The following is a 42,671-nucleotide window of genomic DNA, read 5'->3' as shown; positions in this document are numbered from 1 at the left end:
TGCCAGCTGGCCCCGCTCACCAACGTCGAGCCGCTGCCCGTGCCCGGCGTCGACCGGCTGGTGTTCGTCACCCACTGGCCGGCCGAGCGGGTGCGGGCCGACCTGAAGGGCGCGCTGGCCGCCGTCGACGTCGAGCTGCGGTGGTCGAGCTGGAACACGGGGGTGGCGACGCGGGGCGGCGCCTCGTTCCGGGTCGTCGTCCACCCGGCGCCCGAGGCGGTGACGGTCGGCAGCCGCCCGGCGTTCCCTACCGCGTCGACGGGGTCGACGGTCGTGGAGCTCGCCGCGCCCTGAGGTCGGCGACGGCCCGCACGACGTCCTGGCGGTCGACCACCTCCTGGTCGCCGCCCCGCAGCGGCCGCAGGGTGACCGTGCCGGTGGCCGCCTCGTCCTGGCCGACGATGACGGCGACGGCCGCGCCCGACCGGTCGGCCAGCTTCATCTGCGCCTTCATCGACCGCTGGTCCCAGGCCCGGTCGGTGGCCAGGCCGGCCCGGCGGAGCTCGGCGGTGATCGCCCGCGCGTGGGTGCCGCCGGTGACGTCGACCACGAACGCGTCGAGCCGGGGCGGCGGCGCCGGGAACACGCCCTCGGCGTCGCAGGCGAGCAGGACCCGCTCGATGCCCGACCCGAAGCCCGTCCCCGGCGTGGGCGGCCCGCCCAGCGCCTCGCTCAGCCCGGCGTAGCGGCCGCCGCCCATCACCGTGTTCTGGGCGGCCTCGAGCGCGGTCGACTGCAGCTCGAAGGTGGTGTGGGTGTAGTAGTCGAGGCCCCGCACCAGCCGGGGCTCGACCCGGAACGGGATGCCGAGCTCGCGGAGGCCGGTCTGCACCCGCTCGAAGTGGGCGGCGGCGTCGTCGCTCAGGTGGTCGAGGATGCTCGGGGCGTGGGCGACCACCGACCGGGAGGCGTGGCGCTTGGAGTCGAGGACCCGCAGCGGATGGGCGTCGACCTTCTCCCGGTCCTCCTCGGCCAGGTCGCCCCGGTGCTCGTCGAGGAAGCGGCGCAGCACGTCGAGGTAGGCGGCCCGGCCGGCCCGGTCGCCCATCGAGTTCACGAGCAGGTCGATGCCGGTCAGGCCGAGCGAGCGCAGGAACTCGTGCCCGACGGCGATGACCTCGACGTCCACGTCCGGGTCGTCGGGCCCCAGCACCTCGACGCCGAGCTGGTGGTGCTGGCGCAGGCGGCCGGCCTGCGGGCGCTCGTAGCGGAAGCAGGGGGCGACGTACCAGGCCTTGAACGGGGTGGGCGGGCGGTGCTGGACGAAGGCCCGCACGACCGACGCCGTCCCCTCGGGGCGGAGGGCGATGCGGCGGCCGCCCTTGTCGAGGAAGTCGTACATCTCCTTGCGGACGACGTCGGTGCCCTCCCCGACCCGCTGGAACACGGCGAGGTCCTCGAAGGCCGGGCTGACGAGCAGCCCGTAGCCGGCCCGCTCCACGTGCCCGGCGAACCGGGCGAGCAGCGCCTCCCACCGGGCCGCCTCGTCGCCGAAGACGTCCCGCGTCCCGATGGGCGCCGTGAACTGGGGCACGACGCCGCAGGTTAGTGGCCGGCCTCCTCGCGGACGGCGAGCAGGATCTCGACCTCCACGAGGTCCTTGCGGCGGCCGGCCGCCCGCTTCATCCGGATGAGGTCGTCCAGGGCGACGACGTCGACGACGAGGCCGTCGCCCAGGTCCAGCCGCTCGGCGCCGGCCGCGAGGTCCTCGTAGCCGGCCGTGCCGCTCGGCAGCCCGAGCACGTCGAGGGACCCGGCCGACGTCGTGAACGTGAAGTTGCAGCCGGCGGCCAGCGTCCTCGCGTCGAGCAGGAAGGGGACGTCGTCGTCGACCCCCCGGAGGCGGGCGTCGAGGGAGCGGAGGGCGCTCGCCAGGCGCTCCAGGTTCTCGGCGTCCCTCGCGCAGCAGACATCGGTGTCGTTGGTGACCGTCGGCGACCCGTGGACCCGGCCGGCAAGCCCGCCGACGAGCACGAAGCGGACGTCGTGGTCGACGAGCGCGCGGAGCGCGCCGAGCGGGTCGAAGGCCGGGGTCACCGGAGGCGGGCGGCAGCGACGGCCCGGTCGAACCGGCCGATGGCCCGGCCCTCCTCCACGGCCAGGGCGACCCGCTCGGGGACGGGCATGGCCAGCAGGCGGCGGATGGCCGAACGGTCGATCCGGGGATCGGGGGCCGCCGCGGCGGGCGTCACCGCCAGCTGGTGGCCGCAGGCCTCGACCAGGCGGGCGAACGTCGCCAGGTCGGGGGTGACCCGGCCGGACTCGTAGCGCGCCACCGCGGCCTTGGACGTGCCGGCCCGCTCGGCCAGCTGGCGCTGGGTCAGGCCGGCCCGGCGGCGGGCCTCCCGGAGCGTCGCACCCAGGTCCACCGCGCCAGTATGCCGCAGCCGGCATCGGGGCGCACCGGCGGTGCCGGGCTGGGAGACTGCGGCCATGACGACGACCCGTGTCGAGCGCGTCCCGCGGGAGGGCGGCGCCTTCGACCTCCACCTCTGGCTCCCCGGCGCCGGCCGGGGGCCGGGGATCGTGCTCGTGCAGGAGATCTTCGGCGTCAGCTCGTTCATCGAGGCCGTCGCCGAGCGGCTGGCCGAGCGCGGCTACGTCGTCGGCGCGCCCGACCTCTACTGGCGCACCCGCCCCGGCTACCGGGCCGACCACGACGAGCGGGGGCTGAACGAGTCGCTCGCCGCCGTGCAGGAGCTGGACATCGGCAAGGCCGTGGAGGACTGCGTCGCCGGCCTCGACCACCTCGCCGGGCTCGACGAGGTCGACGGCCGGCCGGCCATCCTCGGCTACTGCCTCGGCGGCACCCTCGCCTTCGGGGCGGCGGCCGCCGGCGACCCGGCCTGCTGCGTCAGCTACTACGGCTCGGGCGTGCCCGACCAGCTCGACCTGCTCGGCTCGGTCACCTGCCCCACGCTCTTCCACTTCGGCGACGCCGACCCCTACATCCCCTTCGAGGGCGTCGAGCGGCTGCGGGAGGCCATCGCCGGCGAGGAGCGGTTCGAGCTGAACGTCGAGCACGCCGGGCACGCGTTCGAGAACCACGACGCGCCCATGTTCCACGTCGAGGCGGCGGCCCGGTCGGCGTGGGACCGCACGGTCGCCTTCCTCGCCGCCCACCTGCCGGCGGCGGCCGGCGAGCCGGCCCGCTAGGCCGGCGAGGTGGCCGAGTTCCGCCCCATCCGCCGGGCTCGGGCGGGCGGCCCCGACCTCTCCGGGTTCGAGGGCGTCCACCTCACCCTCCGGGCCGGCCTCGAGGAGCTGACCGCCGCGGTCGGCGCCTGGCGGCCGGGCGACGCGGCGACGGCCGCCGTCCTCCACCGGCTCTGGCACCACTTCGCCAAGGGCCTGCACCACCACCACGTCGGCGAGGACGACCTCGTCTGGCCCGCCCTCCGCGCCGCCGCGCCCGGCTTCGCCGAGCAGGAGGAGCGGATGCGGTCCGAGCACGCCGACGTGGACGGCCACCTCGGCGAGGCCGACACCGCCTTCGCCGCCTTCGCCGAGCGGCCCGACGAGGCGTCGGCCGAGCGGCTCAGGGTCACCCTCGGCCGGCTCGGGGCGTCGCTCGAGGAGCACCTGCGCCACGAGGAGGACGACGTGCTCCCGCTGATCAACGAGCACCTCGCCGCCGACGCCTGGCGCCGCATCGACACCCAGCTGCTCCGCCGGCTCCCGTTCCGGGACCTGGCCGTCGCCGTCGGCTCGATCGACGACGCCATCCGCCGCAACCCCGAGGCCCTGGCCGCCATGCCGGCCCCGCCCCTGCCGGTGCGGGCCCTGCTGGCCGTCGCCTGGCGGCGCCGGTTCGCCCGGCTGGTCGCCCCGATCAGGAAGGCCGGGTAGCGCCGGTCACGAAGGCCGGGGCGGCGCCGGCGCCGGCCGCAGCCGGGACGCCCGATCCGGCGCTCAGCCGCCGCGGCCGGGGAGGACCCGGTGGGCGTCGTACACGCCGTCGATGCCCTTGATCGTCCCGATCAGCGAGTCGAGGTGGGACGCGTCGCCGAGCTCGAAGTCGAAGCGCATGGTGGCGATGCGGTCCGAGCCGGTGTTCGTGGTGCAGGACAGGATGTTGACGTGGTGGTCGGCCAGCGCGGCCGACACGTCCCGCAGGAGCCGAGACCGGTCGAGCGCCTTCACCTCGACGGAGGCGACGAACACGCCGGGGCCGGACTCGTCCCACTCCACGTCGATCAGGCGGTCGCCCTGGCCGGCCGACAGCGAGACGGCGTTGGCGCAGTCGGCCCGGTGGACCGACACGCCCCTCCCCCGCGTGACGAAGCCCATGATGGCGTCGCCCGGGACCGGCGTGCAGCAGCGCGACAGCCGCACCATCACGTCGTCCAGGCCCTCGACGTGCACGCCGGCCGTCGCCCGCCTGGACGGCGAGCGCCGCACCGGCTGGGTGGCGGTGGTCGGCAGCTGCTCCTCGGCGTCGCCGTCCCGCAGCGCCCGGCCCACCCGCTGGGCCACCGCCTTGGCCGACACGTGGTTCTCGCCGACGGCGGCGTGGAGGGCGTCGAGGTCGGCGTAGTTCATGGCCTTGGCCACGTCGAGCAGGACGGCCGAGCCCTGGAGCTTCTGCACCGGCAGGCCCTCGCGGCGCAGCGCCTTGATCAGCTCGTCCTTGCCCGCCGCGGTGGCGTCCTCCCGCCGCTCCCGGGAGAACCACTGCTTGATCTTGTTGGCCGCCCTCGGGGTGGCCACGACCTTCAGCCAGTCCCGTGACGGGCCCGCGCTCTCGGCCTTCGAGGTGACGACCTCGACGGTGTCGCCCGACGCCAGCTTCGAGTCGAGGGGCACGAGGCGGCCGTTCACCTTGGCCCCGATGCAGGTGTGGCCGACCTCGGTGTGGATCGAGTAGGCGAAGTCGATCGGCGTGGCCCCGACCGGCAGGGTGACGACCTTGCCCTTCGGGGTGAACACGAAGACCTCGTCCTGCTCGAGGTCGAACTTCAGGTTCGCCATGAAGGCGGCCGGGTCGCCGATCTCCTGCTGCCAGTCGATGATCCGGTTCAGCCAGGCGATGTCGAGCGAGTGCTCCTTGTAGCTCCAGTGGGCGGCCACGCCGTACTCGGCCCGCACGTGCATCTCGGTGGTGCGGATCTGGACCTCGATGTGCTTGCCCTGGGGCCCCACCACCGTCGTGTGCAGCGACTGGTAGAGGTTGAACTTGGGCATGGCGATGTAGTCCTTGAACCGCCCCTGCACCGGCTTCCAGGTGGCGTGGATGGACCCCAGCGCGGCGTAGCAGTCCTTGACCGACTCGACGATGACCCGGATGCCGACGAGGTCGAAGATCTCGTCGAACTCCTTGCCCCGCACCACCATCTTCTCGTAGATGCTCCACAGGTGCTTCGGCCGGCCGGTGACCGTCGCCCGGATGCCGAGCTCCTCCAGCCGCTCCCGCACCTGGTCCAGCACCTGGTCGAGGTAGAGGGCCCGCTCCGGCGCCCGGGACGACACCATGTGGTCGATCTCGGCGTAGCGCTTCGGGTGCAGCGCGGCGAAGGCCAGGTCCTCCAGCTGCTGCTTGATGTCCTGCATCCCGAGGCGGTGGGCCAGCGGGGCGTAGATGTCGAGGGTCTCGCTCGCCGTGCGCTCCTGTTTGTGCTCGGGCATGGCGGCGAGGGTCCGCATGTTGTGGAGCCGGTCGGCCAGCTTGATGATGAGGACCCGCAGGTCCTTCGCCATCGCCACCAGCATCTTGCGCATGGTGGCGGCCTGCTGGGCCTCGCGGGAGTCGAACTTGACCCGGTCGAGCTTGGTGACGCCGTCGACGATGGCCGCCACCTCGGGGCCGAACTCGTCGGCGAGGTCCTCCAGGGTGACGCCGGTGTCCTCGACGGCGTCGTGGAGGAGGGCGGCGGCGACGGTGACGTCGTCCAGCCCGAGGCCGGCGACGATGGTGGCGACGGCGACCGGGTGGTGGATGTACGGGTCGCCCGAGCGCCGCACCTGGTGGACGTGGGCCTCCGCCGCGCAGGTGTAGGCCCGCTCGATCAGGGTCGTCTGGTCCTTCGGGTGCCGGGCCCGGTAGGCGGCGAGGACCGGTGCCAGCTCCACGGCGGGCGGCGGCACGTGCCGGCGCCAGGGCAGGACGCGGTCGACGGTCGGCATCGGGGCCAGTCTACGACCGCCCCCCGGGGGTCAGTAGGTGACCAGGGAGACCAGCTCGTACCCGTCGAGGCGGGCCCGGCCGTCGAGGAAGCCCAGCTCGATCACGAAGCCCATGCCGGCCACCCGGCCGCCGAGCTTCTCGACCAGGCGGGCCGTCGCCGCCGCCGTGCCCCCGGTGGCCAGCACGTCGTCGACGACGAGCACGGACTCGCCCGGCCGGACGGCGTCGCGGTGGATCTCGAGCAGGTCGGTGCCGTACTCGAGCTCGTACTCCTGCTTCTCGATCTCCCAGGGCAGCTTCCCGGCCTTGCGCACGGGCACGAAGCCCGCCTGCAGCTGGTAGGCGACCGGCGCGGCGATGATGAAGCCCCTCGCCTCCACGCCGAGCACGCGGTCGACCGGCCGGCCGGCGAAGTGGCCGGCGATGGCGTCGACGGTCGACCGGAAGGCGCCGGCGTCGTTCAGCAGCGGGGTGATGTCCTTGAAGACGATCCCCGGCTTCGGGAAGTCGGGGATGTCGCGGATGCGGGCCCGCAGCGCCTCGGCGTCCACGGCCGGGGCCACTACCGCCGGCGCTTCTTGCGGGGCCGCGGCGGCGGGGCCGTGCCCGGCCGGCGGGCCGCCGCCGCCTTCTTCGCCGCGCCCTGGGCCGGGCGGGCCGGCGTGCCCGTCCTGGCCGACGTGGCCGACGTGGCCCCCGAGCCGGCCGGAGCGGTGACCGTCAGCTCCTCGCCGGCCGGGGTGACCGGCACCCTGGCCGCCCGGGGCCGCCGGCCGCCGCCGCCGTCCTCGTCGGCTCCGCCCACGTCCTCCCTGGCCGCCGCCACCCGGGCCCCGGCGCCGGCCGACCGCTGGGCCGCCGCCCGGCGCTTCAGGTCGCGGTAGCGGGGCTCGCGCTCCTTCAGCACGGCGAGCACGGGCGTGGCGATGGCGATCGAGGAGTAGGCGCCGACGAAGAGGCCGACGAGCAGGGCGATGGCGAACTCCTGGAGGGTCACCGCCCCGAGCAGGCCGGCGCCGATCAGCAGCAGGGCGAGGACCGGGAGGATGGCGGCCACGCTGGTGTTGAGCGACCGCATCAGGGTCTGGTTCATCGACAGGTTCACCACGTCGCCGTAGGTGAACCGGCTGCTGACCCTGCGGGTGTTCTCCTTCACCTTGTCGAACACGACGATCGTGTCGTAGAGCGAGAAGCCGAGGATCGTGAGGAAGGCGATGACCGTCGCCGGCGTGACCTCGAACCCGGCCAGGGAGTAGATCCCGACGCTGATCAGGATGTCGTGGACGACGGCGGCGATGGCGCCGACGGCCATGCGCCACTCGAACCGGAACGAGATGTAGAGCGCGATGGCGATGAAGAAGAACACGAGGGCCCGCACGGCCTTGTCGGTGATCTCCTCGCCCCAGGACGGGCCGACCGACGTGAAGCCGATGTCCTCGGAGTCGACCTCGGCCGCCTCGGCGAGGGCGGACGTGATGGCGTCCTCCTGCTCGCCCTGGGGCCCGGCCTGGACGCGGACGCGCTCGCCCTCGCCGCCCGACAGGGTCTGGATGCGGGCGTCCTCGAGGCCGAACGGGGTGACGACGTCGCGCACGTCGTCGACCGTCAGCCCGTTCTCGGCCGGCACCTCCCACACCACGCCGCCCTCGAAGTCGATCCCGAGGTTGAGCCCGCGGGTGAACAGGGACAGCACGCTGATCAGCAGGACCGTGCCGGAGATGGCGAACCCGACCCAGCGCCGGCCGTTGAAGTCGAACGTCGTCTCGCCGTGGTAGAGGCGGTACCAGAGGCCCCGCCGGGCGGCGCCGTCGCCGGTGCCGTCCGGGCCGGTGGTCGTGGTCGTCGACGTCATGCCAGCGCCTCCGCGGGTCTCCGGGTGCCGACGCCGAGCGTCGCCCGAGCGCCGAAGCGCGGGCTCCTGGCCATGAGGGCCACCGCCGGGCGGGTGAAGAAGTAGGCGACGAACATGTCGAGCGCGGTCGACAGGGCGAGGAAGAAGGCGAAGCCGCGCACCGGCCCGACCGTCAGCCAGTACAGGAGCAGGGCGCCGATCAGCGACACGAGGTCGGCGTTGATGATCGTGCGGTAGGCGTTGGTGAAGCCCCGGTCCACCGACGACCGCAGGGTCTTGCCGCTCTCGAGGTCGTCCTTCAGCCGCTCGAAGTAGACGACGTAGGAGTCCACGGTGACGCCGATCGACACGATGATCCCGGTCGCCCCGGCCAGGGTGAGGGCCAGGCCCTGGCTCTCGCCGAGGTAGGCGACGATCGACCACAGGAGGGCGGCCGACACGCACAGCCCGAGCAGGACCACCGCCGCGAGCATCCGGTAGTAGGCGAGCATGAACAGCACCACGAGGCCGACGCCGACCAGGCCGGCGATCACGCCGGCGTGCAGCGAGTCCTTGCCGAGCGTGGCCGACACGGTCTGCACGGACTGGCGCTCGAGCTCGACGGGCAGGGCGCCGTAGCGGAGGACGAGCGCGAGGTCCTTGGCCTCGCCCTCGGAGAAGGCGCCGCTGATGCGGATCTGGTCGGGCTGGAAGGACGGCTCCTGGATGGTCGGCGCCGACTGCACCACGCCGTCGAGGACGATGGCGAGCTGCTGGGTCGGGCAGGTCTGCTCCCGGTTGAAGCACTGCCCGGCCACGGCGTTGAACGAGGCGATGCCGTCGCCGCTGAACTCGGGGAACACGCCCCACTCGCCGCTCGTCTCGTCGAAGCGGGCGTCGGCGGTGTTGAGCGCCTCGCCGGTGAGCTGGGACGGGCCGAGCACGTAGCGGGTCGGGTCGCCCTCCCGGCCCGGGAAGATGACCTCGGCCTCGGGGTCGTCCGCCTCCCTGGGGGTGACGCCCTCGGCGTTGGTGGTCGGCGTGGTGGCCGGCGCCGTGGTGGCCGTGGTCGACGTGGCGGCGCCCTCGGCCGCCGTCGTCGTCGTGGTCTCGGCGGCGGTGGTGGCCGTGGTCGCGCTCGACGAGGTGGACGGCTGGGCCTGGGCCTGCTCGCCCTCGGCCAGGCCGGCGGCCGGCGGGCGGCTCAGGTCGCTGAAGGCGTCGCCGTCGGCCGGCTCGGTCGTGGTCGTGGACCCGTCCGCCGCCGTGGTCGTGGTGGACCCGTCCGCCTCGGTCGTGGTCGTCGACCCGTCGGCCGCCGTCGTGGTGGTCGTCTCGGGAGGCGCGGTGGTCGTGGTGGTCGCCCCGACCGGGCCGAGGGTGGCGAGCACGGGCCGGAAGCGCAGCTCGGCCGTCTGGCCGACCAGCTCCAGGGCCCGCTGCTGGTCCCGGACGCCGGGCAGCTGGACGACGATGGCGTTGCCCTGGCGGGCGATCTCGGGCTCGGCCACGCCCAGCGCGTCGACCCGGTTGCGGATGATCTCGATGGACTGGTCCAGCCGGTCGGAGGGGACCTCCTCCTTCGGCTGGAGGACGACCGAGACGCCGCCCTGGAGGTCGAGGCCGAGCTCGGGGCTGTTGCCCGCCAGCAGGGTGGCGGTCAGCGCCCCGCCGGCCAGCAGGACGACGAAGAGCAGGGAGATGAGGAGTGGTCGGCGCATCGCTCGGGCTCGGGCTCAGCCGTCGTCCCGCCGGGCCCGGCTCTGGCCGTCTGGCCCGTCGGGCGGCGGGATGGCGGGGGCGGTGGTGTCGCCGTCGAGGTCGAGGTCGAACTCGTCGACCTCCGCCTCGGCGGCCTCGTCGGTGGTGGCCAGCTGGGCCGGCAGGCGGCGGGCGACCGCGCTCTTCGCCACCCGCAGCTCGATCCCCTCGGCGACCTCCAGGAACACGGACTCGCTGTCCACCTCGGTCACCCGGCCGTAGACGCCGCCGGCGGTGACCAGCTCGTCGCCCGGCGCCAGGTTGTTCTGCATCTCCTGCTGGGCGCGCATGCGGCGCTGCTGCGGGAGGATGAGCAGGGCCCACAGGAGGCCGAACAGGACGAGGGGCACGAGCAGCGACATCGGACGGTCCAAGGGGACGGGATCAGGGCCGGAGCAAGGCTAGTCCCCGGGGGCCCCGGTCCCCGTCGCGCCCACCGGGCCCGGCCAGGCGGCGGCGACCTCGGCCCGCAGGCCGCTCAGGGTGCCGGCCCGGATCGCCGCCCTGGCCCGGTCGACCAGCGCCAGCAGCCAGGACACGTTGTGGATGGTCAGCAGCCGGTGGACGGTCGGCTCGTTCACCTGGAGCAGGTGGCGCAGGTAGGCGCGGCTCCACCGGGCGCACACCGGGCACGGGCAGGCCGGGTCCACCGGGCCGGGGTCGGTGGCGTGGGCGGCGTTGCGCAGGTTCAGCCGGCCGGCCGTGGTCAGCAGGGTGCCGTGCCGGGCCAGCCGGGTGGGCAGGACGCAGTCGAACAGGTCGACCCCGAGGGCCACGGCCTCGACCAGCCCGACCGGGTCGCCCACCCCCATCAGGTAGCGGGGCCGGTCCGCAGGTAGGGCGGCGACGGTGGCCGCCAGGGCCGGGAGCATCTCCTCGCGCGGCTCGCCGACCGAGAGCCCGCCGATCCCGTAGCCGTCGAAGCCGAGGGCGACGGTCCGCTCCGCGCTCTCCCGGCGCAGGTCCGCGTCCACCCCGCCCTGCACGATCCCGAACAGGGCCTGGCCCTCGCGCCGGTGGGCCCGCCTGGCCCGCGCCGCCCACGCCGCCGTCCGCTCCACGGCGCGGCGCACGACGGCGGGCGGGGACGGCAGCGGCGGGCACACGTCGAGGACCATCTGCACGTCCGCACCGAGCCGCTCCTGGACGTCGACCGCGCCCTCGGGCGTCAGGCGGTGGGTGGACCCGTCGTAGGTCGAGCGGAACGTCACCCCGTCGTCGTCCACGGCCGGGTCGAGGGAGAACACCTGGAACCCGCCGGAGTCGGTGAGCAGGTGGCCGTCCCAGGCGCAGAACCGGTGCAGGCCGCCGAGCCCGGCGACCACGTCGGCGCCCGGCCGCAGCATCAGGTGGTAGGTGTTGGCGAGGACCACGGGCGGGCCGAGCGCGTCGAGGTCGGCCGAGGAGAGGGTGCGCACCGCCCCCCTCGTCCCGACGGGCATGAAGCACGGCAGCGGCACCTCGCCCCGCGGGGTGCGCAGGCGCCCGGCCCTGGCCGCCCCATCGGTCGCCTCGACGTCCAGGCGGACCACGCTCATGCCGTGCGGGCGGGCAGGAACATGGCGTCGCCGAAGGAGAGGAAGCGGTACCCGTCGGCGAGGGCGGTGGCGTAGAGGTCGCGCCAGCGGTCGCCGACGAACGCGTCCACGAGGAGCAGCAGCGACGACCGGGGCAGGTGGAAGTTCGTCAGCAGGGCGCCGACGACCCGGAACGGGAAGCCCCGCCGGACGAACAGGTCGGTCCGCCCCTCGAGGTCGCCGGTGGCGGCCGCCGCCTCGAGCGCCCGCACGGTCGTCGTCCCGACGGCGACGACCCGGCGGGCCGCCCGGCAGGCGTCCATGGTCGCGGCCGGCACCCGGTAGCGCTCGGCGTGCATGCGGTGCTCGGCGGGATCGTCCACGGTGACCGGCCGGAACGTGCCGATGCCGACGGACAGGTCGACGGTCGCCACCAGCGCGCCCCGCTCCCGGCACCGGTCGAGCACCTCGGGGGTGAGGTGCAGCCCGGCCGTCGGCGCGGCCACCGACCCGGGATGGGCGGCGTAGACGGTCTGGTAGCGCTCCGGGTCGGGCAGCCCGCCCGTGAGGTAGGGCGGCAGCGGCACGGCGCCGTGGCGGGCCAGCGCGTCGGCCTCGGCCAACCCCGGCGGGAGGCACAGGTCGACCCGGCGGCGGCCGTCGCCCAGGTCCTCCCCCACGACCGCGGCGAACCCGTCGTCGGCGGCGTCGGGCCGGAGGACGGTGCCGGGCGGGAGGCGGCGGCCCGGGCGCACCAGCGCCTCCCACCCGCCGGCCGGGTGGGGCTCGAGCAGCAGCACCTCGGCCTCCCCGCCGGTCGCCTTGCGCAGGGCCAGCCGGGCCGGGATCACCCTCGTGTCGTTGACGACGAGCACGTCGCCGGGACCGACGAGGTCGGGCAGGTCGGCGACCGTGCGGTGGGCCGGCGGCCGGCCGGGGCCGCCGTCGACGAGCAGCCGGGCCGCGCTCCTCGGCTCGGCCGGGACCTGGGCGATCGCCGACGGCGGCAGGCCGTAGTCGAAGCGGTCCATGGGCGAGCAGGAACCGGAACCGGCGGTGGCGAATCCAGCGCCATGACCCGACTGCGTGCTCTCGTTGCGGGGGGAGCGGCGTTGCTCGCGACGACCGTCCTCGCCCCGACCCCGGCTCAGGCCGGCGACCCCAACTGGACCCTCGGCGGCGCCCCCTGCACCATCGGGGTCGGCACCGCCGCCCCGCCCGTCGGCACCGGCACCTGCCCCGGCGTGCGGCCCGGCGCCATCGTCAACAGCGACGTGGGCCAGTGCACGTTCAACTTCCTGTTCCGGGGGTCGGACGGCAACCGCTACATGGGCACGGCCGGCCACTGCATCCTCGGCGAGAGCCCGGTCGGCGGCGACGTCGGCGAGCGCTCGTGGGCGGCCGGCAGCGGGCCGGTGGCCACCGACGCCGACGGCAACCGGGTCGGCGAGTTCGCCTACGCCATCCTCCAGGACCCGAAGGACTTCGCCCTCATCCGCCTCGACCCCGGCGTGCAGGCCAGCCCGCAGATGTGCCACTTCGGCGGGCCGACCGGGCGCAACGACGCCCTCGTCCAGGAGCCGGTCGTCCTGCACCACTTCGGCCAGGGCCTCCTGCTCGGCGAGACGATCCCGGCGAGGACCCACGTCGCCCTGTCCATGCCGAACCCGAACCACGTCTACGCCAACGGCCTCGCCATCTTCGGCGACTCCGGCAGCGGCGTGATCGACGACGCCGGCCGGGCCATCGGCGTGCTCGTCACCATCGGCGTGCACACCGCCGAGATCGGGACGACCACCGACGCCGGCACCATCGGCATCACCCGCCTCGGCCCCCAGCAGCAGCGGGCCGGGCAGGTCCTCGGCATCCGCCTGAAGCTGGTCACCGCGCCGCTGCTCTAGCCCTCCCTCCTCCGGCAGCGTGCGCCTCCCCGGCGCCCCTCGGCCCTCGGGTCGGGGGGCGCCGGCGCGTCCGGGCCCGGTCACGACCGGTAGGCGGCCAGGGCCTCGACGGCCACCCTCGTCAAGGTGCGGACGGCCACCCCGATGGCCCGCTCGTCCACGTCGAACGCGCTCGTGTGGAGGTCGGGGGCCTCGACCGTCCCCGGCGGCCGCACGCCGAGGCGGGCGAAGGAGCCGGGCACGTGGTCCAGGTACCAGGAGAAGTCCTCGGCGCCGACGCTCTGCACGGCCTCGGCCACGGCGTCGGGGCCGAGCGCGGCCGACACCGCGTTGGCGACGAGGCGGGTGGCGGACGGGTCGTTGTCGACCGGCGGCGAGCCGCGGGTGTAGTCGAGGTCGTAGGTGGCGCCGAGGGGCAGGACGACGGCGTCGAGCAGGCGGCGGACGATGGCGGGCACCGCCTCCCACGCCTCCCTCGTCATGCACCGGATGGTGCCGGCCACCTCGGCCGCGTTCGGGATGACGTTCGGCGCGCCGCCGGCGTGGATGGCGCCCCACACGACGCTGACCCCGCTGCGCACGTCGATGAGCCGGCCCATGCCGGCCGTGACGTCGGTGACGATGCGGGCGGCGACGTGGACGAGGTCGGCCGTGAGGTGGGGCCTGGCCGTGTGCCCGCCGGGGCCGTGGAGGCGGACGACGACGAGGTCGCAGGCCGACGTGATGCAGCCCGCCTTGACCCCGACCCGGCCGGCGTCGAGGCCGGGGTCGCAGTGGAGGGCGAAGATGGCCGACGCGCCCTCGAGCACGCCGGCCGCCACCGCCGCCGTCGCCCCGCCGGGCAGCGCCTCCTCCGCCGGCTGGAACACGAGCCGCACCCGCCCGCCGCCGGTCTCGGCCAGGGCCCGGTCGAGGACCAGGCCGGCGCCGAGCAGCGAGGTGGTGTGCACGTCGTGGCCGCAGGCGTGGCACACGCCGGGCACCGTCGACCGGTAGGGCACGTCCTTGGTGTCCTCGAGGCACAGCGCGTCGAGGTCGGCCCGGAGCACGACGGTCGGGCCGTCGGCGCCGGCCGGGCCGACGTCGCACACGAGGCCGGTGCCGCCGGCGAGCACGCGGGGCGACAGGCCGGCGGCGGCGAGGCGCTCGGCCACGAGGGCGGTCGTCGCCTGCTCGTGCCAGGACGGCTCGGGGTGGGCGTGGATGCGGCGGCGGATGGCCACCAGCTCGTCGCCGTGGTCGGCGAGGAAGCGGTCCACCACCCGGGCGAGCACGTCGTCCCCCGGCCCGGCCGCCAGGTCCTGCACCGCCATCAGGATTGCGCGGCGCTGGCCCGGTGGGCGCCGAGGTCGGTCGCGAGCGAGTCGACCACGTCCACCAGGGTCCCGCCCTGCTCCACCACCCGCCGCTGCCGGTCGGCGGACGAGCCCCGCTCGAGGATGCGCCGCACGCCGAGCAGCTCGTCCTCGCCGCCGAGGCGCCGGGCCACCGGCGTCAGCTCCTCCAGGGTGTCGGCGACGGCCTGGCGGACCGGCACGAGGCCGCCCGACCCGTCGACGATCAGCTCGGCGTCGAGCCCGTAGCGGGCCGCCCGCCACTTGTTCTGCCGCACCACCCACTGGGGCGGCACCGGCAGGGTGTAGCCCCGGTCGTGGAGCGAGTCGAGCCAGTCGACGAGGCTCTGGGCCAGGGACGCGATCGCCGCCACCTCCTCCAGCGAGGCGATCCCGTCGCACATCCGCAGCTCGACGGTGCCGAAGTCCGGGTGGGGGCGGATGTCCCACCACACCTCCTTCACCGTGCGGATGGCGCCGGCCAGCTGGAGGGTCGCCATGAACTCCTCGAACTCCGCCCACCCGGCGAGCTGCTCGGGCAGCCCGGCCGTGGGCAGGGCCTCGAACACCTTCGTGCGCACCGACGCCATGCCGGTGTCGTGGCCCTCGAGGTAGGGGCTGGAGCTGGACAGGGCGAGCAGGTGGGGCAGGTAGGTGCCGAGCGTGTTGGCGATGGCGATCGACTTCTCCGGCGACCGCACGCCGACGTGGAAGTGGACGCCGAAGATCACCAGCCGCAGCGCCGTCCACCGGCAGTCCTCGACCAGCTGGTGGTAGCGGGGGCTCGGGCTGATCTGCTGCTCGTGCCAGGGCGAGAACGGGTGGGTGCCGGCGCACACGAGGTCGAGGTTCCGGGCTGCGGCCGCCGTCGCCACCTCGTCCAGGGTGCGGGCCAGGTCGTCGCGGGCCTCGGCCGGCGTGGCGCACACGCCGGTGATGATCTCGACGCAGGACTCGAACAGCTCGTGCTTGGCCTTCGGGTGCTCACCGCCGGGATGGCCCCGGCCGAGCTCGCCCAGCAGGTCCGACGCCGCGCTCACCAGCCGCCGCGTCTCCGCGTCGACCAGCCCCAGCTCCATCTCCACGCCCAGGCTGGACCTCGGCGAGCTGTTGAACTCGATGTGCACCCCGGCGACCTCCGGCTCGCCAACCTACCGGCTGCCGGCCGCCGCTCCGGCCCCGGAGCGGACTCCGGGCGCCCGGCCCTACTTACACTTCACCGGCTTGCACTTCGTGCGGCACTTGGCCGCGGTCGTCACCGGCCAGGTGCCTGCGGGCGGCTCGCCGAAGTTCTCGACGTACAGCTCGAGCGTCCGCGCGAACGCATCGCGGAGGTCCCGAGCGTCATCGTCACCGCGCATCCCGAAGTACGGGTAGTGGTGGACGAAGCGACCGAACAGCTGCTCACAGTCGCTCGCGTATGCCTCGGTGTCGAGAATGTGCGCGTGCCAGAACTGGTCGACAGCGCGACAAGGCGTGATCTCCTCAGCCGGGTACGCCAGCCGGAGCGCGAGGAACCTCCTGTATTCCTGCTCGAGGACATCGAGCCGTTCGCTCGGGACGCCGAGCCCTTCGTCGGGGTCTTCGAGCTTCCTTCGCAGCATGCTGAAGTCCAGCGTCTGCACGAGGCTCATCGCGGCGATCGCGGGGCGGGTCGTCGCTTCGAGCACGCTCACAGCCGACATGTTGTCTCCGTTTCGTCGTTACCGGGCCCTTGCCCAGAATGACACCACTGTAGTTACAACCACGTAACTAAGTCAATTGGGTACTGAAGCGGGGGCTACGCTCGCTTAGACCCGCCGACCGGATCGGGAAGCCATGCCAGGGACGACCGGGGGACAGGGCGAGGGGTGGCTGCGGGGGTTCCGGCCGCCCTGGCCGCCGCCCGGCGTCCCTCAGCTGCCCGGGATGCCGAAGCTCGGCGAGCTGTTCGGGTTCTCGCCGGCCAGCGTGCTCACCGACCTGGTGGCCGCCGTGTCGTCGTCGCTCGTCGGCCGGCGGGTGAGGTTCCGGGCCGGCGGCCGGGAGGTGGCCCTGTCGCTGCTGGCCTGCGCCGTCGACCCGCCGACCCTCGGGCCGCTCGTCGGCCAGTACGGGACGGTGACCGTCGCGGCCGACGACGTCGCCGCCGACCCCTGGACGTTCCGCCACCTCACCGTCCTGGCCCGCAACGCCCACGTGCAGCCGGGCGAGGTGCCCGTCCTCGTCGCCGCGCCGGTCGAGGTCCGGGTGCTCGTCGGCCGGGACGAGGTGGACCGGGCCGTCGCCCGGGTGACCGGCCGCCTCCGGGTCGTCGTCGGCGACGACGCCGTCGCCCGGGCCCACCTCGCCGACCACGCCGACCTCGGGCACGTCGAGGTCGAGCCCGTCCTCGACGGCGGCTCCGTGCGGCTCGCCACCCGCTCGGTGGTCGTGCGGGGGTCGCGCCGCTTCGTCGCCGGCGCCCGGCTGGTGCCCCGGCCGGCCATCCCCCTCCCGGTCGTCCCCGGGCTGCACGTCACCGAGGTGGCGCTGGCGCCCGGCGGGGTCCGGGTGGCCGGCGTGGTCGAGGAGTGGCGGGCGCCGATCCGCCCGGCCCAGCTCGACCGGCTGGTCCGCCAGGTGCGCTCCTTCACCGGCGCCGCGCTCGACCTGTCGCCGTTCCGGCCCCCGGCCTGAGCCGGTCGGCCGTGCGGGTCCTCGTCGTCGGCCGCGGGATCGTCGGGGCCGCCGCCGCCTTCCACCTGGCCGGGGCGGGCGCCGAGGTCGCCGTCGTCGACGCCGGGCGGCCGGGCCAGGCGACGGCCGCCGGGGCCGGGATCGTCTGCCCCTGGCTGTCGGGCGTGGAAGACCCGCGCTGGTACGAGCTCGCCCGCGCCGCCGCGCTCGCCTACCCGCCGCTCGTCGAGGCGCTCGGCGCCGACGTCGGTTGGGCCGACGTCGGCGGCCTGCTCGTGTCGGCCGACCCGGCCGTGGTCGAACGGGCGGCGGCGCTGGCCGAGCGGCGGGCCGCAGCCGAGCCGGCCGTCGGGGCCGTCACCCGTCTGGCGCCGGGCGAGCCGGTCCGCTGGTTCCCGCCCCTCGACAAGCGGCTGGCCGGCGTGCACGTGGAGCACGGCTGGCGGGTCGACGGCCGCCGGGTGCGCGACGCCCTGCTGGCCGGGGCCGAGCGGCTGGGCGCCACCGTGGTGGCGGGCGGGGCGGCGCTGTCGGTGGACGCCGGGCGGGCGGCGGTCGCCGTCGACGGCCGGCCCGTCCCGGCCGACGCCGTCGTGGTGGCGGCGGGCGCGTGGGTGAGGGCGACGGGCGCGCCGCTCGGCGTCGCCGTCGCCGTCGAGCCCCAGCGGGGCCAGCTGGTCCACCTCGACCTGCCCGGGACGGACACGTCGGCCTGGCCGTCGGTGGTGGCCGACGACGGCCACTACCTGGTCGCCTTCGGCCCGTCCCGGGTGGTCGCCGGGGCGACGAGGGAGACCGGCTCGGGCTTCGACCCCCGGCCGACGGCCGCCGGCCTGCACGAGGTGCTGGGCCGGGCCCTGGCCGTCGCCCCCGGCCTGGCCGGCGGGACGGTCGCCGACGTGCGGGTCGGGCTGCGCCCGGCGTCGGCCGACGGCCTTCCCGTCCTCGGCCCCGTCCCCGGCGTCGACGGCGTGGTGCTCGCCACCGGCCTCGGCGCCGGCGGCCTCACCGTCGGCCCCTACGTCGGCCGCCTGGCCGCCGACCTCGCCCTCGGCCGCACCCCGCCCGTCGACCTCTCCCCCTACGCTCCCGCCCGCGCCTGAGCAGGCGCCGGGCCCGCCGCCGTCGCACCCCGCCGCCGGGCGGCGCGCTCGAGCGGAACGGACGGGGTTGGCCGCCTTCCGCATCGCGCCGGCGGCGGGGCGGCTCAGCCGAACAGGCCGGGGTCGGCGGGGGTGGGCGGCGGCGGGGGTGGGGCGAGGCCGAGGTGGCCCCACGCCGCCGGGGTGGCGACCCGGCCCCTCGGGGTGCGGGCGAGCAGGCCCTGCTGGATGAGGAACGGCTCGTGCACGTCCTCCAGGGTCTCGGGCGGCTCGCCGACGCTGATGGCCAGGGTGGACAGGCCCACCGGGCCGCCGCCGTAGCGCTCGCACAGCGCCGACAGGATGGCCCGGTCGACCTTGTCGAGGCCCCGCTCGTCGACGTTGAACAGGGCCAGCCCGGCCGCCGCCGACGCCCGGTCGACCACGCCGTCGCCCCGCACCTCGGCCACGTCCCGCACCCGGCGCAGCAGGCGGTTGGCGATCCGGGGAGTGCCCCTCGCCCGCCGGGCGATCTCGGCCGCGCCGCCGTCGTCCACCCGCACCCCGAGGATGCCGGCGGCCCGCAGCACGATGGCCCGGAGGTCGTCCGGGTCGTAGTAGTCCAGCCGGGACACGAGCCCGAAGCGGTCCCGCAGCGGCCCGGTGAGCAGCCCCGTGCGGGTGGTGGCGCCGACGAGGGTGAACCGGGGCAGGTCGAGGCGCAGCGACCGGGCCGCCGGCCCCCGGCCGAGCACGATGTCCAGCTGGAAGTCCTCCATGGCCGGGTAGAGGACCTCCTCCACCGCCCGGGCCAGCCGGTGGAGCTCGTCGATGAACAGCACGTCGCCCTCGTCCAGCTGGGTGAGGATGGCGGCGACGTCGCCGGCCCGCTCCAGCGCCGGCCCCGACGTGACGTGGAGCCGCACCCCCATCTCGGCGGCCACGATCCCGGCCAGCGACGTCTTCCCGAGCCCCGGCGGCCCGGCGAAGAGCAGGTGGTCGGCGGCCTGCCCCCGGCGGCGGGCGGCCTCGAGGATGATCGACAGGTGCTCCTTCAGCTCCGCCTGGCCGACGAACTCGGCGAGCGACCGGGGGCGCAGCCCGGCCTCGGCCGACAGCTCGGCCTCGACCGGCTCCGGGGTGAGCAGCTCCTCCCGCATCAGCCCCCTCCCGCCCCTGGCGCGGCGCCACCCATCACGCCGTCCTCGCCCCGGCCAGCACCTGGAGGGCCTGCCGGAGAAGCAGGGCGGGGTCGCCGTCGTCGGGCAGCTCGCGCAGCGCGGCCCGCACCTCGTCGGGCCCGTAGCCCAGCCCGGCCAGCGCGGCCCGCACGTCCGCCTTGGCCGACGGCGGCCCGGTGTCCACCAGCACCGACCCGCCGATGGCCGCCACCTCGGCCGCCCCGTCCAGATCGAGGTCGAGGCGGGACTTCAGCTCCACCAGCAGGCGCGCCGCCGTCTTCCGGCCCACGCCGGGCACGAGGCACAGCGCGGCCAGGTCGTCCTCCGCGAGCGCCCGGCGCAGCTCCACCGGCCCGTGCACCGACAGGATGGCGAGCGCCAGCGCCGGCCCCACGCCGTGAGCGCCGAGCAGCGCCTCGAAGCAGGCCCGCTCGTCCTTCGCCGCGAACCCGTAGAGGACCGACGCGTCCTCCCGCAGGTGCTGGTGGACCCACACGAAGACCTCGGCGCCGGGCTCGCCCAGCCGGGCCAGGGTGGCCGGGGCGACGGTCACCCGGTAGCCCACCCCGCCCACCTCGACGAGGACCTCGCCCCTCGGGTCGCGGTCGACGAGGCGCCCCCGCAGCGAGCCGATCACGACCGGGCCGCCAGCCGGGTGAGCAGCGGCGCCATCGCCAGGTGGCAGAGGGCGAGGGCGGTGGCGTCGGCCGCGTCCGGCTTGAGCGGCCGGTCGAGCCCGAGCAGGGTCTGGACCATCCGCTCGACCTGCTCCTTCGGTGCCGCCCCCCAGCCGGCCACCGCCTCCTTCACCTGGTTGGGCGAGTACTGGTGCACGGCGCACCCGGCGGCCGCCGCCTCGGCCATGGCGATCCCGCTCGCCTGGCCGACCGACATCGCCGTGCGCACGTTGCGCTGGAAGAACACCCGCTCGACGGCGACGACGTCCGGCCGGAGCTCGGTGAGCAGGCCCCGCACCTCCCGCTGGAGGGCGGCCAGCCGGACGGGCAGGTCGAGGTCCGGGCTGGTCGTCAGCACGCCGATGGCCACCGCCCGGGGCCGGCCGCCGGCGGGCTGGTCGACGGCGCCGTAGCCGCACCGCGAGAGCCCAGGGTCGATGCCGAGGACGAACACGGGTTCGACGCTACCCCGCCGGGCCGACCGGCTGGTGGACCCTCCGGCCGCCGTTCCTTGCACCGGCCGAGCAAACAGCGGCTTTACCTTTCCCGAAATACCCGCTCCACCCGGACGGGCCTCTACCGGCAATGGTGGGCGACGGCACGGCGCCGAAGCCGACCATCTATCCTGCGCGTGCCCCGACCAAGACCCCGTGGTGGCCGCCCGATGAAGCCCTCCCTCCCGGTCGTCGGCCTGCTGACGGCGAAGGCCGTCTCCGACGTCGGGTTCGCGCTCGACTTCGTGTGCATCGGCGTGTTCGTCTGGGTGCGCACCGAGTCGGTGCTCGCCACCGGGCTCGTGGGGCTGTGCCTCTACGGCGGCGGCATCGTCGGCGGGCGCCTCGGCCACCGGTGGGGCGGCCGGTGGGACCGCCGGCGGGCCATGCTCACCGCCGACCTCGTCCGCATGGCCGCCCTCGTCGTGCTGGCCGTCGTGCCGTCGGGCGCGCAGCTCGGCTGGCTGTTCCCGGCCGTGGTCGTCGTGGGCGCCGGCCGGTCGGTGTTCGAGGCGACCCTGGCCGCGGCCACGCCGGCCCTCGCCAAGGGCCGGGTCCAGCTGGTCAACAGCGTGGTCTCGGGCATCAAGGGGGCCGCGCTGGTGGTCGGCATGGGGCTGGCGACGATCGCCGTCCCCGTCGTCGGGTTCCGCGGCGTGTTCGCGCTCGACGCCGCCACCTACGGCGTCTCGGCGCTGGCCGTGCTGACCCTGCCCCTCCGCCTCCGGGAGGACGAGGGCGACGACCTCGACGACACGCGGTTGGCGGCCGGCCGGCGGGGACCGGCGCCGGGCTGGGCCGCGCTCGCCGGCGCCGGCATCCTCGGGCTGGTCGTCGTCCGGGGCCTCGACGCCTTCGGCAGCTCGTCCCACCACGTCGGCCTGCCCGTGCTCGGCGGCGAGCGCGACCCCGCCAACCCGGCCTCGGTCACCGGCGCGCTGTGGATGGCGTGGGCGGCCGGGACCCTTTTCGGCAGCCTCGTCCTCCGCCCCGCCCTGGCCGCCGTCATCGAGCGGGCCCCCCAGCTGGTGTTCTACCTGGCGACCTCGGTCATGTCGGCCGGGTTCATCGCCATCTTCTGGCTCGACCCGTGGCCGGCCATGCTCGCCGCCGCCGCCGTCGCCGGCCTCGGCGACGCGTTCAGCGAGATCACGTTCAAGCAGGCCGTCCAGCACCTGCCCGACGCCAGGCGGGGCAGCGTGTTCGGCCTGGCCCAGGTGGTCGTCAACGCCGGGTTCGTGGTCGGCCTGCTGGTGACGTCGCTCGTCGCCGCCCCCGACTGGGTGGCCGGGTACGTGCTGATCCTGCACGGGATCCCGGTCGCCGCCGCCATCGGCGCCGCGCTGTGGACGGTCGCCGGCACGCAGGCGCCCCGCGAGCTGGCGCCCGTCGGCGACCGCTGATGGCCGGCGCCTACCTGGACTACGCCGGCATCGGGCTCGTCCGCCCGGCCGCCGTGGCCGCCGTCCACGAGGCCGCCGACGAGGTGCTGGCCACCGGGTCGGCGGCGTACGGCCGGTTCTTCGCGGCGAGGGAGGCGGCCCGCTCGGCCACGGCCCGCCTGCTCGGCTGCGACGACGACGAGGTCGCCCTCGTGCCCAACACGAGCACCGGCCTCCACCTGGTGGCCGACGGGCTCGAGTGGCGACCGGGCGACGAGGTCGTCGTGTTCGACCGCGACTTCCCGGCCAACGTCCAGCCCTGGCGCCGCCTCGCCGACCGGGGCGTCGTCCTCCGCTGGGTGCCGGAGCGGGACGGCGGCTACGACCTCGCCGACGTCGCCGCCGCCGTCGGGCCGTCCACCCGCCTGGTCGCGGTCAGCCACGTGCACTTCCTCACCGGCTTCCGGATCGACCTCGCCGCCGTGTGCCGGGTGGCCGCCACCGCGGGCGCGCTGGTGTGCGTCGACGCCGTCCAGAGCCTCGGCGCCCTGCCCGTCGACGTGCGGGCCGCGCCGGTCGACTTCCTCGCCGCCGGCGGCCACAAGTGGCTGTGCGCGCCGCCCGGCACCGGCGTCTTCTACTGCCGCCGCGACCGCCTCGACCTGCTGCGCCGGGCGCCGGCCGGCTGGTTCGGCTTCGACCGCTCCCAGGACCTGCTGGTCCGGGGCGAGGGCCACTTCACCTACGACCTGCCGCTGCGCCCCGGCGCCCGCCGGGTGGAGGGCGGCATGCCGAACTTCGTCGGCATCGCCGGCCTGGCCGCCGCCCTGGCCGAGCTCGAGGCGGCCGGGCCCGACGCCGTCGCCGCCCGGGTCCTGGCCCTCGCCGCCCGCCTCCGGGAGGGGCTGGCCGGCCGGGGCCTCGAGGTGCTCGGCCGGGACGGCGAGGCGGCCCGCTCGGGGATCGTGTCGTTCTCGGCGCCGGGCGCCGACCGCCTGCATGCCGACCTCATTGCTTCCGGGTTTGCCGTCTCATTCCCCGATGGGAAGATCCGGATCTCGGCCCACTTCTGGACGGGCGACGACGAGATCGACCGTTTCCTCGCGGCGATCCCGGACCGGATTGAGGGTTGACAACGCGGTCGTCGTCCCTGACATTGAGGCTCACCATTCCCCTCGACGAAGGGAGCATTTGCATGCCGCGTTACGAGACGTGGGAGGAGCTGGCGGACGAGGTCGAGGTGACGACCGGCGTCGCCGACTGCTGGACCTGCTTCCTGGACGCCTGAGCAGACGTCCTCGCACCAGGGCCCCGCGGCGCGAGCTCGCGCCGCGGGGCCCGGTCGTCCTTGCGCCGAGGAGGGGGGTCGGACGATGGATCGCTGGGAACGGAGCCACGGCCGGGTGGGCGTGGCCGCCCCGAGCTGGCTGACCTTCGAGGTCCACCGGCCCTACTTCGACGGCGAGGCCGCGCCGATCACCGCCATCCAGGCGAAGGGCCCGGTGGTGGCCGCCCGCCTGTTCGCCGCCCGGCGGCCGGAGGCGCCCCGGTTCGGCATGGTGATGCCGGCCAGCTTCCGCACCCTCCTCGTCGAGGAGTCGCGCCTGCGGGAGTACCGGGCCGAGCGCCCGGCCGACCTGCCGGCCGGCCTGGCCTCGCCGGCCTGGGCGGCCATGGCCGACGCCTTCGCCCGCCGCGACGACCTCGACGACGCCGACCGGGCCGGCCTGGCGCTGTGGCTGGTCGCCGCCTGCCTGCCCCGCGCCGTCCTCGACCTCGCCCCCGCCGACCTCGACCCCGCCGCCTGCCGGGAGGCGCTGCCGGCGCTCGTCCAGTACGCCAGGGCGACGGCGTCGTTCCAGCTGGCCGGGCTCACCGACGCGACGAGGGCGGCCTTCGCCGCGCTGGTCGACCGCCCCGAGCCCACCGTCGCCCACCTCCAGGCGTGCGCGGCGTGGAGCTACACGCTCGCCCGCCACGCCGAGGACTGGTCGGCGGCCGACGGCCACGCCCGCCGGGCCGCGGCCATCCTCGACGAGCTGGCGCCCGGCCTGCCGGCCTTCGACCGCGGCATCTGGCGGGCCCGCCTGCTCGTGCGCGAGGCGATGCTCGCCGACCGGCGCAAGGACCCGGCCGGCGCCTGGGCCGTGCTCGACGAGGCCGGCCTGGTGGCCGCCGCGGGCGCGCCGGCGTCGCCCGAGCAGGAGGAGGTGGCGGCCGAGATGCGGCGGCGCATCGTCGACCGCCGGGTCGAGATCGCCGTCCAGCTCGGCGACCGGGACGCCGAGGAGGCGGCGATCGCCGAGGGCCTCAAGCTCGACCCGTGGTGCGTGAAGATCCGCATGCAGGCGGCCCAGGCCGCCGAGCGCCGGGGCGACCTGCCCGGCGCGCTGGCCGGCTACCTGGTCGCCGCCCGCCTCGGCCCTTACGGCGGGGCCTTCGCCCTGCTGCGGGCGGCATCCTGCGCCGGCCGGCTCGGGTCCGAGGAGCTGGCCAGGGTGCTGTGCGAGCGGGCCTTCCGCGCCGCGCCCCGGTCCGAGCAGACCCGGGCCGCGCTCGTCCGTGCCTGCGAGGCGACCGGCGACGGGCCTCTCGCCGCCCTCGTGGCCGAGCCGGCCGACGGCCACCGGGCCAACTGGCACCACCGCATGTACGCCGCCTACTTCGACCTCGGCGAGTCGGGCTCGCCGTGCCTGTACGCCTCGATCCCCACCCACGCCTACCGGGCGGCGGTCGCCGGCCGGCCGCCGAGGATCGACTTCCAGCGGGTGATGCCGCCGGCCTTCCGCACCAACCTCGTGCGCGAGTCGGGGCTGGCCGAGCTCGCCGCCCGCCACCCGGCCGACGTGCCGCCCCACCTCCGCACGCCGGCCTGGGAGCAGCTGTGCGAGTGGGTCGCCGACTTCGACCGCTCCGACCTGCTGCGCCAGCACCTGACGTGCCTGCTGCTGTTCCGGCTGGGCTTCCGGGACCTCGTCCTCGACCTCGTCCCCCACCGGCCGGTGTCGAGCCTGCGCGAGCCGCTCGAGTTCTACCAGTGGCAGTGGCGGGACCTGACCCGCTACGTCGCCTCGGTCGGCAGCCGCCACCCGGTCCACCCGACCGACTCGTTCGAGATGGTCGACGCCCCCGGCTGCCCGCTCCACCTGCGGCTCACGGTGTCGACGTTCGGGATCGTGTTCGCGGCGAGGGAGACGAAGTCGGTCGACGACGCCCTGCGGTGGCGGGCCCGGGCGGCCGAGCACCTCGCCGACGTGCTGACGAGCGACGAGTTCACCCCGTTCGAGCGGACCATGCTCGAGAGCCGCTTCTACCGGGGGGCCGGGTTCACCCCGCACATGACCGGCGACCGGGATGGCATGGTGGCCGACATGGACCGGGCCGAGGAGCTGGCCAGGGCGGTGCCGGCGTCGACGCCGCTCGAGGAGCTGCTGGCCAGGGAGAACCTGCACGCCTGCCTGGAGAGCCGGTCGAAGGAGGCGTACGCGCTGGGCGACGTGGCCCTGGCCGAGGCGAGGACGAGGGAGTTCCTCGCCCTCGACCCCTACGACCCGAAGAGCCACATCGAGCTGGGCGAGTGCCTGGCCAAGCAGGGCCGCTACGCCGAGGCCGGCGACAGCTACCTGCGGGCCGCCCGCCTCGGCCCGCTCGGCACGGCGATCGCCAGCGCCATGGCCGGCGAGTGCCACGAGCGGGCCGGGAACGCCGTCGTCGCCGAGGACGCGTTCGTGCAGGCCCTGCGGGTCGACCCGTACGCCGTGTCCGCGGCGCGGGGCTGGCGCCGGGTGGCGACCGACGGCATGGGCTCGCTGGCCGCCGAGTACGCCGGCGGGCTGGAGGCGTGGGGGGCGGAGCGGCGCCGGTGACGCCGTCGCCCTCCGGCGCCGCGGGGCGGCGGGGGCGGTGACCGTCGAGGTCGAGCTGGCGCCGGCCGTGCCCGACGGGGTCGACGCCGTCGTCGTCCCCGTGCACGCCGACCGGTTGGACCGGGCCCCGGCCGCCGCCTTCCTCGCCGCCGCCGGGTTCACCGGCCGGCCCGGCGACGCCAGGGCGCTCCCCCCGGTCGACGGCGGGCCGGCGACGATCGTGGTCGGGGCCGGCCCGTCGGGCGCCGGCGACGCCGCCACCGTCCGCCGGGCCGCGGCCGGGGCGGCCAGGGCGGCGCGCGGCCACCGCACGACGGCGTTCACCGTCCCGGCCGACGGCAGCTGGCCGGCCGACGCCGCCCGCCTCGTGGCCGAGGCCTGGCGGCTCGGCCTCTACCGGTTCACCCGCTACAAGTCGGCCGCCCGCCCGGACGGGGCCGAGCGGCTCGTGGTCGTGGCCCCCGGCGCCGCCGAGGACGACCTCCGCAGGGCCGGCGCCGTGGCCGCCGCCGTCGCCCTGGCGCGGGACCTCGGCAACGAGCCCGGCGGCACCCTGACCCCGCCCGCCTTCGCCGACCGGGCCCTCGAGGTGGCCGCGTCGGCCGGCGTCGACGCCGAGGTGTGGACCGGCGAGCGCCTCGCCGCCGAGCGCCTGGGCGGCCTGCTCGGCGTGGCCAGGGGCTCGGCCCAGCCGCCCTGCCTCGTCCGCCTCGAGTGGCGACCGCCCGACCCGGCCGGCACGCTCGCCCTCGTCGGCAAGGGCGTCACGTTCGACTCCGGCGGCCTGACCCTGAAGCCGAACTCGTTCATGGTCGACATGAAGATCGACATGGCCGGCGCCGCCGCCGTGCTCGCCGCCATGTCGGCCCTCCCGGCCGTCGGCTGCCGGGCGAGGGTGGTCGGCTGGCTGCCCCTGACCGACAACATGGCCGGGGGCGACGCCATGCGGCTGGGCGACGTGCTGCGCACCCGCAACGGGCGCACCGTCGAGGTCCGCAACGCCGACGCCGAGGGCCGCCTCATCCTGGCCGACGCCCTCGCCCTGGCCGGCGAGGAGGGGCCCGACGCCGTCGTCGACGTCGCCACCCTCACCGACGCCGTCGCCATGGCCGTCGGCCGGCGCTACGCCGGGCTGGCCGGGAACGACGAGGGGTGGGTGGCGGAGGTCGGGGCGGCGGCGGCCAGGGCCGGCGAGCTCGTGTGGCCGCTCCCCCTCGACGGCGTCGACCCGAGGATGATCGAGTCCAAGGTGGCCGACCTGGTGAACGCCACCGGCAACCGCCACGGGCAGTCGGTGGTGGCGGCGCTGTTCCTGCGGGAGTTCGTCCCGGCCGGCCTGCCGTGGGCCCACCTCGACGTGAACGGGCCGGCGTGGTGCGACGAGGACGACGGCGAGTGGACGGCGGGCGCCACCGGGTTCGGCGTCCGTACCCTCGTCGAGCTGGCCTGCGGGTTCCGCGCCCAGTAGGAGCAGCTAGCCCTGCCCGCCGGCCGGCGCCGCCCGGTCGGCGGCCAGGACGGCCTCGACGAGCGCGTCGGACGGGCGGAAGGTCAGGCTGTGGGGCGACCGGTGGCGGTAGCGGACGATGCCGCCGGCGTCGACCACGAACACCGAGCGCCGGTAGAACCCGAGGGGCCCGAGCACGCCGTAGGCCCGGCCGACCGAGCGGTCCTCGTCGGCGAGGAGCGGGAACGGGAACCCGTGGGCGCCGCTGAAGGACTCGTGGCTCTCCACCGACTGCGGGCTGATGGCGAGCAGCTGGGCGCCGAGGGCGGCGAAGCGGTCCCAGTCGGTCGTGTAGCTCGTGAGCTGGCGGGTGCACACCGGCGTGGCGTCGCCCGGGTAGAAGACGAGGACGACCGTGCGGCCCCGCAGCTCGGACAGGCGGTAGGTGCGGCCGCCGGTGCCGGGGAGGGCGAAGTCCGGGGCGACGTCGCCGACGGCCACGCCCTCGCCGCCGGCCGTCGGTCCCACCACCCCCGCAGGGTAGGCCACGCCGGGCGCCGTTCCGGGTGAACCCGCCGCCGATGGTGCCGATGAGGTGCGGGTGAGCGATTCCGTCGTCGCCCTCGACACGGTCCACCGGGCCTTCGGCCCGGTGCCCGCCCTGGCCGGGCTGAGCCTCGCCGTGCCGGCCCGGCGGATCACGGTCCTCCTCGGTCCCAACGGCGCGGGGAAGACGACGGCCATCCGCATGATCACCGGGGCGCTCGGCCCCGACCGCGGCACGGTGCGGGTGTTCGGGCTCGACCCGGCCGCGGCCGGCGAGGGCGAGGAGGTGCGGCGCCGGTGCGGCGTGGTGTCGGCCAAGCCGGCGCTGTACGACCGGCTCTCCGGCTGGGACAACCTCGCCTACGCGGCCGCGCTGTACGGGCTCGGGTCGGCGATGGACGGGCCCATCCGGGCCGCGTCCGCCCGCTTCGGCATCGACCACGCCCTCGACCAGCAGGTGGGCGGCTACTCCACCGGGATGAAGACCCGGCTGGCGCTGGCCCGCTCGGTGCTGCACCGCCCGGAGCTGCTGCTGTTCGACGAGCCGACCTCCGGCCTCGACCCCGAGTCGTCCCACGCCGTGCTCGAGCTGATCAGGGAGATGACGGCCGAGGGCACCACCGTCGTCATGTGCACCCACCTCCTGCTCGAGGCCGAGGGCCTGGCCGACCACGTCGTCGTCATGGACGCCGGCGCCGACCTCGTGGCCGGCACCCCGGCCGACCTGGCCGAGCGCTACTGGCCGGGCGCCGTCGTCCGCATCGGCGCCGAGGACCCGGCCGCGCTCGACGCGCTGGCCGGCCTGCCCGGCGTGCTCGGCGGCGAGTGGCGGGACGACCGGTCCCTCGCCGTCCGCCTCGACGACCTCGACCGGGTCCCCGACCTCGTCGCCGCCCTCGCCGCGTCCGGCGCCCGGCTGACCCGCGTCGAGCCGGTCACCCCGAGCCTCGAGGACCTGTACTTCGCCGTCCGCCGCCGCCCCGCCGGCGCCGCCCCGGCCACGGAGGTGGCCGCGGCGTGAACGGCGGCCGTCTGCTGACGATCACGAGGACGGACCTGCGCCAGCTCCGCCAGGCCAGGGACTTCTGGATCCCGATGGCCGCGCTCGGCAGCCTGTTCTTCCTCGTCATCCCGCTGGTGCTGCTGCTCTCGATCACCCGCCTCGGCGACGTGGAGGCCGTGTCCCAGGTGAGCGAGGCGCTCGCCGTCCTGCCCCCGAGCGCGCAGGCGGCCATCAAGGGCGACTCGCCCGCCGCCCGGTCGTCCTACGCCCTCGCCGTGTTCCTGTTCGCCCCGGTGGCCGTGGTCGTCCCCCTCACGATCTCGACGGCCGTCGGGGCCGCCACCCTGGTCGGCGAGCGGGAGCGGGGGACCGGCGAGTTCCTCGCCCACTCCCCCGCCGGCGTGCACGAGATCTACCTGGGCAAGGTGCTGGCCAGCCTGGTCCCCGGCTACCTGACGACCGCCGTCGGCTTCGGCGTGTACTCCCTCGTCGTCAACACGGTGGTCGGGCCCGGCGTCGGGGGCTGGTTCTTCCCGACCGGCCCGTGGTGGGTGCTGATGCTGTGGGTGGTGCCGCCGTTCCTCGCCCTCGCCCTGTCGCTCGTGCTGCGGCTGTCGGCGAGGGTGAAGTCGACGGCGGCCGCCCAGCAGGCGTCGGGGCTCGTGACCCTGCCGCTGATCATGGTCGCCTACGGGCAGTCGACGGGCGCGCTGTTCGGCGCGGCGTCGGCCTCGTGGTGGATCGGCGCGGTGGCGTGGGCGCTGGCGGCGTGGTCGCTGCACCGGGGCATCCGGTCGGTGACGAGGGCCCGGTTGTTGGGCGTGGCGGACGAGAGGTGAGCGACATGGCGGCGGACGGGGTTCGGGCAGTGGTGTGCGACGGCGATCGGGCGGCGCGGTCGACGATCACCGCGTTCGTGGAGGACCGGGGTGGGTCGGTGCTGGCCGAGGCGGACCGGAGCTTCGACGCCATCGACCTCATCGACCGGTTCGAGGCCAACCTCGTGGTGGTCGACATGGCCCTCACGTTCGGGTCGGGCATCGACGTGGTGCGCCACGTGCGGGAGCGGGGCGCGCCGTGCCAGATCGTGGTGTTCACCTGGTACGCGTCGACGGTGCGCGACCTCGAGGGGCAGGGCATCCGGGTGGTCGACAAGCCCGACCTCGACGGGCTCGGCCGGGCCATCGACGGCGCCCTGTCGGACCTCGGCTTCGGCCCGTCCGCGGCCGAGCGGCGCCGGCCGACGAGGACGATCGGCACGCCCAGCCTGCGGGCGGCGACGGGCGTGGACGACCCGAGCGAGTTCTACGGCGCGCTGGCGGCCGCCGAGGCGGGCGACGCGCTCGTCGGCATCTACGTCGACGGCACGCCGGCGGCCGTGCTGGCCGAGGACGTCCGCCGGGTCGTGCGCCAGCAGGACCGGATCATCCTCCGCCGCGACGTCCTCGTCGTCCTCCTCGTGGGCGGGCGGGCCGAGGGGGCCCGCGCCGTCCTCGGTCGCCTCGCCGCCACGTGGCCGGGCCCGGCCGCCACCGCCGCGGTGCACGTCCTCGACGGCACGTGCGACGCCATGACCGCCATGGCGGCCGTCACCGGGTAGCCGCCCGGTAGCGTCCCGCCGTGGCCTGGGCCCGCAGCGGCGACGTCGACCTCTGGTACGAGCGGGGCGGCGAGGGGCCGCCGCTGCTCTACATGAGCGGCACCGGCGGCGACCTGCGCCGGCGGCCGAACGTGTTCGACGGCCCCCTGCCCGAGCGGTTCGAGGTCGTCGCCCACGACCACCGGGGCCAGGGCCGCAGCGGCGGGCCCGAGCGGCCGTACACGATGGAGGACTACGCCGAGGACGCCGTCGCCGTGCTCGACGCGGTCGGCTGGCCGCGGGCCCACGTGGTCGGCGCCTCCTTCGGCGGGATGGTCGGCCAGGAGCTCGCCATCCGCCATCCCGAGCGGGTCGACCGGCTGGTGCTCTGCTGCACGTCGAGCGGCGGCGCGGGCGGGGCGTCGTTCCCGCTGCACGAGGTCGAGGGGCTGCCCGACGACGAGCGGCTGCGGATGATGCTCGGCGTCGGCGACACCCGGTTGGGCCGGGCGTGGCAGGAGGCGCACCCCGAGGAGACCGCCCGCCTGGTCGAGCTGGCCGGGGCCCGCGGCCGCTACAACCCCCGCCAGCTCGACGCCCGCCGCCGGCACGACACGTGGGACCGGCTGGACCGGATCGCCGCCCCGACCCTGGTCGCCGCCGGCCGCTACGACGGGATCGCCCCGGTCGCCAACGCCGAGGCGCTCGCCGGGCGCATCCCCGGTGCCCGGCTCCGCGTCTTCGAGGGCGGCCACCTCTTCCTCATGGAGGACCCGGCGGCCCTCCCGGCGATCACCGAGTTCCTGCTCGGCTCCCCAGCCGACCCCCCGTCGTGAGCACGCCGTCGCGGAGGTCGATCACCGGCTCGGCCAGCAGGCCGACGGCCGCGCAGTACCGGCGCCAGGCGTCGGCCACCTGGGGGATCACCGACCGGCCCCGCACGGGGGCGTGGGGCAGGCCGGGCTCGACGACGAGCTGCACCGGGATGCCGAGCTCCCGCAGCCGCTCGGCGTAGACCTCGGCGTCCTCCCGCAGCTCGTCGTACTCGGTGCTCATCACGTAGGCCGGCGGCAGGCCGTGGAACGACCCGTGGACGAGCGGCGAGGCGTACGGGTGCTCGACCAGCTCGCGGGTCGGGCAGTACGAGCGGGTGTAGTGGCGCATCTCCTCGCCGAAGTCGACCTCGGGGTTGCCGTCGAACCAGCGGGCGAAGTCGAGCACCGGCCCGATGAGGCCCTGGCCCTTCGGGCGGGGGCCGCCCCGATCTCGGCAGAGCATGCAGAGGGCGACGGCGAGGTTGGCGCCCGAGCTGTCGCCGCAGAGGACGGGCTCGGCGGTGTCCACGTCGCCGCCGACGAGGCCCGGGTCCTCGGCCAGCGCGCCGAGGATGGCGTAGCAGTCCTCCAGCGCGGCGGGGAACGGGTGCTCGGGGGCGTGGGGGAACTCGGCGGACACGGCCACCAGCCCGGTCCGGTCGGCCAGCTCGGCGACGATCGGCTCGTGGCTGTCGAGGGAGCCGACCACGAACCCGCCGCCGTGGAAGTAGACGACGAAGCCGCGCCCGCGTGGTCGCTCGGGCCGGTAGGACCGGAACAGGAGCCGACGGCCGTCCCTCGTGATCTCGTGGTGCTCGACGCGGATGCCGTCGGGCAGGTCGTACGGGAAGGCGTCGCCGAGGCGTTCGAAGAGCCGCCGCTGCTCGGCGACGTCGAGGTGGATGAAGTCCTCCGGCATCACCTCGTGGTACCGGGCGTAGAACTCGTCGGTCCCCTCTGCGTACTGCATCGCTCCTCCTCGGTTGCTCGCGTTCAGGACCAGGCCTCGACCGACCCGCCCCGCACCCCGGCAGCGACGCCGCGGCGCAGCAGTGGCGGCAGGCAGGCGACGGTGCCGAGGGCGCCGACCCACATGGCGCCGGACAGGCCGATCCAGGAGATGAGGCCGGACGCGGCCAGGCTGGCCAGCGGGACCACGCCCCACAGCAGGAAGCGCTCCACGGAGTTGACCCGGCCGAGCAAGGTCGGCGGGGTGACCGTCTGGCGGATCGTCGTCCAGGTGGGGCCGAACATGCCCTCGCCGATCCCGTGGACGACGCTGGCGGCGACCAGCCCGACGACGAAGCCGGCGCTCCCCGAGATCGGCATCAGCACGAAACCGGTGGCGGACGTCGCCGCGCCGAGCACGATCGTGCGCAGCGGCCCGATGCGGTCGGCGACGCGGGCCGAGAGCAGGTTCCCGGTCGGGTAGCCGAGCGCCGACGCCCCGACGACCAGGCCGATGGCCGCCTCGCTCAGGCCCAGCACCTCGAGGCAGTAGAGGACGATGATCGTCATCACGATCCCCTGGAACAGCACGTAGACCGCGCCGCACATGAGGATCGGCTCGAGGATCGGGTGGCCGAAGACGAAGCCGACGCCCTCCCGGATCTCCCGGCGCAGCCACCCCCGGTCCGGCTCGGCCGCCTCGGGCCGGGGCTCGCGGTGGCGGATGCCGAAAAGGGTGCCGGCCGACACGGCGAACGAGCCCGAGTTGGCGAACACGGCTCCCACCGGCCCGGCCGCCGCGATCAGGGGGCCGGCCATCGCCGGGCCGAGCGACCGGGAGACGGACTCGGACAGCTGGAGGCGGGCGTTGGCCCGGTGCAGGGCTCGGGGCTCGCGCAGGAACGACGGCAGGTACGAGGTGTAGGCGACCTGGAAGAACACGGTGGCGCACCCGCTGACGGCGACGAGCAGCATGAGCAGCCCGAACGGGAGCGCCTCGGCCGCGGCCAGGGCGGCGATGAGCAGGTAGCACCCGGCCTGGACGGCCTCGCTCAGGATCATCACCGGCCGGCGGGGCATCCGGTCGAGGATGGCCCCGGCCGGCAGGCCGAGGAGCAGGAACGGCAGCTTCATGGCGAAGGGCAGGAGCGCGGCCTGCGCGGCCGACACGCCGAGCGTGGCCACGGCCATCAGCGGGAGGGCGACAAGGATGAACTGGTCGCCGAGCAGGCTCACGGACTGGCCCGTCCAGAGGAGCCGGAAGTCCCGCCCCGCCGTCGGCGCGTTGGCCGCGGCCGGGGCCGGCGCCGTGGCCTCGCCCGCTGCGGGCGCGTGCGCCGCGCCCTCGGCCGCCCCGTCGGCCGGCGTGGTGGGCGGCAGCGACGACGCCGCCGGCCCACCGTCCGGGGTCGTGACCGAGCGCGGCGACGCCGCCGGCCGACCGTCGGGCGTCATGGCCGCCAGCGACGACGCCGCCGGCCCGACGTCGGGCGTCATGGCCGGCAGCGAGGACGCCGCCGGCCCACCGTCCGGGGTCGTGACCGCGAGCGACGACGCCGCCGGCGCTCCGTCCGGCGTGGTGCCGTCCGGCGCGTGCGGCCGCAGCGCCGCCGCGCCAGGGCGCTCGTCGGGTGTGGTCGGGGTCGGCGACGATGCGGCCGGCGCCGACGGTCCGGGGCGCTGGTCGGGCGCGCCGGCGGCGGCCTCGCCGGCGCGCGCCGCGCCGGCCCGGTCCGATCCGCCCGCTGGCTGCGCCACCGTGGCGACGGGGAGGTCGTCGCTCAAGGGGTGCTCCAATCCGCCGATGTTGCGATCAGGTTACGGTCCCTCGGAGCGTACCAACCGGGGCACGCTCCGCGATCACGGGGTCAGTACCCGGCCGGCCGCCGGCCCGCACCCACTTGCCGCAACCGGACCACTCGGACGAACGCCGGAAGCCGGACGGGCCACGCGAGCCGCCGGAGCGGCTCGCGTGGCGTCCTGCGTCGGGTCCGGCTACTAGCGGTGCAGGTCGAAGCGGTCCAGGTTCATGACCTTGACCCACGAGGCCACGAAGTCGCTGACGAACTTCTCCTGCGCGTCGTCGCACGCGTAGAACTCTGCGATCGCCCGGAGCTCGGAGTGCGAGCCGAAGACGAGGTCGACGGCCGACGCCGTCCACCTGACCTCGCCCGTGGCCCGGTCCCGGCCCTCGTACACGTTCTCGGCCGAGGCCGACACCTTCCACTCCGTGCCCATGTCGAGGAGGTTCACGAAGAAGTCGTTGGTGAGCGCCTCGCGGCGGTCGGTGAAGACGCCGAGGTCGGACTGCCCGTGGTTGGCGCCGAGCGCCCGCATGCCGCCGACGAGCACGGTCATCTCGGTCGGGGTCAGGGTGAGGTAGGTCGCCCGCTCCAGCAGGAGCGTCTCCGGGGACAGCTTCTCGCCGGGCCGCAGGTAGTTGCGGAACCCGTCGGCGAGCGGCTCGAGCACCTCGAACGACTCGACGTCGGTCTGCTCCTCGGTGGCGTCGGTGCGCCCCGGGGCGAACGGCACGGTGACCTCGAACCCGGCGTTCCTCGCCGCCTGCTCGACGGCCGCGCACCCGCCGAGCACGATGAGGTCGGCGAGCGAGACCCGCTTGCCGCCCGACTGGGCGCCGTTCCAGTCCTGCCGGACGCCCTCGATGACCTCGAGCACCCGGGCCAGCTCGGCCGGCTCGTTGGACTCCCAGTCCTTCTGCGGCGCGAGGCGGATGCGGGCGCCGTTCGCGCCACCCCGCTTGTCGGTGCCGCGGAAGCTGGCGGCCGACGCCCACGCGGTGGCGGCGAGCTGGGAGATCGACAGCCCCGAGGCGAGGAGCCTGGCCTTCAGGTCGGCGACGTCCTCCTCGCCGATCAGCTCGTGGTCGACCTCCGGCACCGGGTCCTGCCAGAGCTGGGCCTCGGGCACCCACGGGCCGAGGTAGCGCGTGACCGGGCCCATGTCGCGGTGGAGCAGCTTGTACCAGGCCTTGGCGAACGCCTCGGCGAGCTCCTCGGGGTGCTCGTGGAAGCGCTTGCAGATCGGCCCGTAGATCGGGTCGAGCTTCAGGGCGAGGTCCGACGTCAGCATCATCGGGGCGTGCCGGCGCGACGGGTCGTGCGCGTCGGGCACCGTGCCCTGGGCCTCGGCGTTCTTCGGCGTCCACTGCTTCGCGCCCGCAGGGCTCGTGGTGAGCTCCCAGTCGTAGCGCAGCAGGTTGTCGAGGTAGCCGTTGTCCCACTTCGTCGGCTCGTTGGTCCAGGCGCCCTCGAGGCCGCTGGTGAGCGTGTCCGGGCCCTTGCCGGTGCCGTAGCTGTTCGGCCAGCCGAGGCCCTGCGCCTCGATCGGGCAGCCCTCGGGCTCGGGGCCGATGTACTCGGGGCTGACGGCGCCGTGGCACTTGCCGAAGGTGTGGCCGCCGATGATCAGCGCGGCCGTCTCCTCGTCGTTCATCGCCATGCGGGCGAACGTCTCGCGGATGTCACGCGCCGAGGCCAGCGGGTCGGGGTTGCCGTTCGGGCCCTCGGGGTTGACGTAGATCAGGCCCATCTGCACGGCGCCGAACGGGCTGGCGAGCTCGCGGTCGCCGCTGTAGCGCTCGTCGCCGAGCCAGGTGTCCTCGGGGCCCCAGAAGATCTCCTCGGCCTCCCAGAGGTCCTCCCGCCCGAAGCCGAAGCCGAAGGTCCGGAAGCCCATCGACTCGAGCGCGCAGTTGCCGGCGAAGACGAGGAGGTCGGCCCACGAGACCTTGCGGCCGTACTTCTTCTTGATCGGCCACAGCAGCCGGCGGGCCTTGTCGAGGCTGGCGTTGTCCGGCCAGCTGTTCAGGGGAGCGAAGCGCTGCGCGCCGCCGCCGGCACCGCCGCGGCCGTCGTGGATGCGGTAGGTGCCGGCCGCGTGCCAGCTCATCCGGATGAACAGCGGGCCGTAGTGGCCGTAGTCGGCCGGCCACCAGTCCTGGGAGGTGGTCATCACCTCGAAGATGTCCCGCTTCAGCGCCTCGACGTCGAGGGTCGCGAACTCCGCGGCGTAGTCGAAGTCGTCGCCCAGCGGGTTGCGCCGGGGCTCGTGCTGGCGCAGCATCGAGAGGTCGAGCTGGTTGGGCCACCAGTCCCGGTTGGTCCTCGGCCTCGTCGACTTGACGGTCGGCGCCGGGATCGCCGGGTTCTCGCTCTCGCTGACGCTGTCGGTCGCTTCCTTCTCGCGCTCGCTCTCGCTGACGCTGTCGGTCACTTGGTTCGTTCTCCTGTCTCGTCGTTCACTGCTGAACCAGCGCACTCGGCGCAGCGGCCCCAGTAGACGACCTCGGCCTCGTCGATCTCGTAGCCGGAGTCGTCGGCGGGCGTCAGGCACGGGGTGTCGCCCACCGCGCAGTCGACGTCCGCCATGCGGCCGCACGTGCGGCACACGAGGTGGTGGTGGTTGTCGCCGACCCTCGTCTCGTAGCGGGCCGGCGACCCGGCGGGCTGGATGCGCCGCAGGAGGCCCTTGTCGGTCAGGGCCGCCAACGCGTTGTACACCGCCTGACGGGAGATGGCCCCGATCTCGGCCCGCACGCCGAGGTGGATGGCGTCCGCCGTGCTGTGCGGCTCCTCGGACACCGCCCGGAGGACCGCCAGACGCTGGGCCGTCACCTGCATGCCGTGCCGGCGGAGGAGCGCATCGCCCTCGCCGGACCTCGCCCTGGACACGGCCGTGCATCGTAGTCCAATTCTGGAGTCGGTCCAGAGCGTCCGCCCGACCGGCACACCGGCGCGCCCCGGCGGGGCCGCTCGAGGACGGCCCCGCCGGGATGGGACCCGCGAGGCGGGCCCGGCCGGTCAGTACGTGCCGAAGGTGAGCGCGTAGTCCGTCCACTTGCCCACGCGCAGCGCCGAGTACCACGCGTACCACCCGGCGCCGTTGTTCCAGTGGACGTCGGCGTCCTCGAGCGGGCTCGTGTCGGTGTAGTAGCCGCTGTGCCCGTAGTCCGGGTACAGGTACATGACCTTGTGGGCGGCGGTCATGCCCACCCCCGACTGCTGCACGTGCGGGTCGCTGTCCGAGCCGACGAGCGTCCAGTCCGTGCCGCCGTAGCCCTGGGGGTTCTCCGGCAGGGACTGGAGGAAGGCGGAGTTCGGCCGGAGCTCCTCGCACTGGGTGTACCAGCACCCGTACGCCGAGTCGCTCCCCTGGTGGGGCGTCCCCAACGTGACGACGTCCTCGACCAGCAGGTACTGCGGCCAACCGGGGGCGCCGGTGTTGGCCAGCGCCGCTCGGGCGATCAGGCCACCCATCGAGTGCCCGACGATGTCGACGGGGATGCCGCGCACCGTGTAGTGGTCCCAGATCCAGTCGGCGAGCAGGTAGCCGAGCGTCCAGATCGAGGTGTTCTGGTCGGTGCTCCCCATGCTGTCGGTGCAGTTCGTGTCCTGGGCGTAGTACTTCATCGTGTGCATCGGCGCGTTGTGGCCCCAGTCCCGCAGCGCGGTCATCAACTGGTTCCAGTTGGCGCAGTTGCTGCTGGCGTCGAAGTCCCAGCCCGGGTCCAGGCCGTGGACGAAGATGATCGGCCGCGTCCGGGAGTCGACCCGCGCCGACGCCGGGGACGCGGGCACGAGGACCGCCGCCAGCACCACCGCCGCCGCCAGGGCCGCCGCTCGGATCAGGTGTCGCATACGGGCTCCTTCCACGAGTCAGAGACCGCCCGCCGGCCTCCACCGTGCCCCGTATGACGATTCCGTTAACGTTCGATGACGAACATGACGATGACCAGCGGCGGAGCGGACCGCCCTCCGCTCCGCCGGCGAGGCGACTAGGCCCGGTCGGGCTGCCAGTAGTCGCAGGTGTTCCAGAGCGTGGAACCGTTGTTGGTCAGGCAGATGCGGTACTCGATGTAGCGGCCCTCGCCGATGTTCGTGTTGTAGCTGCCGCACGAGTTGCCGGAGCCGTTCGTGTCGTAGACGCCGTCGTAGCGCCCCGTCGACGGGACGTGGAACTGGAGGTAGGCGCCGTACCCGTCGGGATACATGTCGCAGACGAGGAAGCTGTCCCCGTAGGCGTGGAACTCGCCGTAGGCCCGGTACACGCCCCCGTAGTGCATGTAGTAGTTGCTGTCAGCCGCCGCTGGCGCCGCCGTCAGCCCCACGATCGCCGCCACTGCGGCGGCGAAGAACGCCACCTTCCGCATGCTGCCCCCTTGCGTCAGGGCCGGCGGGCCGGGACGGTGACCCAGCGCGCGCCGGCCGCTCCCGGAAGTGCCGGAACCTACGGAGTCCACCGACCCCCGTCAAGGACCTCCGGCGCGGGCTCGGCCGCCGAGCCGTCGACGGCGAATCCGTTTCGGCGGGTCGCCCCACGTGCGTCCGCGCTGTACCATTGCGGCCGCTCCGAGCAGGAGGTCCGACATGACCGACCGCCCGACCGGCTCCGCCAAGGAGTTCAAGGTCCGGATCGACGTCCCGCTCCCCGACGAGCTGCACGCGCGCATCGAGCGCGCCGTGCAGCGAGCCGTCCTGATCGAGCTGGCCGGGGCCGACGTGGCCAACGGCTACTCCGTCGCCTTCCGGGCGCCGAAGGAGCGCGAGGCCGCGGATGCGCCGGGCGGCCTGGGCGACTCCGGCCGGTTCGACCCTTCGACCTTCCCCGGGAACGGTTCCACCGCCGGCATCTGGATCCGGGAAGAGCGCGCGTTGTGACCACCCCGACGTGCCCGAGCGGGCGGTGCCGGGACGGCGCCGTCCTGCTCGGGGTGGTCGGGCCCGAGGGTGCGGTCGGGTTCGTGAGCCCGCCGATGGTCGTGGACGACGAGTTCGTCCGCCGCGCCCGCGCCGCCGATCGGCCCCCGGAGGCGAGGTTCCGGTTCGCCGAGCCGTGCGTGGAGGACGCGTGCGGCCACTGGACGGGTGACCGCTGCGGCGTGGTCGACGGCGTGCTCGGGTCACGAGTCGGCGCCGCGACCGCGGAGGCCCGCGTCGGCCTGCTGCCGCGCTGCGGCATCCGGCGGTCCTGCCGCTGGTTCGCGCAGCGGGGCGCGGAGGCATGCGCGGTGTGCCCGCTCGTCGTGCACACGCGCCGGGTACCCGCCGGATCTCGCGACACAGAGGGGGAGCACCGTGGACGATCGACAGCGACGCCAGGCCCGCCCGGAGACACGGCTCGACGGTGAGGAGCTCGGGCAGGCGAGGGGCCTGGGCGAGGGGCCGAAGACCGGCCTCGCCGCCCTCGCCCGTTTCGTGCTGACCCGTGTGTACGGCGACGACGCCGCGTCCACCACCGTGAAGTACGCCCACGTCGTGTTCGACAACGACACCCAGGTGTTCAGCGACGGCACGACCGTCTGTGGCGCCTACCAGGACCCGCCGGGCATCTGCCGGGAGTGCACCGACCTCGAGTGGTCGCTCGCCGCTCAGGCCGCGAGGAAGGTGGGCGGCACGCCCTGACGGGCCGGAGGTCGCCACCCCGGCGCGCCGCGCCGCCTCGCGCCCGGCCCCGTCGCTAGACGGACACGTCGGTGAGGATCTCGTCGGGGATGTCGAAGTTGGCGAAGACCTCTTGGACGTCGTCGTGGTCGTCCAGGGCGTCGATGAGGCGGAGGACGCGCTTGGCGGCGTCGGCCGTCCCGAGGGGGACCGACGTGGTCGGCACCATCGTCAGCTCGGCCGAGTCGTAGCCGATGCCGGCCTCGTCGAGGGCCGAGCGCACGGCGGCGAGGTCGGTCGGCGCCGACGTCACCCGCCACGTGTCGCCCTCGTCGGCGATGTCCTCGGCGCCGGCCTCGAGGGCGGCCAGCATCAGGTCGTCCTCCCCCACCGACCGGGGGACGATCAGCACGCCCTTGCGCTCGAACTGCCACGCCACCGCCCCGGGCTCGGCCAGCGAGCCGCCGTTGCGGGTGAACAGGCTGCGGATCTCCGAGCCCGTGCGGTTCCGGTTGTCGGTGAGCGTCGTGACGTAGACGGCGACGCCGTTCGGCGCGTAGCCCTCGTAGCTGACCGACTCGTAGGTGACGCCGTCGAGCTCGCCGGTGCCCCGCTTGATCGCCCGCTCGATCGTGTCGAGGGGGACGGACGCGTCCCTCGCCTTCTGGAACATCGTGCGCAGCGACGGGTTGGTCTCGGGGTCGCCGCCGCCCTCCCTGGCCGCCACCTCGACCTGGCGGATCAGCTTGGCGAACAGCTTCCCGCGGGCCTTGTCGGCCGCGCCCTTCTTGTGCTTGATCGTCGCCCACTTCGAGTGGCCGGACACGTCACACCTCTCTCAGGAACAGCTCGTGCAGTCGAAGGTCGTCGGTGAGCTCGGGATGGAAGGCGGCCGTCAGCACCCGCCCCTGGCGGCACAGCACCGGCCGGTCCCCGACCCTGGCCAGCACGTCGACCCCGTCGCCGAGCCGCTCGATGACCGGGGCGCGGATGAACACCGCGTGGAACGGGCCGCCGTCGACGCCCTCCACGTCGAGGTCGGCCTCGAAGGAGTCGACCTGGCGGCCGAACGCGTTGCGGCGCACGGCGACGTCGATGGCGCCGAAGCTGCGCTGGTCGGGGCGGCCGTCGAGCACCTCACGGCCGAGGAGGATCATCCCGGCGCAGGTGCCGAACGCCGGCATGCCGCCGTCGAGCCGCTCGGCGATGGCGTCGAACAGGCCGGAGGACTCGAGCAGCAGGGAGTTGGTGGTCGACTCGCCGCCGGGCAGGACGAGCGCGTCGACCCCGGCCAGGTCGGCCGGGGTGCGGACCTCAGCGGCGTCGGCGCCGGACTCCCGCAGCGCCCGGGCGTGGACGGCGAACGCGCCCTGCAGGGCGAGGACGCCGACCTTCACCCCGCCCACCTGGGGGCCTCTGGCGCACCGCGCTCACCAGCCCCGCTCGGCCAGCTTGACCTCGAGGCCGCCGATCTCCAGGCCCCGCATGGCCTCGCCCAGGCCGCGGCTGACCTTGGCCAGGATGTGCGGGTCGCGGAAGTGGGTGGTCGCCTCGACGATGGCCTTGGCCATGCGGGGCGGGTCCGCGCTCTTGAAGATGCCGGAGCCGACGAACACGGCCTCGGCGCCGAGCTGCATGACGAGGGCGGCGTCGGCCGGGGTGGCGATGCCGCCGGCGCAGAACAGGGGGACGGGCAGCGAGCCGGTCGCCGCCACCTCCTGCACCAGCCCGACCGGGGCCCGCAGCTGCTTGGCCCAGTCGTACACCTCGGCCGAGTCGGCCTGGGTGAGCCGGCGGAGGTCGCCGAGGATCGACCGCAGGTGCTTGGTGGCCTCGACGATGTTGCCGGTGCCGGCCTCGCCCTTGGAGCGGATCATCGCCGCGCCTTCGGAGATGCGCCGCAGCGCCTCGCCCAGGTTGGTGGCCCCGCACACGAACGGGACCGTGAACTTCCACTTGTCGATGTGGTGGGCCTCGTCGGCCGGCGTGAGCACCTCGGACTCGTCGACGTAGTCGACGCCGAGGGCCTCGAGGATCTGGGCCTCGACGAAGTGGCCGATGCGGGCCTTGGCCATGACCGGGATGGTGACCGCGGCCTTGATGCCCTCGATCATCTCGGGGTCGCTCATGCGGGCGACGCCGCCGTCGCGGCGGATGTCCGCCGGCACCCGCTCGAGGGCCATCACGGCGGACGCGCCCGCGTCCTCGGCCACCTTGGCCTGCTCGGGGGTGACCACGTCCATGATGACGCCGCCCTTCAGCATCTCGGCCAGGCCCCGCTTGACCCGGAAGGTGCCGGTCACCGGGCCGGCGGCGGTGGTGGGCGACCCGTCCTCGGACATGGGCCCAAGTCTACGTGCGCGACCCGGCGCCACCCGGCCGTGGACGCGCGGACGATGCCGCCCTCGCCCGTTGGACCCGCTTCGCGCCCCAGCCGGCGGCGCCCAGCACGGCGGCCCCGGCCACCGTCGCCCCGACCGGGTGGGTGAGGAGCCCGTTCACCCGGGAGGCGAGCGACGCCGGGGTCGACCGCACCCGGATCTCGGCGGTCGTCTCGAACGCCCCGCCGGCCTCGACGAAGGTCCCGGCCCGGTCGTCGAAGCGCAGGCCCTGCACCTCGAGGATGAGGGCGAGGGTGTCGCCGGCCCGCTCCGGCGTCACCGTCCAGAGCCACCGCACCGAGTCGCTGCCCTGGAACGACTTCGTCGTCCAGTCGTCGGGGGCGATCGTGAAGTCGGTGCCGACCAGCCGGGCCCGCACCTGGCAGGTGAGCGGCGACGGGACGACCGTGCTCGACCCGCCGCCCGGGAGCGAGGTCGTGCCCTGGTCGCCGATGGTGGCCGCCACGACGACCTCCTCCTGGTCCCCGACCCGCATCTCCCGCGCCGGCTGGTAGGTGACGCGGGCGTCGAGCGCCCGGGCGTCGCACTCGTCGAGGGTCTCGGGCTCGCTCGTCGGCGGCGGCGGCGTGCCCGTCGTCTCCGTCGTCGGGAGCGACGAGGTGTCGGTCGACGACGGGCCGGCCACGTCGAACGCGGTGGCGGTGAGCGCGACGGTGCGGGCGTCGCCGACGACGGCGACCGACAGGCCGGCGGCGGCGTCGCCCACCTCCGCCGGCCGGA

Annotated in this window: 43 protein-coding genes; 16 read left to right on the top strand and 27 right to left on the bottom strand. The window is 75.1% G+C overall.

Annotation, left to right across the window (positions count from 1 at the left end; translation table 11 throughout):
* Positions 1-294: hypothetical protein (locus tag VGB14_12615; GenBank protein HEX9993763.1), on the top strand; the 294-nt coding region annotated here is incomplete at its 5' end.
* On the opposite strand, the gene hisS is transcribed toward VGB14_12615, so the two are convergent.
* From hisS to VGB14_12600, 3 genes are read right to left on the bottom strand one after another with little or no spacing between them, the layout of a single operon-like run.
* Positions 248-1,534 carry a histidine--tRNA ligase gene (gene hisS / locus VGB14_12610; GenBank protein ID HEX9993762.1) on the bottom strand — a complete coding sequence of 429 codons (1,287 nt, stop codon included), beginning with the start codon at positions 1,532-1,534 and terminating at the stop codon, positions 248-250. The genes VGB14_12615 and hisS overlap by 47 nt on opposite strands.
* Before the next feature lie 11 nt (positions 1,535-1,545).
* Entirely contained in the window at positions 1,546-2,037 is a 492-nt protein-coding gene (locus VGB14_12605) for a hypothetical protein (protein ID HEX9993761.1), read from the bottom strand.
* Entirely contained in the window at positions 2,034-2,369 is a 336-nt protein-coding gene (locus VGB14_12600; GenBank protein ID HEX9993760.1) for a helix-turn-helix transcriptional regulator, read from the bottom strand. Before VGB14_12600 ends, VGB14_12605 begins: the two co-directional genes overlap by 4 nt.
* A gap of 64 nt (positions 2,370-2,433) precedes the next feature.
* Here VGB14_12600 and VGB14_12595 point away from each other — a divergent pair, with 64 nt between their 5' ends.
* Entirely contained in the window at positions 2,434-3,156 is a 723-nt protein-coding gene (locus tag VGB14_12595) for a dienelactone hydrolase family protein (protein HEX9993759.1), read from the top strand.
* Positions 3,157-3,165: 9 nt separating this feature from the next.
* The gene (locus tag VGB14_12590; GenBank protein HEX9993758.1) at positions 3,166-3,849 is read left to right on the top strand and encodes a hemerythrin domain-containing protein; all 684 of its coding nucleotides are present in this window, start codon (positions 3,166-3,168) and stop codon (positions 3,847-3,849) included.
* Positions 3,850-3,912: 63 nt separating this feature from the next.
* On the opposite strand, the gene VGB14_12585 is transcribed toward VGB14_12590, so the two are convergent.
* Genes VGB14_12585 through queA form a run of 7 tightly spaced genes read right to left on the bottom strand, consistent with a single transcriptional unit; the run spans position 3,913 to position 12,264 of the window.
* Positions 3,913-6,123, bottom strand: coding sequence for a bifunctional (p)ppGpp synthetase/guanosine-3',5'-bis(diphosphate) 3'-pyrophosphohydrolase (locus tag VGB14_12585; GenBank protein ID HEX9993757.1), 2,211 nt, complete (start codon positions 6,121-6,123; stop codon positions 3,913-3,915).
* 30 nt (positions 6,124-6,153) lie between these two features.
* Positions 6,154-6,687 carry an adenine phosphoribosyltransferase gene (locus VGB14_12580; protein ID HEX9993756.1) on the bottom strand — a complete coding sequence of 178 codons (534 nt, stop codon included), beginning with the start codon at positions 6,685-6,687 and terminating at the stop codon, positions 6,154-6,156.
* The gene (gene secF / locus VGB14_12575) at positions 6,687-7,976 is read right to left on the bottom strand and encodes a protein translocase subunit SecF (protein ID HEX9993755.1); all 1,290 of its coding nucleotides are present in this window, start codon (positions 7,974-7,976) and stop codon (positions 6,687-6,689) included. The genes VGB14_12580 and secF overlap by 1 nt, the downstream gene beginning before the upstream one ends.
* On the bottom strand, positions 7,973-9,676 hold the full coding sequence (gene secD, locus VGB14_12570) for a protein translocase subunit SecD (GenBank protein ID HEX9993754.1): 1,704 nt from the start codon (positions 9,674-9,676) through the stop codon (positions 7,973-7,975). Before secD ends, secF begins: the two co-directional genes overlap by 4 nt.
* Before the next feature lie 15 nt (positions 9,677-9,691).
* Entirely contained in the window at positions 9,692-10,090 is a 399-nt protein-coding gene (gene yajC / locus VGB14_12565; GenBank protein HEX9993753.1) for a preprotein translocase subunit YajC, read from the bottom strand.
* A gap of 27 nt (positions 10,091-10,117) precedes the next feature.
* Positions 10,118-11,254: a tRNA guanosine(34) transglycosylase Tgt gene (gene tgt, locus VGB14_12560; protein ID HEX9993752.1), complete on the bottom strand. Its 1,137-nt coding sequence runs from the start codon at positions 11,252-11,254 to the stop codon at positions 10,118-10,120.
* Positions 11,251-12,264 carry a tRNA preQ1(34) S-adenosylmethionine ribosyltransferase-isomerase QueA gene (queA, locus tag VGB14_12555; protein HEX9993751.1) on the bottom strand — a complete coding sequence of 338 codons (1,014 nt, stop codon included), beginning with the start codon at positions 12,262-12,264 and terminating at the stop codon, positions 11,251-11,253. Before queA ends, tgt begins: the two co-directional genes overlap by 4 nt.
* 81 nt (positions 12,265-12,345) lie before the next feature.
* Between queA and VGB14_12550 the strand changes: the two genes are divergently transcribed.
* Positions 12,346-13,134: a hypothetical protein gene (locus VGB14_12550; protein ID HEX9993750.1), complete on the top strand. Its 789-nt coding sequence runs from the start codon at positions 12,346-12,348 to the stop codon at positions 13,132-13,134.
* A gap of 80 nt (positions 13,135-13,214) precedes the next feature.
* On the opposite strand, the gene VGB14_12545 is transcribed toward VGB14_12550, so the two are convergent.
* From VGB14_12545 to VGB14_12535, 3 genes are all read right to left on the bottom strand, one after another.
* Positions 13,215-14,447, bottom strand: coding sequence for an amidohydrolase (locus tag VGB14_12545; protein ID HEX9993749.1), 1,233 nt, complete (start codon positions 14,445-14,447; stop codon positions 13,215-13,217).
* Positions 14,447-15,595 (bottom strand): glutamate--cysteine ligase, encoded by a 1,149-nt coding sequence (locus VGB14_12540; protein ID HEX9993748.1) that lies wholly within the window; start codon positions 15,593-15,595, stop codon positions 14,447-14,449. Before VGB14_12540 ends, VGB14_12545 begins: the two co-directional genes overlap by 1 nt.
* A gap of 78 nt (positions 15,596-15,673) precedes the next feature.
* Positions 15,674-16,144: a hypothetical protein gene (locus tag VGB14_12535; protein ID HEX9993747.1), complete on the bottom strand. Its 471-nt coding sequence runs from the start codon at positions 16,142-16,144 to the stop codon at positions 15,674-15,676.
* A 232-nt stretch (positions 16,145-16,376) separates the two neighbouring features.
* On the opposite strand from VGB14_12535, the gene VGB14_12530 reads away from it, so the two are divergent.
* Entirely contained in the window at positions 16,377-17,126 is a 750-nt protein-coding gene (locus VGB14_12530; protein ID HEX9993746.1) for a hypothetical protein, read from the top strand.
* An 11-nt stretch (positions 17,127-17,137) separates the two neighbouring features.
* Positions 17,138-18,229: an FAD-dependent oxidoreductase gene (locus tag VGB14_12525; GenBank protein ID HEX9993745.1), complete on the top strand. Its 1,092-nt coding sequence runs from the start codon at positions 17,138-17,140 to the stop codon at positions 18,227-18,229.
* Between the two features lie 104 nt (positions 18,230-18,333).
* On the opposite strand, the gene ruvB is transcribed toward VGB14_12525, so the two are convergent.
* Genes ruvB through ruvC form a run of 3 tightly spaced genes read right to left on the bottom strand, consistent with a single transcriptional unit; the run spans position 18,334 to position 20,520 of the window.
* Positions 18,334-19,368, bottom strand: coding sequence for a Holliday junction branch migration DNA helicase RuvB (gene ruvB / locus VGB14_12520; protein HEX9993744.1), 1,035 nt, complete (start codon positions 19,366-19,368; stop codon positions 18,334-18,336).
* 34 nt (positions 19,369-19,402) lie between these two features.
* Positions 19,403-20,026, bottom strand: a complete 624-nt coding sequence (gene ruvA / locus VGB14_12515; GenBank protein HEX9993743.1) for a Holliday junction branch migration protein RuvA — start codon at positions 20,024-20,026, stop codon at positions 19,403-19,405.
* On the bottom strand, positions 20,023-20,520 hold the full coding sequence (gene ruvC, locus VGB14_12510; GenBank protein HEX9993742.1) for a crossover junction endodeoxyribonuclease RuvC: 498 nt from the start codon (positions 20,518-20,520) through the stop codon (positions 20,023-20,025). The genes ruvA and ruvC overlap by 4 nt, the downstream gene beginning before the upstream one ends.
* Before the next feature lie 210 nt (positions 20,521-20,730).
* Here ruvC and VGB14_12505 point away from each other — a divergent pair, with 210 nt between their 5' ends.
* From VGB14_12505 to VGB14_12490, 4 genes are all read left to right on the top strand, one after another.
* Positions 20,731-21,963 (top strand): MFS transporter, encoded by a 1,233-nt coding sequence (locus tag VGB14_12505; GenBank protein ID HEX9993741.1) that lies wholly within the window; start codon positions 20,731-20,733, stop codon positions 21,961-21,963.
* Complete coding sequence (locus VGB14_12500; protein ID HEX9993740.1) at positions 21,963-23,075, top strand: aminotransferase class V-fold PLP-dependent enzyme; 1,113 nt, start codon at positions 21,963-21,965, stop codon at positions 23,073-23,075. Before VGB14_12505 ends, VGB14_12500 begins: the two co-directional genes overlap by 1 nt.
* 240 nt (positions 23,076-23,315) lie before the next feature.
* The gene (locus VGB14_12495) at positions 23,316-25,808 is read left to right on the top strand and encodes a tetratricopeptide repeat protein (GenBank protein ID HEX9993739.1); all 2,493 of its coding nucleotides are present in this window, start codon (positions 23,316-23,318) and stop codon (positions 25,806-25,808) included.
* A gap of 37 nt (positions 25,809-25,845) precedes the next feature.
* Positions 25,846-27,276: a leucyl aminopeptidase gene (locus tag VGB14_12490; protein ID HEX9993738.1), complete on the top strand. Its 1,431-nt coding sequence runs from the start codon at positions 25,846-25,848 to the stop codon at positions 27,274-27,276.
* A 6-nt stretch (positions 27,277-27,282) separates the two neighbouring features.
* Here VGB14_12490 and VGB14_12485 read toward each other — a convergent pair whose 3' ends face one another.
* Complete coding sequence (locus VGB14_12485; GenBank protein ID HEX9993737.1) at positions 27,283-27,786, bottom strand: peroxiredoxin; 504 nt, start codon at positions 27,784-27,786, stop codon at positions 27,283-27,285.
* Between the two features lie 70 nt (positions 27,787-27,856).
* On the opposite strand from VGB14_12485, the gene VGB14_12480 reads away from it, so the two are divergent.
* Genes VGB14_12480 through VGB14_12465 form a run of 4 tightly spaced genes read left to right on the top strand, consistent with a single transcriptional unit; the run spans position 27,857 to position 31,219 of the window.
* On the top strand, positions 27,857-28,822 hold the full coding sequence (locus tag VGB14_12480) for an ABC transporter ATP-binding protein (GenBank protein HEX9993736.1): 966 nt from the start codon (positions 27,857-27,859) through the stop codon (positions 28,820-28,822).
* Complete coding sequence (locus VGB14_12475; protein ID HEX9993735.1) at positions 28,819-29,643, top strand: ABC transporter permease subunit; 825 nt, start codon at positions 28,819-28,821, stop codon at positions 29,641-29,643. Before VGB14_12480 ends, VGB14_12475 begins: the two co-directional genes overlap by 4 nt.
* Before the next feature lie 5 nt (positions 29,644-29,648).
* Entirely contained in the window at positions 29,649-30,404 is a 756-nt protein-coding gene (locus VGB14_12470; protein HEX9993734.1) for a response regulator, read from the top strand.
* Between the two features lie 20 nt (positions 30,405-30,424).
* Positions 30,425-31,219, top strand: coding sequence for an alpha/beta fold hydrolase (locus VGB14_12465; GenBank protein HEX9993733.1), 795 nt, complete (start codon positions 30,425-30,427; stop codon positions 31,217-31,219).
* Here the strand turns inward: VGB14_12465 and VGB14_12460 are convergent.
* The 6 genes from VGB14_12460 to VGB14_12435 form a co-directional block, all read right to left on the bottom strand.
* A complete protein-coding gene (locus VGB14_12460; protein ID HEX9993732.1) occupies positions 31,176-32,168 on the bottom strand; it encodes an alpha/beta hydrolase in 993 nt (330 codons plus the stop codon). The two genes, VGB14_12465 and VGB14_12460, sit on opposite strands and share 44 nt — an antisense overlap.
* A gap of 23 nt (positions 32,169-32,191) precedes the next feature.
* Entirely contained in the window at positions 32,192-33,643 is a 1,452-nt protein-coding gene (locus tag VGB14_12455; GenBank protein ID HEX9993731.1) for an MFS transporter, read from the bottom strand.
* A gap of 501 nt (positions 33,644-34,144) precedes the next feature.
* A complete protein-coding gene (gene katG, locus VGB14_12450; protein HEX9993730.1) occupies positions 34,145-36,382 on the bottom strand; it encodes a catalase/peroxidase HPI in 2,238 nt (745 codons plus the stop codon).
* Complete coding sequence (locus VGB14_12445) at positions 36,379-36,840, bottom strand: Fur family transcriptional regulator (protein HEX9993729.1); 462 nt, start codon at positions 36,838-36,840, stop codon at positions 36,379-36,381. The genes katG and VGB14_12445 overlap by 4 nt, the downstream gene beginning before the upstream one ends.
* A 129-nt stretch (positions 36,841-36,969) precedes the next feature.
* Complete coding sequence (locus VGB14_12440; protein HEX9993728.1) at positions 36,970-37,806, bottom strand: hypothetical protein; 837 nt, start codon at positions 37,804-37,806, stop codon at positions 36,970-36,972.
* Positions 37,807-37,943: 137 nt separating this feature from the next.
* Positions 37,944-38,318, bottom strand: coding sequence for a hypothetical protein (locus VGB14_12435; GenBank protein HEX9993727.1), 375 nt, complete (start codon positions 38,316-38,318; stop codon positions 37,944-37,946).
* Positions 38,319-38,535: 217 nt separating this feature from the next.
* Between VGB14_12435 and VGB14_12430 the strand changes: the two genes are divergently transcribed.
* Positions 38,536-38,826, top strand: a complete 291-nt coding sequence (locus VGB14_12430; GenBank protein ID HEX9993726.1) for a hypothetical protein — start codon at positions 38,536-38,538, stop codon at positions 38,824-38,826.
* A 417-nt stretch (positions 38,827-39,243) separates the two neighbouring features.
* Positions 39,244-39,570, top strand: coding sequence for a hypothetical protein (locus VGB14_12425; protein HEX9993725.1), 327 nt, complete (start codon positions 39,244-39,246; stop codon positions 39,568-39,570).
* A gap of 55 nt (positions 39,571-39,625) precedes the next feature.
* Here VGB14_12425 and VGB14_12420 read toward each other — a convergent pair whose 3' ends face one another.
* From VGB14_12420 to VGB14_12405, 4 genes are all read right to left on the bottom strand, one after another.
* Positions 39,626-40,375, bottom strand: coding sequence for a YebC/PmpR family DNA-binding transcriptional regulator (locus VGB14_12420; GenBank protein HEX9993724.1), 750 nt, complete (start codon positions 40,373-40,375; stop codon positions 39,626-39,628).
* 1 nt (position 40,376) lies between these two features.
* Positions 40,377-40,946, bottom strand: coding sequence for a pyridoxal 5'-phosphate synthase glutaminase subunit PdxT (pdxT, locus tag VGB14_12415; protein HEX9993723.1), 570 nt, complete (start codon positions 40,944-40,946; stop codon positions 40,377-40,379).
* 33 nt (positions 40,947-40,979) lie between these two features.
* On the bottom strand, positions 40,980-41,891 hold the full coding sequence (pdxS, locus tag VGB14_12410; GenBank protein ID HEX9993722.1) for a pyridoxal 5'-phosphate synthase lyase subunit PdxS: 912 nt from the start codon (positions 41,889-41,891) through the stop codon (positions 40,980-40,982).
* Positions 41,892-41,901: 10 nt separating this feature from the next.
* On the bottom strand, positions 41,902-42,671 hold a 770-nt coding region (locus VGB14_12405; GenBank protein HEX9993721.1), incomplete at its 5' end, for a hypothetical protein.

This window comes from Acidimicrobiales bacterium (assembly GCA_036399815.1).
In the GTDB taxonomy this organism is placed as follows: Bacteria; Actinomycetota; Acidimicrobiia; order Acidimicrobiales; family DASWMK01; genus DASWMK01.
Note: the sequence above shows the minus strand (reverse complement) of the source record. Positions and strands in the feature narration are given on the sequence as shown.

Bases quoted from the DNA above. Each gene is read 5' to 3' on its own strand.
- VGB14_12500 (HEX9993740.1), top strand. From the start codon at position 21,963: ATGGCCGGCGCCTACCTGGACTACGCCGGCATCGGGCTCGTCCGCCCG.
- VGB14_12595 (HEX9993759.1), top strand. From the start codon at position 2,434: ATGACGACGACCCGTGTCGAGCGCGTCCCGCGGGAGGGCGGCGCCTTC.
- queA (HEX9993751.1), bottom strand. From the start codon at position 12,264: ATGGACCGCTTCGACTACGGCCTGCCGCCGTCGGCGATCGCCCAGGTC.
- VGB14_12440 (HEX9993728.1), bottom strand. From the start codon at position 37,806: ATGCGACACCTGATCCGAGCGGCGGCCCTGGCGGCGGCGGTGGTGCTG.
- tgt (HEX9993752.1), bottom strand. From the start codon at position 11,254: ATGAGCGTGGTCCGCCTGGACGTCGAGGCGACCGATGGGGCGGCCAGG.
- VGB14_12545 (HEX9993749.1), bottom strand. From the start codon at position 14,447: ATGGCGGTGCAGGACCTGGCGGCCGGGCCGGGGGACGACGTGCTCGCC.
- VGB14_12435 (HEX9993727.1), bottom strand. From the start codon at position 38,318: ATGCGGAAGGTGGCGTTCTTCGCCGCCGCAGTGGCGGCGATCGTGGGG.
- VGB14_12430 (HEX9993726.1), top strand. From the start codon at position 38,536: ATGACCGACCGCCCGACCGGCTCCGCCAAGGAGTTCAAGGTCCGGATC.
- VGB14_12585 (HEX9993757.1), bottom strand. From the start codon at position 6,123: ATGCCGACCGTCGACCGCGTCCTGCCCTGGCGCCGGCACGTGCCGCCG.
- VGB14_12505 (HEX9993741.1), top strand. From the start codon at position 20,731: ATGAAGCCCTCCCTCCCGGTCGTCGGCCTGCTGACGGCGAAGGCCGTC.
- VGB14_12470 (HEX9993734.1), top strand. From the start codon at position 29,649: ATGGCGGCGGACGGGGTTCGGGCAGTGGTGTGCGACGGCGATCGGGCG.
- secF (HEX9993755.1), bottom strand. From the start codon at position 7,976: ATGACGTCGACGACCACGACCACCGGCCCGGACGGCACCGGCGACGGC.
- VGB14_12460 (HEX9993732.1), bottom strand. From the start codon at position 32,168: ATGCAGTACGCAGAGGGGACCGACGAGTTCTACGCCCGGTACCACGAG.
- secD (HEX9993754.1), bottom strand. From the start codon at position 9,676: ATGCGCCGACCACTCCTCATCTCCCTGCTCTTCGTCGTCCTGCTGGCC.
- ruvB (HEX9993744.1), bottom strand. From the start codon at position 19,368: ATGCGGGAGGAGCTGCTCACCCCGGAGCCGGTCGAGGCCGAGCTGTCG.
- VGB14_12495 (HEX9993739.1), top strand. From the start codon at position 23,316: ATGGATCGCTGGGAACGGAGCCACGGCCGGGTGGGCGTGGCCGCCCCG.
- VGB14_12530 (HEX9993746.1), top strand. From the start codon at position 16,377: ATGCCGAAGCTCGGCGAGCTGTTCGGGTTCTCGCCGGCCAGCGTGCTC.
- VGB14_12455 (HEX9993731.1), bottom strand. From the start codon at position 33,643: ATGACGCCCGACGTCGGGCCGGCGGCGTCGTCGCTGGCGGCCATGACG.
- pdxS (HEX9993722.1), bottom strand. From the start codon at position 41,891: ATGTCCGAGGACGGGTCGCCCACCACCGCCGCCGGCCCGGTGACCGGC.